54 protein-coding genes, 1 tRNA gene and 1 riboswitch (1 of these 56 cut by a window edge) are annotated in these 56,504 nt (G+C 67.7%); of the genes, 32 read left to right on the forward strand and 23 right to left on the reverse strand.

What is annotated here, in order from left to right; translation table 11 throughout:
* Window positions 1-112: 112 nt before the first annotated feature.
* The 4 genes from moaC (at window position 113) to CFB81_RS36550 (ending at window position 1,476) form a co-directional block, all read left to right on the forward strand.
* Window positions 113-601, forward strand: a complete 489-nt coding sequence (moaC, locus tag CFB81_RS13620; protein ID WP_050014564.1) for a cyclic pyranopterin monophosphate synthase MoaC — start codon at window positions 113-115, stop codon at window positions 599-601.
* A 32-nt stretch (window positions 602-633) separates the two neighbouring features.
* Complete coding sequence (locus tag CFB81_RS13625; RefSeq protein WP_218829343.1) at window positions 634-822, forward strand: hypothetical protein; 189 nt, start codon at window positions 634-636, stop codon at window positions 820-822.
* A 134-nt stretch (window positions 823-956) separates the two neighbouring features.
* Window positions 957-1,199, forward strand: coding sequence for a hypothetical protein (locus CFB81_RS36545; protein ID WP_256976145.1), 243 nt, complete (start codon window positions 957-959; stop codon window positions 1,197-1,199).
* 88 nt (window positions 1,200-1,287) lie between these two features.
* A complete protein-coding gene (locus CFB81_RS36550; RefSeq protein ID WP_256976147.1) occupies window positions 1,288-1,476 on the forward strand; it encodes a hypothetical protein in 189 nt (62 codons plus the stop codon).
* Between the two features lie 147 nt (window positions 1,477-1,623).
* Here the strand turns inward: CFB81_RS36550 and CFB81_RS13635 are convergent, their stop codons facing one another.
* From CFB81_RS13635 to CFB81_RS36090, 10 genes are all read right to left on the reverse strand, one after another.
* Entirely contained in the window at window positions 1,624-1,974 is a 351-nt protein-coding gene (locus CFB81_RS13635; protein ID WP_069619643.1) for a TonB family protein, read from the reverse strand.
* Window positions 1,975-2,427: 453 nt separating this feature from the next.
* Window positions 2,428-4,206 carry a Wzy polymerase domain-containing protein gene (locus tag CFB81_RS13645; RefSeq protein ID WP_089435581.1) on the reverse strand — a complete coding sequence of 593 codons (1,779 nt, stop codon included), beginning with the start codon at window positions 4,204-4,206 and terminating at the stop codon, window positions 2,428-2,430.
* Window positions 4,207-4,361: 155 nt separating this feature from the next.
* On the reverse strand, window positions 4,362-4,958 hold the full coding sequence (locus CFB81_RS13650; RefSeq protein ID WP_089435582.1) for a pilin: 597 nt from the start codon (window positions 4,956-4,958) through the stop codon (window positions 4,362-4,364).
* A 95-nt stretch (window positions 4,959-5,053) separates the two neighbouring features.
* Window positions 5,054-5,755 carry a TerC family protein gene (locus tag CFB81_RS13655; RefSeq protein WP_089435583.1) on the reverse strand — a complete coding sequence of 234 codons (702 nt, stop codon included), beginning with the start codon at window positions 5,753-5,755 and terminating at the stop codon, window positions 5,054-5,056.
* Window positions 5,756-5,912: 157 nt separating this feature from the next.
* The gene (gene sucD / locus CFB81_RS13660) at window positions 5,913-6,794 is read right to left on the reverse strand and encodes a succinate--CoA ligase subunit alpha (protein ID WP_006477916.1); all 882 of its coding nucleotides are present in this window, start codon (window positions 6,792-6,794) and stop codon (window positions 5,913-5,915) included.
* 69 nt (window positions 6,795-6,863) lie between these two features.
* Window positions 6,864-8,030, reverse strand: coding sequence for an ADP-forming succinate--CoA ligase subunit beta (gene sucC, locus CFB81_RS13665; protein ID WP_006477915.1), 1,167 nt, complete (start codon window positions 8,028-8,030; stop codon window positions 6,864-6,866).
* 68 nt (window positions 8,031-8,098) lie between these two features.
* Complete coding sequence (locus CFB81_RS13670; RefSeq protein WP_060315087.1) at window positions 8,099-8,707, reverse strand: DUF2889 domain-containing protein; 609 nt, start codon at window positions 8,705-8,707, stop codon at window positions 8,099-8,101.
* A gap of 146 nt (window positions 8,708-8,853) precedes the next feature.
* Window positions 8,854-9,750 carry a recombination regulator RecX gene (gene recX / locus CFB81_RS13675; protein WP_089435584.1) on the reverse strand — a complete coding sequence of 299 codons (897 nt, stop codon included), beginning with the start codon at window positions 9,748-9,750 and terminating at the stop codon, window positions 8,854-8,856.
* Complete coding sequence (gene recA, locus CFB81_RS13680; RefSeq protein WP_006486701.1) at window positions 9,750-10,820, reverse strand: recombinase RecA; 1,071 nt, start codon at window positions 10,818-10,820, stop codon at window positions 9,750-9,752. The genes recX and recA overlap by 1 nt, the downstream gene beginning before the upstream one ends.
* A gap of 50 nt (window positions 10,821-10,870) precedes the next feature.
* A complete protein-coding gene (locus tag CFB81_RS36090; protein WP_160300515.1) occupies window positions 10,871-11,011 on the reverse strand; it encodes a hypothetical protein in 141 nt (46 codons plus the stop codon).
* Between CFB81_RS36090 and CFB81_RS13685 the strand changes: the two genes are divergently transcribed.
* The 4 genes from CFB81_RS13685 (at window position 11,010) to CFB81_RS13700 (ending at window position 15,429) form a co-directional block, all read left to right on the forward strand.
* A complete protein-coding gene (locus CFB81_RS13685) occupies window positions 11,010-11,738 on the forward strand; it encodes a response regulator transcription factor (protein WP_089435843.1) in 729 nt (242 codons plus the stop codon). The genes CFB81_RS36090 and CFB81_RS13685 overlap by 2 nt on opposite strands.
* 17 nt (window positions 11,739-11,755) lie before the next feature.
* Window positions 11,756-13,309 carry a sensor histidine kinase gene (locus CFB81_RS13690; protein ID WP_089435585.1) on the forward strand — a complete coding sequence of 518 codons (1,554 nt, stop codon included), beginning with the start codon at window positions 11,756-11,758 and terminating at the stop codon, window positions 13,307-13,309.
* A gap of 227 nt (window positions 13,310-13,536) precedes the next feature.
* On the forward strand, window positions 13,537-15,195 hold the full coding sequence (locus tag CFB81_RS13695) for an MFS transporter (protein WP_089435586.1): 1,659 nt from the start codon (window positions 13,537-13,539) through the stop codon (window positions 15,193-15,195).
* 157 nt (window positions 15,196-15,352) lie between these two features.
* Window positions 15,353-15,429, forward strand: a tRNA-Met gene (locus tag CFB81_RS13700).
* A gap of 106 nt (window positions 15,430-15,535) precedes the next feature.
* Here the strand turns inward: CFB81_RS13700 and CFB81_RS13705 are convergent.
* Both CFB81_RS13705 and CFB81_RS13710 read right to left on the reverse strand, forming a co-directional pair.
* Window positions 15,536-16,510, reverse strand: a complete 975-nt coding sequence (locus CFB81_RS13705; protein WP_089435587.1) for a LysR family transcriptional regulator — start codon at window positions 16,508-16,510, stop codon at window positions 15,536-15,538.
* Window positions 16,511-16,742: 232 nt separating this feature from the next.
* Complete coding sequence (locus CFB81_RS13710) at window positions 16,743-17,717, reverse strand: GlxA family transcriptional regulator (protein ID WP_089435588.1); 975 nt, start codon at window positions 17,715-17,717, stop codon at window positions 16,743-16,745.
* Between the two features lie 116 nt (window positions 17,718-17,833).
* Here CFB81_RS13710 and CFB81_RS13715 point away from each other — a divergent pair, with 116 nt between their 5' ends.
* The 4 genes from CFB81_RS13715 to CFB81_RS13730 all read left to right on the forward strand — a co-directional run bounded on the left by CFB81_RS13715 (window position 17,834) and on the right by CFB81_RS13730 (window position 23,577).
* The gene (locus tag CFB81_RS13715; protein ID WP_089435589.1) at window positions 17,834-18,517 is read left to right on the forward strand and encodes a DJ-1/PfpI family protein; all 684 of its coding nucleotides are present in this window, start codon (window positions 17,834-17,836) and stop codon (window positions 18,515-18,517) included.
* Window positions 18,518-18,576: 59 nt separating this feature from the next.
* Entirely contained in the window at window positions 18,577-18,888 is a 312-nt protein-coding gene (locus CFB81_RS13720) for a cupin domain-containing protein (RefSeq protein WP_069621228.1), read from the forward strand.
* A 448-nt stretch (window positions 18,889-19,336) separates the two neighbouring features.
* Window positions 19,337-20,224: a LysR family transcriptional regulator gene (locus CFB81_RS13725; protein WP_089435590.1), complete on the forward strand. Its 888-nt coding sequence runs from the start codon at window positions 19,337-19,339 to the stop codon at window positions 20,222-20,224.
* Between the two features lie 245 nt (window positions 20,225-20,469).
* Window positions 20,470-23,577 (forward strand): transglycosylase domain-containing protein, encoded by a 3,108-nt coding sequence (locus tag CFB81_RS13730; RefSeq protein ID WP_089435591.1) that lies wholly within the window; start codon window positions 20,470-20,472, stop codon window positions 23,575-23,577.
* 39 nt (window positions 23,578-23,616) lie between these two features.
* On the opposite strand, the gene CFB81_RS13735 is transcribed toward CFB81_RS13730, so the two are convergent.
* Window positions 23,617-23,964 (reverse strand): GFA family protein, encoded by a 348-nt coding sequence (locus CFB81_RS13735; RefSeq protein WP_069616846.1) that lies wholly within the window; start codon window positions 23,962-23,964, stop codon window positions 23,617-23,619.
* A 147-nt stretch (window positions 23,965-24,111) separates the two neighbouring features.
* Between CFB81_RS13735 and CFB81_RS13740 the strand changes: the two genes are divergently transcribed.
* Complete coding sequence (locus CFB81_RS13740; protein WP_006483256.1) at window positions 24,112-24,357, forward strand: DUF1272 domain-containing protein; 246 nt, start codon at window positions 24,112-24,114, stop codon at window positions 24,355-24,357.
* Between the two features lie 34 nt (window positions 24,358-24,391).
* Here CFB81_RS13740 and CFB81_RS13745 read toward each other — a convergent pair whose 3' ends face one another.
* Complete coding sequence (locus tag CFB81_RS13745) at window positions 24,392-25,075, reverse strand: FadR/GntR family transcriptional regulator (RefSeq protein ID WP_089435592.1); 684 nt, start codon at window positions 25,073-25,075, stop codon at window positions 24,392-24,394.
* Between the two features lie 145 nt (window positions 25,076-25,220).
* On the opposite strand from CFB81_RS13745, the gene dgoD reads away from it, so the two are divergent.
* A complete protein-coding gene (dgoD, locus tag CFB81_RS13750) occupies window positions 25,221-26,369 on the forward strand; it encodes a galactonate dehydratase (RefSeq protein ID WP_089435593.1) in 1,149 nt (382 codons plus the stop codon).
* A gap of 133 nt (window positions 26,370-26,502) precedes the next feature.
* On the opposite strand, the gene CFB81_RS13755 is transcribed toward dgoD, so the two are convergent.
* Entirely contained in the window at window positions 26,503-27,435 is a 933-nt protein-coding gene (locus CFB81_RS13755; RefSeq protein WP_069619626.1) for a CopD family protein, read from the reverse strand.
* A 390-nt stretch (window positions 27,436-27,825) separates the two neighbouring features.
* Here CFB81_RS13755 and CFB81_RS13760 point away from each other — a divergent pair, with 390 nt between their 5' ends.
* The 3 genes from CFB81_RS13760 to CFB81_RS13770 all read left to right on the forward strand — a co-directional run bounded on the left by CFB81_RS13760 (window position 27,826) and on the right by CFB81_RS13770 (window position 31,485).
* The gene (locus CFB81_RS13760) at window positions 27,826-28,590 is read left to right on the forward strand and encodes a c-type cytochrome (RefSeq protein ID WP_050014600.1); all 765 of its coding nucleotides are present in this window, start codon (window positions 27,826-27,828) and stop codon (window positions 28,588-28,590) included.
* Between the two features lie 19 nt (window positions 28,591-28,609).
* Window positions 28,610-29,908: a cytochrome c gene (locus CFB81_RS13765; protein ID WP_006477897.1), complete on the forward strand. Its 1,299-nt coding sequence runs from the start codon at window positions 28,610-28,612 to the stop codon at window positions 29,906-29,908.
* A 137-nt stretch (window positions 29,909-30,045) separates the two neighbouring features.
* On the forward strand, window positions 30,046-31,485 hold the full coding sequence (locus tag CFB81_RS13770) for a DEAD/DEAH box helicase (protein WP_069619625.1): 1,440 nt from the start codon (window positions 30,046-30,048) through the stop codon (window positions 31,483-31,485).
* Here the strand turns inward: CFB81_RS13770 and CFB81_RS13775 are convergent.
* The 3 genes from CFB81_RS13775 to CFB81_RS13785 form a co-directional block, all read right to left on the reverse strand.
* A complete protein-coding gene (locus tag CFB81_RS13775) occupies window positions 31,479-31,985 on the reverse strand; it encodes a hypothetical protein (protein WP_089435594.1) in 507 nt (168 codons plus the stop codon). The genes CFB81_RS13770 and CFB81_RS13775 overlap by 7 nt on opposite strands.
* Window positions 31,986-32,055: 70 nt before the next feature.
* Window positions 32,056-32,883 carry a ferritin-like domain-containing protein gene (locus CFB81_RS13780; RefSeq protein ID WP_011546143.1) on the reverse strand — a complete coding sequence of 276 codons (828 nt, stop codon included), beginning with the start codon at window positions 32,881-32,883 and terminating at the stop codon, window positions 32,056-32,058.
* 324 nt (window positions 32,884-33,207) lie between these two features.
* Window positions 33,208-34,848 (reverse strand): gamma-glutamyltransferase family protein, encoded by a 1,641-nt coding sequence (locus CFB81_RS13785; RefSeq protein ID WP_069619623.1) that lies wholly within the window; start codon window positions 34,846-34,848, stop codon window positions 33,208-33,210.
* Between the two features lie 211 nt (window positions 34,849-35,059).
* Here CFB81_RS13785 and CFB81_RS13790 point away from each other — a divergent pair, with 211 nt between their 5' ends.
* Together CFB81_RS13790 and CFB81_RS13795 are read left to right on the forward strand one after the other, a co-directional pair.
* Entirely contained in the window at window positions 35,060-35,839 is a 780-nt protein-coding gene (locus CFB81_RS13790) for a DeoR/GlpR family DNA-binding transcription regulator (RefSeq protein WP_069619622.1), read from the forward strand.
* Between the two features lie 300 nt (window positions 35,840-36,139).
* Complete coding sequence (locus CFB81_RS13795; protein WP_050014609.1) at window positions 36,140-36,337, forward strand: hypothetical protein; 198 nt, start codon at window positions 36,140-36,142, stop codon at window positions 36,335-36,337.
* Between the two features lie 94 nt (window positions 36,338-36,431).
* Here the strand turns inward: CFB81_RS13795 and CFB81_RS13800 are convergent, their stop codons facing one another.
* Window positions 36,432-36,800 carry a hypothetical protein gene (locus CFB81_RS13800; protein WP_069619621.1) on the reverse strand — a complete coding sequence of 123 codons (369 nt, stop codon included), beginning with the start codon at window positions 36,798-36,800 and terminating at the stop codon, window positions 36,432-36,434.
* A gap of 162 nt (window positions 36,801-36,962) precedes the next feature.
* Here CFB81_RS13800 and glpD point away from each other — a divergent pair, with 162 nt between their 5' ends.
* From glpD to CFB81_RS13825, 4 genes are all read left to right on the forward strand, one after another.
* Window positions 36,963-38,486: a glycerol-3-phosphate dehydrogenase gene (gene glpD / locus CFB81_RS13805; RefSeq protein ID WP_089435597.1), complete on the forward strand. Its 1,524-nt coding sequence runs from the start codon at window positions 36,963-36,965 to the stop codon at window positions 38,484-38,486.
* A 111-nt stretch (window positions 38,487-38,597) separates the two neighbouring features.
* On the forward strand, window positions 38,598-40,100 hold the full coding sequence (gene glpK / locus CFB81_RS13810) for a glycerol kinase GlpK (protein WP_089435598.1): 1,503 nt from the start codon (window positions 38,598-38,600) through the stop codon (window positions 40,098-40,100).
* A gap of 80 nt (window positions 40,101-40,180) precedes the next feature.
* Window positions 40,181-40,897, forward strand: coding sequence for an MIP/aquaporin family protein (locus tag CFB81_RS13815; protein WP_050014615.1), 717 nt, complete (start codon window positions 40,181-40,183; stop codon window positions 40,895-40,897).
* 283 nt (window positions 40,898-41,180) lie between these two features.
* Window positions 41,181-41,867: an HAD family phosphatase gene (locus CFB81_RS13825; protein ID WP_069619618.1), complete on the forward strand. Its 687-nt coding sequence runs from the start codon at window positions 41,181-41,183 to the stop codon at window positions 41,865-41,867.
* 71 nt (window positions 41,868-41,938) lie between these two features.
* On the opposite strand, the gene ribB is transcribed toward CFB81_RS13825, so the two are convergent.
* The 3 genes from ribB to CFB81_RS13840 form a co-directional block, all read right to left on the reverse strand.
* Window positions 41,939-42,649 (reverse strand): 3,4-dihydroxy-2-butanone-4-phosphate synthase, encoded by a 711-nt coding sequence (ribB, locus tag CFB81_RS13830; RefSeq protein ID WP_006489272.1) that lies wholly within the window; start codon window positions 42,647-42,649, stop codon window positions 41,939-41,941.
* Between the two features lie 118 nt (window positions 42,650-42,767).
* Window positions 42,768-42,916, reverse strand: a riboswitch (FMN riboswitch).
* A 178-nt stretch (window positions 42,917-43,094) separates the two neighbouring features.
* Window positions 43,095-43,781 carry a helix-turn-helix domain-containing protein gene (locus tag CFB81_RS13835; protein ID WP_069619617.1) on the reverse strand — a complete coding sequence of 229 codons (687 nt, stop codon included), beginning with the start codon at window positions 43,779-43,781 and terminating at the stop codon, window positions 43,095-43,097.
* Window positions 43,782-44,000: 219 nt separating this feature from the next.
* Window positions 44,001-45,176: an MFS transporter gene (locus CFB81_RS13840; protein ID WP_089435844.1), complete on the reverse strand. Its 1,176-nt coding sequence runs from the start codon at window positions 45,174-45,176 to the stop codon at window positions 44,001-44,003.
* A 147-nt stretch (window positions 45,177-45,323) separates the two neighbouring features.
* Between CFB81_RS13840 and CFB81_RS13845 the strand changes: the two genes are divergently transcribed.
* From CFB81_RS13845 to lnt, 8 genes are all read left to right on the forward strand, one after another.
* Window positions 45,324-46,256 (forward strand): LysR family transcriptional regulator, encoded by a 933-nt coding sequence (locus CFB81_RS13845; protein WP_089435600.1) that lies wholly within the window; start codon window positions 45,324-45,326, stop codon window positions 46,254-46,256.
* Window positions 46,257-46,469: 213 nt separating this feature from the next.
* Window positions 46,470-47,843 carry a tRNA (N6-isopentenyl adenosine(37)-C2)-methylthiotransferase MiaB gene (gene miaB / locus CFB81_RS13850; RefSeq protein WP_089435601.1) on the forward strand — a complete coding sequence of 458 codons (1,374 nt, stop codon included), beginning with the start codon at window positions 46,470-46,472 and terminating at the stop codon, window positions 47,841-47,843.
* 33 nt (window positions 47,844-47,876) lie between these two features.
* Window positions 47,877-48,923: a PhoH family protein gene (locus CFB81_RS13855; RefSeq protein WP_050014641.1), complete on the forward strand. Its 1,047-nt coding sequence runs from the start codon at window positions 47,877-47,879 to the stop codon at window positions 48,921-48,923.
* A 152-nt stretch (window positions 48,924-49,075) separates the two neighbouring features.
* A complete protein-coding gene (ybeY, locus tag CFB81_RS13860) occupies window positions 49,076-49,852 on the forward strand; it encodes an rRNA maturation RNase YbeY (protein ID WP_069619613.1) in 777 nt (258 codons plus the stop codon).
* Between the two features lie 12 nt (window positions 49,853-49,864).
* Complete coding sequence (locus CFB81_RS13865) at window positions 49,865-50,497, forward strand: gamma-glutamylcyclotransferase (RefSeq protein WP_069619612.1); 633 nt, start codon at window positions 49,865-49,867, stop codon at window positions 50,495-50,497.
* A 70-nt stretch (window positions 50,498-50,567) separates the two neighbouring features.
* Window positions 50,568-50,717, forward strand: a complete 150-nt coding sequence (locus tag CFB81_RS36095) for a hypothetical protein (protein ID WP_176730229.1) — start codon at window positions 50,568-50,570, stop codon at window positions 50,715-50,717.
* A 296-nt stretch (window positions 50,718-51,013) separates the two neighbouring features.
* Window positions 51,014-51,901: an HlyC/CorC family transporter gene (locus tag CFB81_RS13870; RefSeq protein ID WP_021160150.1), complete on the forward strand. Its 888-nt coding sequence runs from the start codon at window positions 51,014-51,016 to the stop codon at window positions 51,899-51,901.
* Between the two features lie 52 nt (window positions 51,902-51,953).
* On the forward strand, window positions 51,954-53,657 hold the full coding sequence (lnt, locus tag CFB81_RS13875) for an apolipoprotein N-acyltransferase (protein ID WP_089435602.1): 1,704 nt from the start codon (window positions 51,954-51,956) through the stop codon (window positions 53,655-53,657).
* Between the two features lie 57 nt (window positions 53,658-53,714).
* Here the strand turns inward: lnt and CFB81_RS13880 are convergent, their stop codons facing one another.
* Window positions 53,715-55,379, reverse strand: coding sequence for a tetratricopeptide repeat protein (locus CFB81_RS13880; RefSeq protein WP_089435845.1), 1,665 nt, complete (start codon window positions 55,377-55,379; stop codon window positions 53,715-53,717).
* A gap of 319 nt (window positions 55,380-55,698) precedes the next feature.
* On the opposite strand from CFB81_RS13880, the gene glyQ reads away from it, so the two are divergent.
* Window positions 55,699-56,504, forward strand: the 5' portion of a protein-coding gene (gene glyQ, locus CFB81_RS13885) for a glycine--tRNA ligase subunit alpha (RefSeq protein ID WP_006488593.1). Its footprint extends 199 nt past the window's final position; only the first 806 of its 1,005 coding nucleotides appear in the window; its start codon is at window positions 55,699-55,701; the stop codon falls past the right edge of the window.

The following is a 56,504-nucleotide window of genomic DNA, read 5'->3' on the forward strand; positions in this document are numbered from 1 at the left end:
CCCGCTGCGCGGTTGGATCGGTTCGTCGCGCCGGTACGGGATTCGACGCGCGGCCGATCGCGAAGCCGGATCGACGGACGTGCGCGCGCACGCCGCTCCACGAGAGGAAGACATGTCAGGACTCACCCATTTCGATGCCGCCGGCCATGCACACATGGTCGACGTCGGCGACAAGCAGGAAACCCGTCGCATCGCGATCGCGCGCGGCACGATCCGGATGCTGCCGGCCACGTTCGCGCTGATCCGCGACGGCAAGGCCAAGAAAGGCGACGTGCTCGGCGTCGCGCGCATCGCGGCGATCCAGGGCGCGAAGCGCACGGCCGACCTCATTCCGCTGTGCCACCCGCTCGCGCTGACGCGCGTGGCCGTCGACTTCGAACTCGACGACGCGCTGCCGGGCGTGCATTGCGTCGTGCAGGTCGAGACGTTCGGCCGGACCGGCGTCGAGATGGAAGCGCTGACGGCCGTCCAGGTCGGGCTGCTGACCGTCTACGACATGTGCAAGGCGGTCGATCGCGGGATGGTGATCACGGACGTGAGCGTGCGGGAGAAGCGCGGCGGGAAGTCGGGGGACTGGAAGGCGGAAGACGCGGCGGGGTGAACGGCCGGGCGCAGCCGGCCCGGCAGCAGAACATGCGCGGCGACGCCATGTCGACCAGGGGCAAGAAGCCGAATAGCGATAGCTGCACGATGAACGTGCCGTCGTACTCGCTCGAACTGGACGACGGCACCTTCAAGACTGACGCGTTCAAGACCCATCCTCTGGCCTGTCTCGACGACGCTCTGGCCAGGCTCGGGCCTGTTGAACTGAGGCCGAAATGAAATGACGGGAAAATTCCCGACGCTGTCGCTCGGCGCGGCAGTCGTGTTCATCGTTCTGACCGGGTGCCGCGGACGCCGGCAAACCCCGTCGCACCTTTGACGGCATCGACCTCGGCCCGGACGGTACCTTGCGCGTGGCATACCACGTCGAGAAATCCGAGCACGCTCCCGCCGGAAGCGTTGTCTATCGGCTCGGCCGGGAACAATCCGGGTTCGTCCTGGACACCGTGTTGCCTGAACAGGGGATCGTCAACCTGTCCTCGTCACCGACCGCGTCGGATCACTATGCGCTGTACGCGCTGTCGCGTCTCGGCGAACCGCGCAATTTCGATAATCCCGCCGACAAGGGAAAACGCGTCGGCGCCATTTCGACCTGAACGAACGGCGCACCCGAACAGGTGCGGCAGTTGCATTCGTTTGACGACACGCTGACGCTCGATAGCCTGAGCGTCGGCCGGGGACAGATTGCTGCTCGTCTACGCAACCGGCGCCAGCCGCAACGGCACACCGCTCGATCTCACGTTCGTCAGCAGCGACGCGGGAAAGACCCGGAGCTCGAGCAGGGAGAAACCGACTCAGGGCGGATATTTCAATGCCCAAACGAACGCGTCGTATTCGCTGGTCGCCTACACGCTCAAGAAGCGGCCGTTCTGACCGTTCCGATGCGATTCCCGCGGGGCGCCGTCGCGATTCGGGTGCCGGCTCCGCGGCAGCGCACGTCGAGCGCGCGGCACAGCCGCCGCACGGATCGACTTTCGGTGCCCGCGTGCAACGATACGGCCATCGCGCGCGGCACGCCCGTCACTGGGCGCGCCGCGGCTCGAACACGAACGGTTGGGTCAACAAGAAAGGATTCGCGGTCGCGCCGGTCTGCACGCAGGTCGCGTGCGTCATCGCGTCGACGGCCGCGCGGTCCGCCGCCGCGTTGCGGCTGCTCGTCGTCACGGTCACGTTCTGCGCTTCGCCGGACGTCGTCATCAGCGCGCGCACGAGCACGGTGACCGGACGCGTGAGCGGTTTCGCGCTATCCGGATAAACGGCACGCGGGATATGGCAGGTCAGCTTGCTTTCCTGCGACGACGACAGCATCGCGCAGCCGGAAAACAGCACGGCGACGGCAGGCAGGATCAGGAGTGTGGAGCGAAAGGCCATGGTCGAATGTCGTTCTTCAGTACTGTTCTGGGCACATACGTCGTGCGCCGGCAGCCTTCCGTCGGCCGCATCGCATGTGTCGCACTGCGCCGCGGCCATCGGACCGGCGCCCCGTTACGGCCGCGCGGCCGAGCGATGCTCGACCGCGATCCTGCTCGGCGGAATGCCCGGATGGCCGGGACATTCTCCGTATTCACACCGGCTACGCCCCGCGCCGGCGGCACGCGAGCGCTTTCGCGCATTGTGCACGCGCCGCCCCGTCAGTGGCGGCGATTTGACAATGGTTGACGCGAATCGCTGCCCATTCGACCGGAATCCACGCGATCCGCGACGTAATCGATACCCCGACCGGTTTGGCGCGCCATGCGTCGGGCCGTGTTGCTCCGACGTCAGCCGCCGTCAGCGCGGCGCGGTCGACGCCGGAATGCCCCGTTCCGGCGTGCACGACGGGCGTCAATCCGAATCGTCGTCGTCCGAATCGTCGCCCTCGTCTGCCGGCGCTTCCCCGTACTTCGCGACGACGGCCGCCCTGAACGACTTCAGCGCCGGCTCCTGGTCGCACAGCTTGTACAACGCGGCCAACTGTTGCGGCCAGTCCTTCAATTCCTTCGCAAACACATGCAGCCGCGCGACGGTATCGAGCGCGTCGGCTTCACGGCCGGCCAGCGCCTGCAGCACCGCATAGCGGCGCAGCACCGTCTCGCCGGGCAGCAGCGCGATCGCGCGCTCGTGCGCGGCGAGCTTGAGCGGCAGGTTGTCCGACGAAATGGTGAGCAGCGTCGCCGCACCGTAATCGCCCCACGCGCCGAACAGCCGCGACGGCGCATCGCGGTACTGCGCGGCCGGATTGCTGCCGTAATAGAGCACTTCCGCGCGCTGGTAGTCGCGCAGCACCGGCACCGCCGCCAGCACGCCGCCGAACGACAGCGCCGCGAACAGCCCGAATGCCGCGCGCCCCGGCAGGATACGCAGCGGCTTCACCTCGAGCAGCCCGATCACGAACATCGCCGGCAGCAGGAAGAACATGTATTGCTGCGGATACTCGACCAGCGCATGCATCAGCAGGATGCCGATCAGCGCGAAGCCGAACACGCGCATGCTCGACTGCGGCGCCCGCACCGCGCGCACGAACCACGTGACGAGCGTGACGGCGAGCACGCCGAGCCCGACGAGACCGGACTTCGCGAGCAGATCGATGAAGATGTCGTGCGAGTTGTTCGCGATCTCGACGCCGCCGAGCGTGCGCACGAGCGCAAACTGGTGCGACGGGAACTCGCCCCAGCCGACCCCGAGCAGCGGATGCTCGCGGAACATCGCGAGCCCGTACTTCCACAGCGCGAGGCGCGGCGCGATCTGCCCGGCATCGCGCATCCGGTCGGCTGCCGACTCCGCGAGATTCAGGTGGTAGTGCACGTTGGCCCAGCGCACCGCGACGTTCACTGCGATGAACGCGACCGCAAGCACGACCGGTATCAGCCACGCACGCGCATTGCCCGGCGTGCGGCGCGATTCGACCCACGCCATCCAGAAACCCGCGACGACCATCACCGCCACCTGCAGCCACGGCCCGCGCGACACCGTCAGCGCGAGACCGACCGACAGCACGAGCGACAACGCGAGCCATGCCCACACCGCGAGCCGGCGCGTCTGCACCAGATACAGCGCACCCGCGAGCGCGAAGGCGATGTAGCTGGCCAGATGGTTCGCCTGCGCCATGTTGCCGTACGGGCGGCGGTCGACCGCGATGTTGTACACCACGACGAACGGCGAGACGGCCGATTCGAGGTGGAACAGCTGCACGATCTGGGTGCCGACCGCGAACACGCCGCCCACGAGCAGCGCACCGGCCATCATCCGCGACACGATTTCCGCCATCCCGTCGCGCGCCAGCGCATACCCGGCCTGCATCGCGACCAGCGCGGCGGCGAGATAGCCGACCGCCAGCCAGTTCATCGACGGCACCTTGAGCGGGATCAGCGCGACCTGCGCGATCAGCACCACCGCAAAACCGAGCGGCACGGCGAACGCCGCCGGCGCGGCAAACGGCTGGGCCGGGCGGCCGGTGCGTGCGAGCAGCACGACGGACACGGCCACCAGCAGATACAGCACCAGCGCGGAAAACTCGGAATAGAAGGTCGGGATCGGATACGTGTGATTCGTGATCGCGTACGGCACGATCAGGGCGACAGCCAGCGCAACGAGCGACAACGAACGGGAAAAAGTGGAAGGCATGAGCGAACCGGATGTCAGCAACCGGCGCACTATACAAAACTTTCCCCGCTCTGTGCGGGGCTGTCGCTCCGCGAGCCGGCGCGAGCCGCAGCCTCGCCGGCCGAAGCAGCGGCCGGCGAGGCCGCATGCGCGGCCGCCCTCCCTCTCCGCCAGCCTTATGCACGGCACTCCGCGGGCGCATATTTCCCGGGCAGCGTCGCGGCGTTACCGGGCAACGGCCCCGCGCCGGGCGCCGGCAGCGACGACGCGTCCTTGCCGGCGGCGAAGCATTCCCACGCAATCGCGCCCGCCTGTATCGCCCCCTTTTTGAGCGGCACGCGCGCGGTGGGCGCATCGGCCTTGTCGGGCGCCGACGGCACGAGCACCAGCGTATTCGTGCCGGCCGCGGCGACGCGGGCGGTGAACGCGACCGTGATCTGGCCGGTGGCGCCGTCGATCGCAACCGATTCGACGTTGCGGGTCGCGGCAGGCGGGCTGTAGCCGCCGTCGAGGCTCGCGCCGCTCGCGGCATTGTCGGCGACCGCGAGCCGCGCCGACGACGCGAGCGCAAGCCCCTCGCCGACACGCGACCGCGCGAGGTAATCCTGGTACGCGGGAATCGCATAGGCTGCGACGACGCCGACGATCGCCAGCACGATCATCAGTTCGATCAGCGTGAACCCGGCCAGCCGCCAGCGCGACGACGGCCGGTTCGCGCGCCGCAGATCGGCGGCAACGCGACGGAACAGGGAAACGGAAAAGGCTTCGAACATGACAGGCTCCGGAAACGAAAAACGCCTGCCGACAAAAGCAGGCGTCTCGATCGTAGCCAGCGGGCCGCGAAGCCGGCAGTCGGCCGGATGGCCAGTCAGTGCTGCGGCACGTCGCGGCGTTTCCTGAGCGCGTAACCGATCGCGACGACGAACAGTGCGCCGACGATGCTCGCGCCGTAGATCACTTCCGGCGTATCGAGCACGGGCCAGCGGTCGCCGACCGGGTCGTTCACGATCAGCCCGCCCGCGATCCAGCCAAGCAGCCCGGCGCCGAGCGCCACGACGACCGGGAAACGGTCGAGCAGCTTCAGCACCAGCGTGCTGCCCCACACGATGATCGGCACGCTGACGACGAGCCCGAAGATCACGAGCGCGATCCGGTGCGACGGATCGGCTTGCTCGGCCGCGCCGGCGATCGCGATCACGTTGTCGAGGCTCATGACCGCATCGGCGATCACGATCGTCTTCACGGCATCCCACAGCCGGTCGGCCGGCTTGATGTTGTCGTGCGCATCGGCGGCCGGCGCCATCAGCTTGATGCCGATCCACAGCAGCAGCAGACCGCCGCCGAGCTTCAGGAACGGCACGTCGAGCAGCGCGACCGCGAACGTGATCAGCGCGACGCGCAGCAGGATCGCCCCTGCGGTGCCCCAGACGACCCCGCGCAGCCGCTGGTTCGCCGGCAGGTTGCGGCACGCAAGCGCGATCACGACCGCGTTGTCGCCGCCGAGCAGGATATCGATGATGACGATCTGGAGAATGGCGCCCCAGTGGAGCGAGGTCAGGAATTCGAGCATGGCGGTGAGGAAAGGGCAGCGGCCGCCTCACGGGCGACCCGGTTCATCGTCGGCACATGCAGGACGCATGCCTGGTGCTTACGAATTCATTGCGGGAGCATAACAAAAAACGCCGGCAAGGCCGGCGTTTTCTGCAGGACGGACCCGATGGAAATACTTACAGCGCCTTCTTCAGCAGACGGCCCATTTCCGACGGGTTGCGCGTGACGGTGATGCCGCACGCTTCCATGATTTCCAGCTTCGCTTCGGCCGTATCCGCACCGCCCGAGATCAGCGCGCCGGCGTGGCCCATGCGCTTGCCCGGAGGCGCCGTGACGCCCGCGATGAAGCCAACCACCGGCTTCTTCATGTTGTCCTTGATCCACTCGGCGGCATTGGCTTCGTCCGGACCGCCGATTTCGCCGATCATCACGACCGCATCCGTATCCGGATCGTCGTTGAACATCTTCATCACGTCGATGTGCTTCAGACCGTTGATCGGGTCGCCGCCGATACCGACTGCCGACGACTGGCCGAGGCCCAGCGCCGTCAGCTGCGCAACGGCTTCATACGTCAGCGTGCCCGAACGCGACACGACGCCGATGCGGCCCTTGCGGTGGATGTGACCCGGCATGATGCCGATCTTCAGCTCGTCCGGCGTGATCGTGCCCGGGCAGTTCGGCCCGAGCAGCAGCGTCTTGCGGCCTTCGCGACGCATGCGGTCCTTCACTTCGATCATGTCGCGCACGGGAATGCCTTCCGTGATGCAGATCGCGAGATCCAGATCGGCTTCGACCGCTTCCCAGATCGCAGCAGCCGCGCCTGCCGGCGGCACGTAGATGACCGACACGGTCGCGCCGGTTTCCGCCTTCGCTTCCTTGACGCTCGCGTAGATCGGAATGCCTTCGAAATCTTCGCCGGCCTTCTTCGGGTTCACGCCCGCGACGAATGCCTCGCGGCCGTTTGCGTATTCACGGCAGGCGCGCGTATGGAACTGACCGGTTTTGCCGGTAATGCCCTGCGTGATGACCTTCGTGTCCTTGTTGATCAGAATCGACATGTATTTTGACCTCTGTTCGATGGGCGTCGCGTGCAAACCGCGCCGCCCTACGTGTTCATTAGCGCGTGCTTACTTGCCTGCGGCAGCCGCGACGACCTTCTGCGCAGCCTCTTCCATGCTGTCGGCCGAGATGATCGGCAGGCCCGAATCGGCCAGCATCTTCTTGCCGAGGTCCTCGTTCGTGCCCTTCATGCGCACGACGAGCGGCACGTTCAGGTTCACGGCCTTCGAACCGGCGATCACGCCTTCCGCGATCACGTCGCAGCGCATGATGCCGCCGAAGATGTTCACGAGGATCGCCTTCAGGTCCGGGTTCTTCAGCATCAGCTTGAACGCTTCCGTAACCTTCTCGGTCGTCGCACCACCGCCGACGTCCAGGAAGTTCGCCGGCTCGCCGCCGAACAGCTTGATCGTGTCCATCGTGGCCATCGCGAGGCCTGCGCCGTTCACGAGGCAGCCGATGTTGCCGTCGAGCGAGATGTACGCGAGGTCGAACTTCGACGCTTCGATTTCAGCCGGATCTTCTTCGTCCAGATCGCGGTACGCAACGATTTCCGGGTGGCGGAACAGCGCGTTCGAGTCGAAGTTGAACTTCGCGTCGAGTGCGGTGACCTTGCCGTCGCCGGAGACGTTCAGCGGGTTGATTTCAGCCAGCGATGCGTCGGTTTCCCAGAATGCCTTGTACAGGCCTTGCAGGATCGCGCGCGCTTGCGGAATCGATGCGGCCGGCACGCCGATCTTCGCGGCGAGATCGTCGGCCTGCGCATCCAGCAGGCCCGTCGACGGCTCGACGATGACCTTGTGGATCAGTTCCGGGTGCTTTTCGGCGACTTCTTCGATGTCCATGCCGCCTTCGCTCGAACCCATCAGCACGATCTTCTGCGAGATGCGGTCGACGACGAGGCTGACATACAGTTCCTGCTTGATGTCCGCGCCTTCTTCGATCATCAGACGGTTGACCTTCTGGCCTTCCGGGCCCGTCTGGTGCGTGACGAGCTGCATGCCGAGGATCTGGTTCGCGTATTCGCGCACCTGCTCGATCGACTTCGCGACCTTCACGCCGCCGCCCTTGCCACGGCCACCCGCGTGGATCTGAGCCTTCACGACCCATACCGGGCCGCCGAGCTCTTCCGCCACCTTGACGGCTTCGTCAACCGAGAACGCCGGCTTGCCGCGCGGTACCGCGACGCCGAATTTCCGCAGGATTTCCTTACCCTGGTACTCGTGAATCTTCATGCGTGATTCCCTTCAGTCTGAGAGTTGGATGAAATGTCGCTTAAGACGCTTCTTCGAATGATTTCCGTTCATTCCTTCGTGCTGCCTTCACCGGGCAGATCCGGCCGAATCGGGCCATACCAGCGCGGGTAGTATTGCCGCACGACCTCGCCGTCGAATCGCAGCGCCCGGCAGCGGCCGAGCTGGAAAGGCGGTTCGGCGTGCGCGCCGTCGTGATCCGGCCCTTCGCCCCCCTCCTCGCGCACGTTCCATACGTCACCGGCGAACGCCTGGATCGCGGCCGTCGGCAGCACGGCGCACAGTTCGGTGAGATGGGAACAGCCTGCGACGCCGGCGAGCAGCCGGTTCGCGTTGCGGCGGAAATTGCGGAAGAGATTGAGCCCGATGAGGGCCCGATAGGCGGGGGAAGCGGATTGACAGTGACCGGGATAGGGCACCCATTCCGAAGACGCTTCGGCGTCGACGACATTGAGGTCACGGTCGATGGTCACGCGCAGCCAGAGTTCGTGGATCGGCAGGCCCTGGGGCCGGATGCCCGACGCAAGCGCGACATCGCGCGGCTTGTGGTCGGTCAGGCAGGCTTCGATGTCCCACAAGCCGTCGCCGCGCTCGTAGGCTTCCGCTCGGATTGCGCGTCGATGTCGCAACTGACGGGGCACGGGCTCGGATAGCGGCATGCTGGAGGTTGAGGCCGAAGAGGAAAACCCGTGGATTTTAGCATATTGGGTATTTGAGGCATTCGGCCCCGACGGCGGGTATTCCCGCCTGTCCGGAAGCGGTTGCGATGCAGCAAAATCGCGCGCCACGCGCGCGACCGGGCGGCTCAGTCGTCGATCGGGAAATCGTCGCCGACCTTCAGCAACTTCACGATGGTCGCACTCGAGAAGCCGCGCGCGGCCAGGAAGCGCGCCTGCTTCGCGCGCTCCGCAGGCGTTTGCGGCAGCGCACCGAATTTCTTGCGCCACACGGCCTGCGCGCGCGTCCATTCGGTCTCGCGCAATTGGGCATTCACCTCTTCGACGAGGCTGTCGCCGACCGCATGGCGCTTCAGTTCGCTGACGATGCGCGCGACGCCGACGCGCGACGCGCGGCGATGCACGAGGCTCTCGGCGAAGCGCGCGTCGGACAGCCAGCCTTCCTTTTCCAGCGCATCGAGCACCGGGTCGACGGATTCGTCCTCGCCGACGTACGGTGCGAGCTTGCGCGCGAGCTCCGCACGGCTGTATTCGCGCCTCGACAGGTAGCCGAGCGCGCGCCCCTTCAACGACCGCGGCGGCTTCGACGACTTGCGTTCGCGAGCGCCCGGGGTGTCGCTTGAAGCGGCGCCGCCGGAAGATGCGCCAGATGCACGGCGTGTGCGGCGCGGATGCTGGCTGCTGCGCGTATAGACATCTTCCGTCGCGGGCGCATCGGCTGTGCGATCGTCCGGGGCGCGATCGCTCGGGGCGCGATCGCCCGGGAAGCGGACACCGGACACACGACGGCGGGAGCGATCGTGTGCGTCGAACGATTCATCGTCGTCAAACGGATCGTCCGGTGCGGCAATCTCAAACGAAACGAGGGCATCGTCGGATGCCCTCGTCGCGGTGCGGTTCGCTGCGTTGCCGCTTGCGTCCCGCCGGCTGGCGCCCGAGGGGCCGGCCCGCTGGCCGGAGCGACCCGCCGTTTCGGGCGTGTCGTGCTCCTCCGGCTCGCCGGCCTGACCTCGGCGCGCAATCATCACTCTTCTTCGTCCATCGCCTCGGCTTCATTGCCCGCGCCATCGGGCATGGCGACGACACCGAGCGATTCGCGGATGCGGTTCTCGATCTCGCGCGCGATTTCCGGATTTTCGCGCAGGAATTCACGCGCGTTGTCCTTGCCCTGGCCGATCTTCTCGCCGTTGTAGCTGTACCAGGCGCCGGCCTTGTCGACGATCTTCGCCTGCACACCGAGATCGATGATTTCGCCCTGACGCGAAATGCCTTCGCCGTACAGGATGTCGAAGATCGCTTCGCGGAACGGCGGCGACACCTTGTTCTTGACGACCTTCACGCGGGTTTCGTTGCCGATCACCTCGTCGTTCTTCTTGATCGAGCCGATCCGGCGAATGTCGAGACGCACCGACGAGTAGAACTTCAGCGCGTTGCCGCCCGTCGTGGTTTCCGGGTTGCCGAACATCACGCCGATCTTCATCCGGATCTGGTTGATGAAGATCACGAGGCAGTTCGTGCGCTTGATCGTGCCGGTCAGCTTGCGCAGCGCCTGCGACATCAGGCGGGCCTGCAGACCCGGCAGCGAATCGCCCATCTCGCCTTCGATTTCGGCCTTCGGCACGAGCGCCGCGACCGAGTCGATGACGATCATGTCGATCGAGCCCGAGCGCACCAGCGCGTCGGTGATTTCGAGCGCCTGCTCGCCGGTGTCCGGCTGCGAAATCAGCAACTCCGGCACGTTCACGCCGAGCTTCGCGGCATATTGAACGTCGAGCGCGTGCTCGGCGTCGATGAACGCCGCGGTGCCGCCCAGCTTCTGCAGTTCGGCGATGACCTGCAGCGTGAGCGTGGTTTTACCGGACGATTCCGGACCGTAGATCTCGACCACCCGGCCGCGCGGCAAGCCGCCGACGCCCAGCGCGATGTCGAGACCCAGCGACCCCGTGGAGACGACCTGGATATCCTCGGCCGCTTCGCCGTCGCCCATGCGCATGATCGAGCCCTTGCCGAACTGCTTCTCGATCTGCGCGAGCGCGGCCGCCAGCGCCTTGCTCTTCTCGGCGGTCATCCCGGAGCCCTTCTTGCTATCTTCCATGAATCGTCCTTTGCTATGATGAGCAGCGTCTGTTGGAGGCGCGCCCGCATTCAAGCGCTGCCCACGAATGCAGACACTGTATAAAAAAACAGTGGTTTATGCAAGCCCGCAATGCGGGTTGCGTTGTACACGAATAACTTCGGAGACAGCCGCGCCGGCGCGAACGCCCTGCCGGCATCGGTCAGCAACATGCGAATTCTCATCGCCGAAGACGACAGCATACTCGCGGACGGCCTCACCCGGTCACTCCGCCAATCGGGCTATGCCGTCGATCACGTGAAGAGCGGCGTCGATGCCGACACCGCGCTGTCGATGCAGACTTTCGACCTGCTGATCCTCGATCTCGGGCTCCCGAAAATGTCCGGGCTCGACGTGCTCAAGCGCCTGCGCGCGCGCAATTCCAATCTCCCCGTGCTGATCCTGACCGCCGCCGACAGCGTCGACGAACGCGTGAAGGGGCTCGACCTCGGCGCCGACGACTACATGGCCAAGCCGTTCGCGCTCAACGAGCTCGAGGCGCGCGTGCGCGCGCTGACCCGGCGCGGCGCGGGCGGCGGCCCGACGGTCGTGCGCCACGGTTCGCTCGCATTCGACCAGGTCGGCCGCATCGCGTATGCGAACGATCACGTGCTCGATCTCTCCGCACGCGAACTCGGCCTGCTCGAGGTCCTGCTGCAGCGGATCGGCCGCCTCGTGTCGAAGGAACAACTCGTCGACCACCTGTGCGAATGGGGCGAGGAAGTCAGCAACAACGCGATCGAAGTCTACGTGCACCGGCTGCGCAAGAAGATCGAACCGAGCGGCGTGCGGATCTCGACCGTGCGCGGCCTCGGCTATTGCCTCGAGAAGGTCGCGCCCGCGACGCCGGCCGACACCGCAGCGTCCCAGCCCGCGGCCGCCGGCACGCCGCTGCGCTGACGCCGGGCGGCGCCGCGATGGCCACGCCGGCCCATTCCCATTCCCGCCACCCGACCGGCGCGCCGTCGTCCGCTGCCGACGAGGCGCGCGACGCCCGTTACGAGAACCCGTTCGCGCCGCCCGACGAAACCGAATCGCCCGAAACGCCGCGCCCGCGCTCGCTGTTCGGCGAAATCCTCGACTGGATGCTCGCGCCGCTGCTGCTGCTGTGGCCGATGAGCATCGCCGTCACCTATCTCGTCGCGAAGACGATCGCGAACAGCCCGTTCGACCGCGCGCTCGAGACCAACGCGTACGTGCTCGCCCGGCAGATCCATCCGGTCAACGGCGTCGCCGAACTGACGCTGCCGGAGCAGACGCGCGACTTCCTGCGCGCGGACAACATCGACAGCGTCTACTTCCAGGTGCTCGGCACGCGCGGCGAGCTGGTCGCGGGCGAAGCCGACATGCCGCTGCCGCGGGACGAGGACCGCCCGCCGCCGGGCGTCGTCGTGTTCCGCGACGACCTGCTGCGCGGCAACGACGTGCGCGTCGCCTATACGACCGTCGCGCTGCCGCAGGCGAGCGGCGCGCAGCCCGTGCTCGTGCAGGTCGGCGAGACGCTCGACAAGCGCAACGCGCTCGCGAACGACATCATCAAGGGCGTGATCCTGCCGCAATTCGTGATCCTGCCGCTCGCGATCCTGCTCGTCTGGTTCGGGCTGTCGCGCGGGCTCGCGCCGCTCAACGCGCTGCAGGCGCACATCCGCGCGCGGCGACCCGACGACCTGTCGCCCGTCGAGGCGCAGCGCGCGCCGCCCGAGATCGAACCGCTCGTCACGTCGTTCAACGACCTGCTCGCGCGGCTCGAGCAGAACATGGCGCTGCAGAAACGCTTCATCGCCGACGCCGCGCACCAGATGAAGACGCCGCTCGCGGGCCTGCGCACGCAGGCCGAATTCGCGCTGCGCCACCCGGTGCCGCCCGACGTGCAGCGCTCGCTCGAGCAGATCGCGACGAGCTCCGAGCAGGCCGCGCGTCTCGTCACGCAACTGCTTGCGCTCGCGCGTGCCGAAAACCGCGCGAGCGGGCTCACGTTCGAGCCGGTCGAGATCGGCGCGCTCGCGCGGCGCACGGTGCGCGACTGGGTGCAGGCCGCGCTCGCGAAACGGATGGACCTCGGTTACGAAGGCCCGGACGACGACGCGCCGCTCGACGTCGACGGCAATCCGGTGATGCTGCGCGAGATGCTCGGCAACCTGGTCGACAACGCGATCCGCTATACGCCGGAAGGCGGCCGCATCACGGTGCGCGTGCGCGCCGACCGCGCGGCGCGGCGCGTCCATCTCGAAGTCGAAGATACGGGCCCCGGCATCCCGGCCGGCGAGCGCGAGCGCGTCGTCGAGCGCTTCTACCGGATCCTCGGCCGCGAAGGCGACGGCAGCGGCCTCGGGCTCGCGATCGTGCGCGAGATCGCCACGCAGCACGGCGGCACGCTGACGCTCGACGATCACGTCTACCAGCACGCACCGCGCCTCGCCGGCACGCTCGTGCGCATCAGCCTGCCGCTCGCCGACACCGCCCCGGATTAACCCCGACGCGCGCCGCCGCGGCTCGGCGCAACCACGTCGAGACCGGGGATTTACCGGCCGTTCGCGCCACGATCGGCGCGCGAAGCGGCCGATTCGACGCGGGTTAACGCGCAGTCGTTTTGTACGCGCGAGTCAGTGGGCCGTAAGTTTCCGTGCCAATAATCGTCGACAGGCCCGCCCCTCCCAAGGCGGCCGCACATTTATATCAAGGGACTTGGAGACGATTCATGGCAACGTTAGGCGGGCAAATTTCGCACTCGCCGATGACGGGCGAAGAGAAGAAGGTGATCTTCGCGTCGTCGCTCGGCACCGTGTTCGAGTGGTACGACTTTTACCTGGCCGGCTCGCTCGCGGCCTACATCAGCAAGAGCTTCTTCTCCGGCGTCAATCCGACCGCCGCGTTCATCTTCACGCTGCTCGGCTTCGCGGCCGGCTTCGCGGTGCGGCCGTTCGGCGCGATCGTGTTCGGCCGGCTCGGCGACCTCGTCGGCCGCAAGCACACGTTCCTCGTGACGATCGTGATCATGGGCGTCTCGACGTTCGTGGTCGGCTTCCTGCCCGGCTACGCGTCGATCGGCATCGCCGCTCCCGTGATCTTCATCGCGATGCGGCTGTTGCAGGGCCTCGCGCTCGGCGGCGAGTACGGCGGCGCGGCGACCTACGTCGCCGAGCATGCGCCGGCCAACCGGCGCGGCTTCTACACCGCGTGGATCCAGACGACGGCCACGCTCGGCCTGTTCCTGTCGCTGCTCGTGATCCTGGGCGTGCGCACGTTCATCGGCGAGGAAGCGTTCGGCAGCTGGGGCTGGCGCGTGCCGTTCGTCGCGTCGATCCTGCTGCTCGCGGTGTCGGTGTGGATCCGGCTGCAGCTGAACGAGTCGCCGGTGTTCCTGCGAATCAAGGCGGAAGGCAAGACGTCGAAGGCGCCGCTGACCGAAGCGTTCGGCCAGTGGAAGAACCTGAAGATCGTGATCCTCGCGCTCATCGGCCTGACGGCCGGCCAGGCCGTCGTCTGGTACACGGGCCAGTTCTACGCGCTGTTCTTCCTCACGCAGACGCTGAAGGTCGACGGCGCCAGCGCGAACATCCTGATCGCGATCGCGCTGCTGATCGGCACGCCGTTCTTCCTGTTCTTCGGGTCGCTGTCGGACAAGATCGGCCGCAAGCCGATCATCCTCGCGGGCTGCCTGATCGCGGCGCTGACGTACTTCCCGCTGTTCAAGGCGCTCACGCACTACGCGAACCCGCAGCTCGAACTCGCGACGCAGAAGGCGCCGATCACGGTCATCGCCGATCCGGCCGCCTGCTCGTTCCAGTTCAATCCGGTCGGCACGTCGAAGTTCACCAGCTCGTGCGACATCGCGAAGAGCGCGCTCGCGAAGGCCGGCCTGAACTACGAGAACGTCGCGGCGCCGGCCGGGACGCCGGCCCAGATCAAGGTCGGCGACACGGTGATCCAGACCTACGACGGCAAGGCGGCCGACGCGAAGGCGCAGGGCGCGGCATTCGACAAGACGCTCGCGTCGGCGCTGAAGGGGGCCGGCTACCCCGCCAAGGCTGACCCGGCGCAGCTCAACTGGCCGATGACGATCGTGATCCTGACGATCCTCGTGATCTTCGTGACGATGGTCTACGGCCCGATCGCCGCGATGCTGGTCGAGATGTTCCCGACGCGGATCCGCTACACGTCGATGTCGCTGCCCTATCACATCGGCAACGGCTGGTTCGGCGGCTTCCTGCCGGCGACCGCGTTCGCGATCGTCGCGGCGAAGGGCAACATCTATTCGGGGCTCTGGTATCCGATCGTGATCGCACTGGTCACGTTCGTGATCGGCCTGCTGTTCGTCAAGGAGACGAAGGACTCGGACATCTACGCGCAGGATTGATGTTGGGCGCGGAGCGGGGACGGCCGGCGGAGGGACGCCTTCCGGTGGCCGCCCCCGCCAGTGACCGAGGCCGGCACGGACTGCCGGCAACTTTTTTCGGGAAAGATGGAAAAAGGTATTGACAGCCGACCGGCCGATCGACATAATTCAAGTCTTCGGCGAATTAGCTCAGTCGGTTAGAGCGACGGAATCATAATCCGCAGGTCCGGGGTTCGAATCCCTGATTCGCCACCAAATGCGAAAAGCCGCTGTTTCGAAAGAAACAGCGGCTTTTTTCATTGCTTCATCCAGCGCACGCGGTGTCGCGGCGCGTTACCCGTCCCCCAGCCACGCGCCCCGACTACGCCACCACCGCTCCGCGCTGCGCCTTCGCCGCCTGCACCCCCACCTTCCCCCGCCAGTTCTCCCCACCTTCCAGCGCCGGCGTCGACTCGAACACCTCCGCGATCCAGTCGGCGAACACGCGCACCTTCTGCGACAGATGCCGGTTGTGCGGATACACGATCGAGATCGGCTTCGGCTTCGGATTGCTGTCCGGCAGCACCTCGACCAGCGAGCCGTCGAGCAGGTGCGGCAGCACCATGAACAGCGTCGGCTGGATCATCCCGAAGCCTTCGAGCCCGCACGTCACGTACGCATCCGAATCGTTGACCGTGACGCTGCCGTTCATCCGCACCTCGAACGGCTTGCCATCGATCATGAACACCCATGGAATCGCCCGCGCGCCGTGGCTCGCGCGGAAATTCACCGCATGATGTTCGACGAGATCGGCAATCTCGTTCGGCTCGCCGTGGCGGGCAAGGTAATCGGGCGACGCGCACGTCACGCGCTTGAGCATCCCGATGCGCCGCGCGACCATCGACGAATCCTCGAGCGGCCCGACCCGGATCATGCAGTCGATGCCCTCCTCGACCGGATCGACGTAGCGGTCGGACAGCCCCAGCTCGAGCGTGATGTCCGGATAGCGCTGCCGGAAGATCGACAGCGACGGCAGCACGACGCGCCGCCCGAGCGAACTCGGCATGTGGACGCGCAGCATGCCGCTCGGCTTGCGGTTGCCGGCCTGGAAACTCGCGTCCGCCTCGGCGATCTCCGCAATGATCTTCATGCAATGCTCGTAGTACGCGGCGCCCTCCGGCGTCAGCGACAGCCGGCGCGTCGTCCGATGCATCAGGCGCACGCCGAGCAGCGCCTCGAGATTCTGGATGATGGTCGTCACCGACGCACGCGGCATCGCCAGCGTGTCGGCCGCCCGCGTGAAGCTGTTCGCGTCGACCACGCGGGTAAAAACTTCCATTGCCTGGATTCGGTCCATGCTGCTTCCCCTTCGAATCGCCAACGGAACAGAATAGAGCCCGCGGCGGGCGCGGCACAAGCCCCCGCCCATTGTTGTCCGATCCTGAATAGTTTCGGCGCTTCGGACCGGAAATCGATCGGTTTCCGCGCAGTTCCTTCCGGCAGCGCCCGCGCCGGCCCCGCTCATCCCGGCGACGCGCCGCACCCGCCAGCATCGTCGGATCATCGCACCGGGATGAAGCCGTCGTCCGTTACCGCACGAACCGCTCGCGATATCCCTGCGGCGACACGCCGAGCACGCGCACGAAACTGCGTCGCAGCGTCTCCTCGGAACCAAAGCCGCACCGTCCGGCGATCCGCTTGACGGGCCACGCCGTTTCGCCGAGCAGGCGTTGCGCGGCCTCGACCCGGATCTGCTCGACCGCGCGGGCGGGCGTGCGGCCGGTTTCCGCACGATAGTGGCGTACGAAGCTGCGCTCGCTCATGCTCACGCGCTCGGCGAGCGCGGGCACCGACAGGTCGGCCGTCAGGTGCTCGGCCATCCACGCGTGCAGTTCGCCGAACCGGTCGGCGGTGCGCTGCATCGACAGCATCGTGCTGAACTGCGCCTGCCCGCCCGGACGCTTCAGGAACACGACGAGTTCGCGCGCGACGTCGAGCGCGGTCGCCCGCCCGAGATCCTCCTCGACGAGCGCGAGCGCGAGGTCGATGCCGGCCGTCACGCCGGCCGACGTCCACAGCGCGCCTTCGCGGATGAAGATCGGGTCCGGTTCGACGCGCACGTTCGGGTAGCGCGCCGCGAATTCGTCGCAGCGCGCCCAGTGCGTGACCGCGCGCCGCCCGTCGAGCAGGCCGGCCTCGGCGAGCAGGAACGCGCCGGTGCAGACCGACGCCACGCGCCGCGCGCGCCCGGCCTGCTGCCGCACCCAGCTCACCACGCGAGCATCCTTCGACGCCGCATGCACGCCCTTGCCGCCGGCGACGATCAGCGTATCGGGACGGCGCGCGGCCGCGCGCAGCGACTTGGCCATCACGACGAGGCCCGACGACGTCTCGACGGGCCCGGCTTCGACGGCCACGACGCGCGGCGCATACGGCGCCGGCTGCCCGCGCTCCAGCGCGAGCTCGTTGACGGACGCGAACACCTGCAGCGGCCCCGTTACATCGAGCAGTTGCGCACGGGGAAACGCGAGGACCAGGATCGAACGCGGGGCGGCGGCAGGCATGGCGATTGGCTTAAAACGTGGGTGATATGGCAATTTCGCCAAACACTACGCGCCTAGAATCGATCTGTCCATCCCGTGCCGAACGGCGCGCGTTCCCTTCCAGACGGAGTCTTCGCATGACCCTGCATATCGGCCTTCTCGTCTTTCCGGGCGTCCAGCAACTCGACCTCACCGGTCCGCACGACGTGCTCGCATCGCTGCCCGATGCGGCCGTCCATCTGGTGTGGAAGTCGCGCGACGCGGTCGCGTCGAGCAGCGGCCTCGCGCTCGCGCCCACTTGTACGTTCGACGACTGCCCGCCGCTCGACGTGATCTGCATCCCGGGCGGAATCGGCATCAACGAGCTGCTGCTCGATGCCGAAACGATCGCGTTCGTGCAGCAGCGCGCGGCCACCGCGCGCTACGTGACGTCGGTCTGCACGGGCGCGCTGCTGCTCGGCGTGGCCGGCCTGCTGCGCGGCCGGCGCGCGACGACGCACTGGAGGTTCCACTCGCTGCTCGAACCGCTGGGCGCGATACCGGTACGCGAGCGCGTGGTGCGCGACGGCAACCTGGTCACGGGCGGCGGCGTGACGGCCGGCATCGACTTCGCGCTGACGATCGCCGCGGAGCTGGTCGGCGACGAAGAAGCGCAGGCGATCCAGCTGCAGCTCGAATATGCGCCCGCGCCGCCGTTCGACGCCGGCTCGCCCGACACCGCGCCGGCTGCGGTCGTGACGCGCGTCACCGAACGGACGGCAGCCGGCTTCGCGAAGCGCAAGCAGATCGTCGAGCAGGCGCTGCGCGCGACGTCGCGCTGAATGCGGATGTCGGAAAAATCACGGGAAGGCGGCACACACGCGTGCCGGAGAACACATCGATGAAGATCATCCGGAGTGCCGCATTCACGGCGGACCGCGCGTGGGGCGCGCTCGACATCGCGAACCTGAACGGCATCACGGTCCGGCTGCACTGGACCGACCAGCCGTATCGCTGGCACGTGAACGACGGCGAGGAGGTGTTCGCGGTGCTCGATGGCCGCGTCGAGATGCGCTACCGCGACGCAGGCGTCGAGCATGCGACGGTGCTCGAGACGGGCGACGTCTTTCACGCGACAGTCGGCACGGAGCACGTCGCGCATCCGCTCGGCGCTGCGCGCATCCTCGTGATCGAGACCGCGGGCAGCGTCTGACGGCGGCTATCGGGGCCTCGATGCCGCGCGGGCGACGCGCACCTGCGCGCGGCGGGGCTCAGCCCGAAATCGTCCCGGTTGCCTGCGACTACCCGATCCGCCGTTCCGTCGAGGCCGTGCGCCGGCACGAACGCGCGAAGCTGCCCACGCAACAGGGACGTATACGGTTCGGTATCACATCGCATCGATAACGTCCGAGGCTTTAACGAAAAAATTAGCCTATATTTTCGTACAATTACTAAATACAAATTCATCAAAAAGGTCTAACTGCAATCGCAATCAAATCGCCAATTAAACGACCCGAATGCCTTGAAACCCGTCATTCTCCGACCGTTCTCGCACCCGATAAATACGCGATTCCATAATAATCATTCGTTAAAAACGTCCGTTAAAATTCATCAAATCGATGGATAGAATTGAATCCACGCTTTCTGTTTATCGATAAAAAATGGACGAACTCCTCCCGATGCGACTATTCGTCAAGGTCGCCGAACTTCGCAGTTTCGCGCGCGCAGCCACGGAACTGAACATCTCCAACTCGTCGGCCACCCGCCTCGTGATGAGCATCGAGGATCGGCTCGGCGCACGCCTGCTGAATCGCACCACCCGCAGCCTGTCGCTGACCGACGCGGGCCACCTCTATCTGGCGCAGATACGTCACGTGATCGACGAAATCGACCGGGTCGAGGAAACGATCGCCTCGATGCATCACGAACCGATCGGCTCGCTGAAAATCGCCGCGCCGGTCATGTTCGGCATGCACGTGCTCGCGCCGGCCATCGACACGTTCAAGACGCGGCATCCGGCCATCGTGCCGGAAATCACGATCGTGGACCGTCACGTCGACCTCGTGTCCGAGGGCTTCGACATCGGGCTGCTGCTGTCGCAGCACATCAGCAACAACACGCTCGTGAAGCGCCCGCTCACGCGCATCAACCGGATCGTCTGCGCGGCGCCGCACTATGTCGAACGGCACGGCGCGCCCGGTCATCCGCACGATCTCGCGTCGCACGCGGGCCTGGCATTCCATGCCGATTTCGCGGGCGAATACCTGTCGTTCGAACACGAACAGATGCGCATCACCGTGCGCCCGAACAAATCCGCATCGTCGAACAACGTCGGGTTGATCCGGAACTGGGCGCGGTCCGGCATGGGCATCGCGGTCCTGCCCGATTTCCTCGTCAAGCCGGATCTCGACGACGGCCGGCTGCTCGCGCTGCTGCCCGGCTATCGACTGGAGGCCCTCGAGATGAATGTCGCGTACCCGACCCGTCGGCATTTTCCGCGCAAGGCACGGCTGTTCGTCGATCACCTGATCGAGCATTTCGTCAGCTGAATGAACGGTGAAAGCGCGCACCATTTTTCCACGCTGGCTCGCCGCCGCCCGCTCGACCGCGCGGGGCTGGCGCGCGCGCCGGCTGGCGCCCCGACCGCCATCGACCCGTCGCCCGGCTGGCGCGGGCACGCCTGTTGCGCCGGCGCATCTCGGTAGTCAACCGCCCTTGGCAGCCCGCCGCGGAGGACTACACTAATCCTTAATGGGGTGTGGCCGGACAACCGCGCCCTCAGGGAGACGCCGCCATGAATCGGCCGCTGAATCGTATCCTCCCGCGCGTGACCGGTCCCGCATCGGTCTGGACGTGGGTCAAGTGGTCTTTGCTCGCCGCATTGCTGATCGCGGTGGCGATCGTCGCGCGGCTCGTGCAGACCGAGATCGAAACGTCCCGGCTGCAGGCGCGCTATCTGTCCGAGCTCACCCGCGACGTCGGCTATACGGTCGAAGCGGGGCCGAGCGATCACATCCGCTTCCCCGGGAACGGCCCGTACGACCAGCGCTTCGGCTACGCGATGATCCCCGCGTTCCAGCAGCGGCTGCTCGCGCGCGGCTTCGTCGTCAGCGAACAGGCGCGCGATTCGCAGCGGATGCTGTCGCTCGGCGAGCGCGGGTTGTTTCTCCCATACGAAGAGAAAGACCAGACGGGCCTGATGCTGTTCGATTCGACCGGCTCGCCGCTGTTCGCGACCGTGTTCCCGCAGCGCGTCTATGCCGACTTCGACACGGTGCCGCGCGTGATCACCGATTCGCTGCTGTTCATCGAGGATCGCTATCTGCTCGATGCGAACGAACCGAACCGCAACCCGGCGATCGACTGGGGGCGCTTCAGCCGCGCGCTGGCCGACCAGGCGCTGCACGTGGTCAATCGCCATCAGGCGCGCCCGGGCGGCAGCACGCTCGCGACGCAGATCGAAAAATTCCGCCATTCGCCCGAGGGCCGCACCGCGACGCCGCCCGAGAAGCTGCGGCAGATCGCGTCCGCGTCGGTGCGCGCGTACCTGAACGGCCCGCAGACGATGCTCGCGCGCCGCACGATCGTCGTGCGCTACCTGAACTCGGTGCCGCTCGCCGCGCGGCCGCACATCGGAGAAATCACCGGCATCGGCGACGGTCTCGCCGCGTGGTACGGCCGCGACTTCAACGACGTGAATCGCGTGCTGTCCGCGCCGACGACCGGCGACAACGTCGACCAGCAGGGCAAGATGTTCCGCGAGGCGCTGTCGCTGCTGATCGCGCAGCGCGCGCCGTCGTACTTTCTCAACCGCGGCTATCCGACGCTGCAGAGGCTGACCGACAGCTATCTGCGGCTGCTGTCGAACGGCGGCGTGATCTCGCCCGCGCTGCGCGATGCCGCGCTGGCCGCGCAGATCGAACGCAGCGCGCCGCCAGCCGCCGCGCGCGTGCAGTCGTTCGTGTCGCGCAAGGCCGTGACCTCCGCGCGCGCGTCGCTGCTGTCGGCGCTCGGCATCAGCGACCTGTACCAGCTCGACCAGCTCGACCTGCAGGCCACCAGCACGCTCGACAACGGCGTGCAGCAGGCGGTCGCCGAGCGGCTCGCGCGGGCATCGACGCGCGACGGCGCGCAGGCCGCCGGCCTGTACGGTTTCGAGATGCTCGCGCCGAAGGACGACCCGTCGCACCTCACGTACAGCTTCACGCTGTACGAGCACCGCAACGGCGCGAACATGCTGCGCGTGCAGACCGACAGCGTGAACCAGCCGTTCGACGTGAATCGCGGCGGCCGTATCAACCTGGGCTCGACCGCGAAGCTGCGCACGCTGATCACGTACCTGCAGATCGTCGCCGACCTGCACGCGCGCTATGCGCACCTGTCGAACGCGGAGCTGGCGCGCGTGAAGCCCGATCCGATCGACGGGCTGTCGCGCTGGGCGCTCGACTACCTGTCGCATACGCGCGAGCGCTCGCTGCAGGCGATGCTCGATGCGTCGGTCGAGCGCAAGTATTCGGCGAGCCCGGACGTGTTCTACACGGGCGGCGGCGCGCAGGTGTTTTCGAACTTCGAGAAGTCGGACAACGGCCGCATCCTGACGCTGCACGCGGCGTTCGAGCACTCGGTCAACCTCGTGTTCGTGCGGCTGATGCGCGACATCGTTCACTACGAAACGCTGCAGGCGGCCGGCCCGTCGTCGTCGTGGCTCAACGATCCCGCGCAGCGCCAGCATTACCTGCAGCAATTCGTCGACGGCGAAAGCCAGGTCTACGTGAAGCGCTACTACACGCGCTATGCGGGCAAGGCGCCCGACGAAGCACTCGCGCTGATGCTGCGCGACGTACGCAAGTCGCCGCCGAAGCTCGCGACGGTGCTGCGCAGCGTCGCGCCGAACGAGTCGCTCGCATGGTTCGACGCGCAGATGCGCGCGCAACTGAAAGGCACGCCGGCCGCGACGCTGTCCGACGACGATCTCGCCGCGCTCTACGCGAAGTATGCGATCGACCGCTTCAATCTCAACGATCGCGGCTATATCGCGAGCGTCCATCCGCTCGCGCTGTGGACGCTCAACTACCTGCGCGCGCACCCGACCGCGTCGCTCGCCGAGGTTCAGCGCGACAGTCGCGATGCGCGTTTCTACACGTACTCGTGGCTGTACAAGACCCGCTACCACGCGACGCAGGACCGCCGCATCCGCCGCATGGTCGAGCTGCGCGCGTACGCGGAGATCACGAAGTCGTGGCGCGCGCTCGGCTACCCGTTCGCGGAAGTGACGCCGTCGTACGCGGCCGCGATCGGCGCGTCGGGCGACCAGCCGGACGCACTCGCGAAGCTGATCGGCCTGATCGCGAACGGCGGCCAGAAGGCGCCGACCGAGACGATCACGCGGCTCGATTTCGCGAAGGGCACGCCGTATGAAACGCGTTTCGTGCGCGCGGCCGCGCAACCGCAGCCGATGCTGGCGCCGGAGATCGTCAACGTGGCGCACACGCTGCTGCGCGACGTCGTGCTCCATGGCACCGCGCGCCGCCTGGCGGGCGGGCTCACGCTGCCGGACGGCAAGACGCTCGACGTGTACGGCAAGACGGGGACGGGCGACCAGCGCTTCAACGTCTATGCACGCGGCGCGCGGCTGATCGAGTCGCGCAAGGTCAACCGTAGCGGCACCTTCGTGTTCGCGATCGGCGACCGGTTCTTCGGCGTGCTGACGGCGACCGCGCACGAGCCGTATGCGGCGCGCTACGACTTCACGAGCGCGATGGCCGTGCAGTTGCTGAAGTCGATGGCGCCGGCGCTCGCGCCGCTGATCGAACGCCCGGCCGACGCCGGCACGCGCACCGCCGGCCCGGCGCCGCAAGCGGAAACGCCTGCGGCGAACGTGGCGGCCGTGCAACCGTCGTGATCGAGTCGCGCCGCGCAGGCGCCCGCAACCGCGCGCCGCTCAGTGCGAGCGGCCGTCGTAGTGCGTGACGGGCAGCGCGTCGAGATCGACGCCCTCGACGCAGCGCACGTTGATCGCGGCCATTGCGGTGCCGTCCGGATGAACGCCTTCGCCGAACGCGTGAATCCCGCAGCGCTTGCAGAAGCGATGCCGGATCACGTGCTTGTTGAACATGTAGGTCGCGAGATTTTCGTCGGGCGTCAGCAGCGTCATGTGGTCGCGCGGCACGAACCACATCAGCGCGCCCTTGCGCTGACAGATCGAGCAGTTGCACGCCATCACGCCCTGCAGGTCGCCTTCCGCCTCGAACGTCACGTCGCCGCAATGACAGCTTCCGCGATAAAGCATGGTCGTCTCCGGTGCAGCCCGTGCGCAGCACCGGCGCCCAGGCGGGACGCCGTTGGCCGGGCCGATCCAAACGCGTACAGTAGCGCTCGCATGCGCCGCACGCAATGTCCGGGCGGCGCCCATCCCTCGTCGACCCAGGAGACCATCATGCTCGAACTGCGCCCCGGCTGCGAATGCTGCGACAAGGACCTGCCGCCCGATTCGGCGGAAGCGCGCATCTGTACGTTTGAATGTACGTTTTGCGCGACTTGCGCGGACGACGTGCTGAAGGGCCGCTGCCCGAATTGCGGCGGCGACCTGGTCGCGCGGCCGCGGCGGCCGGCGAGCCTGCTCGCGAAGTACCCGCCGTCAACGGAGCGCATCCACAAGCCGGGCGGCTGCGCGAACGCATGACGGTACGCTGCGGGCGCCGCCCGCCCCGCTCCCGTCACGACATCTCGATCCGCGCGCGCGTCACCGCGAGCAGCGTCGCCATCGCGCGGCGCGCGCCGTTCTCGTCGCGTACGCGGATCGCGTCGCTGACGGCCGCATGCTCGGCAAGCGACGCGTTGTACACGTCCGCCCGGCGCGCATTCAATTGCAGTTGCGCCTCGAGCGTGCGATCGATCAGCGCGCCGAGCGGCACCAGCAACTCGTTGCCGCCGGCCTCCAGCACGCTCAGGTGAAAGTGCAGGTCGGCGCGCACCCATTCGTCGACGTTGCGCGCGGCGGCCATCGCGCGCACCGCGCCATCGATCGCGTCGAATGCTTCGGGCGTACGGGTGCGCGCGGCGAGCGCGGCCGCGTGCGGCTCGATCATCTCGCGCATCTCCTGCAGCTTCAGCGCGAACGCGAGCGGCGGCGCGACCCGCGCATACCAGTCGAGCAGGTCGGCATCGAGCAGGTTCCACGCACGGCGGGGCCGCACGCGCGTGCCGACCTTCGGCCGCGATTCGACCAGCCCCTTCGACGTCAGCGTGCGCAGCGCCTCGCGCATCACCGTGCGGCTCACGCCGTACATCTCCATCAGGTCGGGTTCCCTCGGCAGCAGCGATTCGGGCGGATAGTCGCCGCGCAGGATCGCCGTCGCGAGCCGGAAGGCCGTCTGTCCATGCAGGTCGCGTTGAATGATCGTTCTCCGTCGGGCGGCTGCCCACTATCTGCACATTAATGCTATTAATACTATTTTTTGTTCGACTACGCTAGGATAACCGCGAAAGCACGGATCGTGCGCCGCGCCCGCGCGGGCGCGCCGGTCAATCATGGAGACACGCGTCATGAAAATCACCCGCCTCGAAACGTTCGTCGTCCCGCCCCGCTGGCTGTTCCTCAAGATCGAAACCGACGAGGGCGTCATCGGCTGGGGCGAGCCGGTCGTCGAAGGCCGCGCGCACACGGTCGAGGCCGCCGTGCACGAACTGGCCGACTATCTCGTCGGCCGCGACCCGCTCTTGATCGAGGATCACTGGCAGGTGATGTACCGCGCCGGCTTCTACCGCGGCGGCCCGATCATGATGAGCGCGATCGCGGGCGTCGACCAGGCGCTGTGGGACATCAAGGGCAAGCATCACGGCGTGCCCGTGCATGCGCTGCTCGGCGGCCAGGTGCGCGATCGCATCAAGGTGTATTCGTGGATCGGCGGCGATCGGCCGAGCGACGTCGCGAACAACGCGCGCGCGGTGGTCGAGCGCGGCTTCAAGGCCGTGAAGATGAACGGCTCCGAGGAGCTGCAGATCGTCGACACCTACGACAAGGTCGAGCAGGTGATCGCGAACGTCGCGGCGGTGCGCGATGCGGTCGGCCCGCACGTCGGGATCGGCGTCGACTTCCACGGCCGCGTGCACAAGCCGATGGCGAAGGTGCTCGCGAAGGAACTCGATCCGTACAAGCTGATGTTCATCGAGGAACCGGTGCTGTCGGAGAATGCCGAGGCGCTGCGCGACATCGTCAACCAGACCAACACGCCGATCGCGCTCGGCGAGCGGCTCTACTCCCGCTGGGACTTCAAGCACATCCTCGCGGGCGGCTACGTCGACATCATCCAGCCGGACGCATCGCACGCCGGCGGCATCACCGAGTGCCGCAAGATCGCGACGCTCGCGGAAAGCTACGACGTCGCGCTCGCGCTGCATTGCCCGCTGGGGCCGATCGCGCTCGCCGCGTGCCTGCAGCTCGACGCGGTCAGCTACAACGCGTTCATCCAGGAACAGAGCCTCGGCATCCATTACAACCAGGGCAACGACCTGCTCGACTATCTGCGCAATCCCGAGGTGTTCCGCTACGAGGACGGCTTCGTCGCGATCCCGCAAGGCCCGGGGCTCGGCATCGACGTGAACGAGGAGAAGGTGCGCGAGATGGCGAAGACCGGCCATCGCTGGCGCAACCCGGTGTGGCGCCACGCGGACGGCAGCGTCGCCGAGTGGTGATGAACGCTTGAGATAAGAAAGATGCGTGGCGCGGCGCGCGCCGCGCAGTGCGTTCGACACGGCCGCCCCGACACGGCGGCCGTTCTTGCATCCGCACCACGCATGCGGCGCCCCGCCCTGCGCCGTTCGGCCGTCAGCCGAGCGCCGCGAACCCCGGCACGCTGAACGACAGCACGGCCGCCGCGACGAACACGCCGATCATCGTCATCCCTTCGAGATGCAGGATGTTGCGGAACGTGTACGCGTCCTCGGTCGACGCGGTGCGGCGCAGGCGCGGCAGCGCCGAGAAGCGGTTGAGCCCGCCGAGCACGAGCGCGAGCGCGACGAGCAGCAGCTTCAGCAGCAACACGCGCCCCCACGTGCTGCCGTCGAGCGGCGCGAGCGAGCCGCCGAGCCCGCGGATCGCGTTGAGCACGCCGGTGCCGAGCACGAAGACGACCGCGACGATCGACGTGCGCGACAGGTGCTGGCCGATGCGGATCAGCGCGCCGCGCGCGACCGACGTCCCGAGCGCCGGCAGCACCGCGAGCCCGCCCGCGAGCACGAGGCCGCCCCACACGGCGGTGGCCAGCAGGTGCAGCGTCTGCACGCCGACCGCCGCGGACAGCACGCCGCTATCGGCCGCATGGCCGAGCGACGCCTTGCCGGCCGCGACCACGATCACCGCGAGCCACAGCACCGCATGCGCGACCGGGCCGTCCGGCTTCGCGAGCGCGACGATCGCGAGCAGCACCGCGCCGGCGAACGCGACGCTCCACGCGAAGCCCGTATGCGTCTGCATCAGCATGACGGGAATCGCGGCGAACGCGCCGCCGAGCCCCGCGCCGCTCATCGCCGCGGCTTCGTAGACGAGCCAGCCGAGATCGGCGAGCACGAGCGCCAGCGCCGCCGCGACGAGCGAATGTTGCGCGCGCAGCCATGCGGGGTGCGACGGCGCGATGACCGGCCGCGCGCCGTCCTTGCCGAGCCACGCCTTGAACAGCGCCGAGCCGACCGCCATCGCGAACGCCGCATCCATCAGCGCCGCGAGCGCGACCTGACCGATCCACAAGCTGTCGAACTTCATCGCGCACGCCCTCCCGCAAGCGGCAGGCCGGCAGTGCGGCGGCAACGGGGCGGACGGCGGGACGGACGGCGGGAGGCAGGCAACGGCACGGTAGAAAACGTCATCGATGAATCCGGAAACGGGAGAAACGACTGGACCTGCGGCGGAGGCGGCGCCGCGCGACCCGCGAGTGTACGGTCTTCGATGGGGAAAACGCACGCCGGTTCACATGACGCCGGCGCAATGCGCGTCAAATTGTCGCAAGTCGCAAACGGACAGGAACCGATGTCCTTTTGCCAAATAGCCGTCATTACCCATCGATGATAGAATGCCGCGTCGCAGCAGCCCGGCTGTCCTGCCGTCCATGCGCCGAGCCGATCGTAGCCCGGACAAGGTCCCCGACGAATAAACATGGAGTCTCGTGTGTCTTCAAGACGCCTCTTCCGTCCGCTGCTCGCCGTTCTGATGATCGGCGGCGCGGGCCTTATGAGCGCTGCCCAAGCGCAGACCAAGCCCACGGAGCAAGCGCACGCCCAGCAGGCGCCGCTCAAGGCACCCGATACCATGGCCGAGCGCGTGCGCGGCTGTACCGCATGCCACGGCGTCCACGGCCAGGGCACGGACAACGACTACTTCCCGCGTCTTGCCGGCAAGCCGGCCGAGTACCTGTACAACCAGCTCGTCAACTTCCGCGACGGCCGGCGCAAGTACCCGCCGATGAACTATCTGCTGACGTACCTGAACGACGATTACCTGAAGGAAATCGCCGAGCACTTCTCGGCCGAACGTCCGCCGTACCCGACGCCGGCGAAGCCGACGCTGCCGGCCGCGACGCTCGCACGCGGCAAGCAGCTCGTCACGCAAGGCGACCCGTCGCGCAAGCTGCCGGCCTGCGTGGCCTGCCACGGCGCAGGGCTGACCGGCATGCAGCCGGCGATCCCGGGCCTCGTCGGCCTGCACGCCGATTACCTGAGCGCGCAGCTCGGCGCATGGCGCTCGGGCAACCGCCACGCGAAGGCGCCCGATTGCATGCACGACATCGCCGCGAAGCTTTCCGACGAAGACGTGACGGCCGTGACCGCGTGGCTCGCCGCGCAACCGGCGCCCGCCAACCCCGTGCCGGCCCCGGCGCGTTCGATGAAGACTCCGCTCGCCTGCGGCAGCGAACCGCAATAAGGCAAGGGAGACAGACACAATGAAACGCAAGTCCCTGTTTGCACTCTCGGCCGTCGCGATCGTCGCGGCTGCCGCCCTCGTGCCGGTCCTGTGGCCGGGCAACGACACGCTGCACGGCGCTGCCGCCGTCGCGGCCACGCCGGCCGACCAGGCCGCGCTGATCAAGAAGGGCGAATACCTCGCGCGCGTCGGCGACTGTATCGCGTGCCACACCGTGCGCGGCGGCAAGTCGTTCGCGGGCGGCCTGCCGATGGCGACGCCGTTCGGCACGATGTACACGCCGAACATCACGCCCGACGACCAGAACGGTATCGGCAAGTGGACGTCGGACGACTTCTACCGTGCAATGCACACGGGTCGCTCGAAGGACGGCAGCCTGCTGTACCCGGGTTTCCCGTTCGCGAGCTACACGAAGGTCACGCGCGCCGATTCGGACGCGATCTACGCGTACCTGCGTTCGGTCCCGCCCGTGTCGGTGCCGAGCCGTCCGCACGAACTGAAGTTCCCGTTCAACAACCGCAACCTGCTGATCGGCTGGCGCACGCTGTTCTTCAAGGAAGGCGAATACAAGCCGGATCCGACGAAGTCGGTCGAATGGAACCGCGGCGCGTATCTCGTCGAAGGCCTCGGCCACTGCTCGATGTGCCACACGTCGATCAACATGATGGGCGGCCCGGTGAGCTCGTCGGCGTTCGCCGGCGGCCTGATCCCGCTGCAGAACTGGTATGCGCCGTCGCTGACGAACGACAAGGAACTCGGCCTCGGCGACTGGCACGTGCAGGAGCTGTCCGACCTGCTGCAAGCCGGCGTGTCGCAGAAGGGTGCGGTATTCGGCCCGATGGCGGACGTGGTCCACAACAGCCTGCAGTACATGACCGACGAAGATACGCGCGCGATGTCGACGTACCTGAAGTCGATCCCGCAGAAGGCTGAAGCGCCGAAGAACATGCAGTACGAGCCGTCGAAGCAGTTCGGCAACGCGCTGTTCGACCAGGGCAAGAAGATCTACGCGGACAACTGCGCGACCTGCCACGCCGAGACCGGCGCGGGCAAGCCGCCGGCCTATCCGCCGCTCGCGGGCAACCACTCGATCATGATGGAATCGGCCGTCAACCCGATCCGCATGGTGCTGAATGGCGGCTATCCGCCGAGCACGTTCAAGAATCCGCGTCCGTACGGGATGCCGCCGTTCGCGCAGTCGCTGTCGAACCAGGAAGTCGCGGCGGTCGTCACGTATATCCGGATGTCTTGGGGTAACAACGGTACGCCGATCTCGCCGCAACAGGTGAGCGATCTGCGTTCCGCGCCGCTCGACTAAGAAGCGGCTCACACAAACGGGGCGCGGCTGCGGGAAACCGCGGCCGCGCCCTTTTGCTTTCTGGCTGTTTTGCGATGCAGGTTTGACGCGCGGGCCGCGCGACGCATCGCCGATCATAAAACTCAAGAGTGGTATCTATGTCTTTCGAATCTCTCGGCCTGGCCGAACCGCTGGTCAAGGCGGTCAACGAGCTCGGCTACACGTCGCCGACCCCGATCCAGCAGCAGGCGATCCCGGCCGTCCTCGGCGGCGGCGACCTGCTCGCCGGCGCGCAAACCGGCACCGGCAAGACCGCCGGCTTCACGCTGCCGATCCTGCAACGCCTGCACACGTTCTACGCGGAGCACCGTGGCGCGAAGCGCGCGGTTCGCGCGCTGATCCTCACGCCGACGCGCGAACTCGCCGCCCAGGTCGAGGAAAGCGTGCGCGCGTACAGCAAGTACCTGAAGCTGCGTTCGACCGTGATGTTCGGCGGCGTCAGCATCAATCCGCAGATCGATGCGCTCAAGCGCGGCGTCGACATCGTCGTCGCGACGCCGGGGCGCCTGCTCGACCACATGCAGCAGAAGACCATCGACCTGTCGGATCTCGACATCCTCGTGCTCGACGAAGCCGACCGGATGCTCGACATGGGGTTCATCCACGACATCAAGCGCGTGCTCGCGAAGCTGCCGCCGCAGCGCCAGAACCTGCTGTTCTCGGCCACTTTCTCCGATGAAATCAAGGCGCTCGCCGACAGCCTGCTCGACTCGCCCGCGCTGATCGAGGTCGCCCGCCGCAACACGACCGCCGAGAGCGTCGCGCAGAAGATCCACCCGGTCGACCGCGACCGCAAGCGCGAGCTGCTCACGCACCTGATCCGCGAACACAACTGGTTCCAGGTGCTGGTGTTCACGCGCACCAAGCACGGCGCGAACCGGCTCGCCGAGCAGTTGACGAAGGACGGCATCAGCGCGATGGCGATCCACGGCAACAAGAGCCAGTCGGCGCGTACGCGCGCGCTGGCCGAGTTCAAGAACAGCACGCTGCAGGTGCTCGTCGCGACCGATATCGCCGCGCGCGGGATCGACATCGACCAGTTGCCGCACGTCGTCAACTTCGACCTGCCGAACGTGCCCGAGGATTACGTGCACCGGATCGGCCGCACGGGCCGCGCGGGTGCGACCGGCGAAGCCGTGTCGCTCGTGTGCGTCGACGAGAAGCAGCTGCTGCGCGACATCGAGCGGCTGATCAAGCGCGAGATCCCGCAGGAAGTGATCGCGGGCTTCGAACCCGATCCGAACGCGAAACCGGAGCCGATCCAGCAGCGCCGCGGCCAGCAGCAACCGCGCGGCGGAGGCAATCGCCAGCCGCGTGCCGGCGGCTCAGGCCAGCCTGCCGCGAAACGCGACGGCAACGCACAACCGAAGGCGACGCAGCAGAAGGCCGCGAAGCCGCGCACGCAAGGCGGCGCCGGTGCCGGTGGCAATGGCGGCGGACGTCCGGCAGGCGGCGGCAACGGCGCCCGCCCGGCAAGCGGCAACGCCGCGCATCCGAACCGCAACCGTTCGTCGCGCAGCGGCCAGCGCGGTCACTGAAGCCGCGCGGCCGCGCGCCGCAGGTGCTCGATCTGGCGTTGCCAGCGTGCGAGCACCGCGGCGCGCTCCCCTTCCAGCGAGAACGTGACGCCTGTCGCGAGACGCGCATAGCCGACCCGCTGCGCATCGCCGTGCGCGATCGTCGCAGCGAATCCGGCCAATCCGCCGACATCCCCTTCGAGCGGCATCATCTCCAGTTGCGCCTGAAAGAACGCACCGTCCGCGACGAGCGTCAACGCGGCCATACGCCGTTGCGCGATCGCGCGCGCCGCCCGCGACTGCGGCCAGAGCGCGATCAGCAGCGTGCGCGCATCGTGCGCATAGATCTCGCCGACGCCGAGCAGCGTCGTGCGCAGCTGGCCATCGTCGGTCGCGACGATCAGCGACGCGGCGATGTCCGCGTGACGCTCGAGCGCGGTGCCGTCGAACAGCGACACGACGGCGGACGGCCACGCGTCGAACGTCCATTGTTCGAGTGCGTGGCGATGAGTATCGGTCATGATGGCGTGGCCCGGCTGCGGATCGGATGAGGAAGTGCCAGCATACGCGCGACGGGCCGCGCCGCGGCGATCAGCGCAGGAAAACGTGCCGCGTGATCTTCGTGAGCGGATAGTGGACGCCCGGCTGGATCTTCGCGGGCAGGTCGAGCGGCTTGAGTAGCATCTTCACGCACATGTCGGCCGACAGGTTGCGGCGGACCAGCGAATTGATGCGCGCGGCGCGCTCGCGGTTGTACTGGCTGTCGCCGACGCGGTCCGGATAGCGGATCGCGAACACGTGGCGCAGCGCGATCTCGGAATCCTCGTTCTTGATTTCCATCACGCGGCGCGCGAGCGCACCGAGCACCGCGAGCCGGCCATTGCCTTCGACCTGGTTGTACTTCTTGAAGAACTTGAAGAAGTGCTTGTAGTGACGCACTTCGTCCGTGCGGATGTTGTCGGTGATTTCCTTCAGCACCGGCTCGTCCGAGCATTCGTTGATCGCGCGATAGAGCGTGGCCGTGCCCGTCTCGACGACGCAGCGCGCGACCATTTCGAGCGCGCGGGTTTTTTCGAACGCCTCGACCGAACAGGTCTTCGAATACTCGGCGAAGAAATTCGCGAAGGCCGTATCCCAGTCGAACTCGGGCCACACGTGCGCGATGTACGCCTTCAGTGCGCGGCCGTGCTGCAATTCTTCGGGCTCCCATGCATTGTTGAGCCATGCGGAGACTTCCGGATCGTCATTGAAGAATTCGCTCAGATTGCTCGTATAGAGATCCGAGCCGCTCTCGATGAACGACGACGCGCACAGCAGCAGCAGCAGATCCTCGTTCGCGGCGGCACGCTGGCGATCGATCCGGTTCAGGTCGATGTCCTCGATACGCCACGGCATCACATGCGTCGTTTTGGTGTCCATGGTAGTGCGCTCCCAGTCGTCGCGCGGAGGCCGGCCCATGCCTGGGGCACAGGCGCCAGCCGATCCGCAGGCGGCGTTTTACTTGCGTTTATAGTGAGTCGGTCCGGCCGAACCATCCTGGCATCTTAGCCGGACTTTGAAGTTCGTGCTCCAGAGCACTGACCATACCCGACGAGCGCAGTTCCACGGCGTCTGTTGCCGTTCGTTAGACGAGTCCTTCAAACCGCTTGCGCGCGTTCGATGGTATGCGGCGCGCCAAACGAAACGGGCGGCCGCCGGGCCGCCCGTGATGGGGAAACTGCAGCGCGAGCTGGAAGCGATCCGTCAGAAACCGGCCGCGAGCCCGTCGCGCCGGCTGTCGCTCGCGGCCACGTAGCCGCGCTCCGGATCGTCGGGATCGAGACGCCACACGAACTGCCCCGAACCGAAATCCATGTAAGGATCGTCGATCGACTGGATCGTATGGCCGCGGGCGGCCAGCGCGTCGACCGTCGCGCGGTTCATCGTCGCCTCGACGTCGAGCGTGAAGTCGCGGTTGACCTTCCAGCGCGGCGCGCAACACGCGGCCTGCGGCTGCTGGCCATAGCCGAGCATCCGCACGATGGTCTGCAGGTGGCCCTGCGGCTGCATGTCGCCGCCCATCACGCCGAAGCTCATCACGGCCTCGGTGCGGCCGTCGGCCTCCTCGGTGACGAACGCCGGGATGATCGTGTGGAACGGCCGCTTGCCGCCCGCGACGACGTTCGGCGAAGCCGGGTCCATCGAGAAGCCGTGCCCGCGGTTCTGCAGCGCAATGCCGGTGCCGGGCACGACGAGCCCCGAGCCGAAGCCCATGTAGTTCGACTGGATGAAGCTCACCATCATCCCGCGCTCGTCGGCCGCCGACAGGTAGATCGTGCCGCCCGAACGCGGACGACCGGCGGCGAAGTGCGTCGCACGCGCGCGATCGATCAGCTTCGCGCGTTCGGCGAGATACGCATCGTCGAGCATCTGTTCGGGCGTGACGTCCATCGCGCGCGGATCGGCGACGTAGCGATAGACGTCCGCGAACGCGAGTTTCATCGCCTCGATCTGCAGATGCTGCGAATCGACCGAGTCGACCGGCCACTCGGTCACGCCCGCATGCTCGGCGATGCCGAGCGCGATCAGCGCGGCAATGCCCTGCCCGTTCGGCGGGATCTCGTGAATCGTGTGACGGCCGAAACGCTTGCCGATCGGCTCGACCCATTCCGGCCGGTACGCGCGCAGGTCGGCTTCGGTCAGCGCGCCGCCGCCTTCGCGCGCGAACGCGGCGATACGCTCGGCGAGCGCGCCTTCGTAGAACGCCCGCGCGCCGTCCTTCGCGAGCGTGCGCAGCGTCTGCGCATGACCGGGCAGGCACACGCGTTCGCCGACGAGCGGCGCGCGGCCAAGCGGCATGAAGGTGTCCGCGAAACCGGGCAGCCCCTGCAGTTCGGGGACGGCCGCCGCCCACTTGTGCGCGACGATCGGCGGCACCGAATAGCCGCGCTCCGCGATCTCGATCGCCGGCTCGAGCAGGTCCGCGAACGGCAGCGAACCGAACTTCGCGTGCAGCGCTTCCCAGCCCGCGATCACGCCCGGCACGGTAACGGTGTCCCAGCCGCGCGTCGGCTTGTTCGCGATGCCGCGCGCATCCTCGCCGTGGCGCTTGCGGAAGTAGTCGACGTTCCATGCGGCCGGCGCGACGCCCGATGCGTTGAGCCCCGACAGTCGCTCGCCATCCCAGACGAGCGCGAACGCATCGCCGCCGAGCCCGCACGACACGGGCTCGACGACCGTGATCGCGGCGGCCGCGGCCAGCGCCGCGTCGACCGCGTTGCCGCCCTTCCACAGCATCCGCAGCCCGGCCTGCGCGGCAAGCGGGTGCGACGTCGACACGACATTGCGCGCGAACACCGGAATACGGGTCGACGGATACGGGTTGTGCCAGTTGAAGCCACTCATCGAGACCACCTCGTCGAAAGCTGAATGAACGGGCCCGCGCGAGCGGGCAATCCGCCATTCCAGCGCGATCGGCGCGATCGCACAAATTCATTTGTCACATGAATCCATGTAGTTTCCGCATGAATCGTGCGCGCCGATGTCCGGCAGGCCGGCCGAACGCCGTTGCCGCCCTTACAATACCCGCTCCGTCTCACGACACGACCATCGAGCCATGACCCGAGATCCCCGCCTCACCCTCAACGCGCGCCAGCAGGAATTGCTCGAATGGGTGCAGCGCGACGGCTTCGTGACCGTCGACGATCTCGCCGCGCACTTCGCGGTCACGCCGCAGACGATCCGCCGCGACGTGAACTGGCTCGCCGACCTGAACCTGCTGCGCCGCTACCATGGCGGCGCGAGCTTGCCGACCAGCTCGGAGAACGTGTCGTACACCGCGCGCCAGCGGATGTTCCACGACGAGAAGCGGCGCATCGCGGCGCTCGCGGCGTCGCACATCCCCGACCAGGCGTCGCTGTTCATCAACCTCGGCACGACGACCGAGGAAGTCGCGCGCGCGCTGAACCGCCATCACGGGCTGCACGTGATCACGAACAACCTGAACGTCGCGTCGATGATGAGCGGCTATCCCGACTGCGAGGTGCTGATCACGGGCGGCATCGTGCGGCCGTGGGACAAGGGCATCGTCGGCGAGCTCGCGATCGACTTCATCCGGCAGTTCAAGGTCGACTACGCGATCATCGGCACGTCGGCGATCGAGGCCGACGGCACGCTGCGCGATTTCGACACGCGCGAGGTGCGCGTCGCCGAGGCGATCATGCAGCATGCGCGCACGGTCTACCTCGTCACCGATCATTCGAAGGTCGGCCGCCCGGCGCTCGTGCGCCAGGGCCATCTGAGCCAGGTGCACGCGCTCTTCACCGACAAGCCGCTGCCGCCCGAGATGGACGACACGGTGGCCGCCGCCGGCACCCAGGTGTACGTCGCGGAATGACGGTCGCGATGCTGCACCGCACCTGAAACTTCAAGTGAAATCAAGAAGTTGGCGCCGCGCACGAACCGCTTGTGGCATGCGCTTCTGTCAAACGGAAAATTAACGGGGCACGATTTGTCGTTGCGTGCGCGCTCGACTAGACTCCAGTTCCCCGGCCCGTTCGCCGATCCGCCTGTGCCAGGGCGGTGCGAATTGCAGGGCCGGCGAATACAGCTTTCCCCCCAAGCCATACCCCTGCGGGTATCGCGCGTCGGCGTATGCGCCGGCCGCGCGGGCAGTCCGATTGCCATGGAGAGAACGATGCTGAGTCCGCATGAATTCGCCACGCTCTTGCTTGTGAAGGACGCGCCTGATCAGCGCGACATGGATCGGGATGAACTGGACATCCTGCTCGAACAACAGCTCGTCCGCCTGGAAGGGCTCGGCTCGGGGCGCAGATACTGCGTGACCGAGACCGGCGACGCCACGCTGCGATCCGTCAAGTACCGCTATTCGTAAGCCCCGCTGTTCCCGACCTTGACCTGATCGCGCGGCCGGCATCCGGCCGCGCGATCGTTCCCGCCTCCCGCCTGCCCGTTCGCCGCCGCCGGCTTCAACCGCCGCGCAGCGTCGGATCGACCGCCGCCCGCCAGCTGATGGCCTGTGCGCGTGCGTCGTTGAAATACGCGATCCAGCCCGCGCGTGCCGCCGCGTCAGGCGCCACATAGTGGGTCGAAAGTTCGTTTACGAACGCACAATAGTTTGCTTCGGTCAGCCCCCGATAGCGTTTCGCGACGTACGCGTCGTACAGCGTCGAATAGACCGGCTGCGCGTCCGCGCCCCAGTCGCGCGCGGCGCCGCCGCACGACGTCTGCAGGTCGACGAACGACGGCGCGCGCCAATTGCCGGCGAGCGGCGGCGTACCCGCGCCGCACCCCGCCAGAAGGATGGCGCACACGCCGGCCCACATCCCAATACGCATGATTCACCTCGCGAAACGGTCGATTTCGCCAGTATCGTCCGGGATCGTGTCGCGCGCTACTGGCCCCGCTTTTTCGAACTTTACTTTTTCGATTTCGTTCGTTAAATTTCGAATTCGAACATTTCATGTTCGCCTCATTTCAACAGACGATAAGGACAGCAGGTGACCCAACCGAATCGCTACGATCTGCTCGTCGTCGGCGGCGGCATCAATGGCGCGGGGATCGCGCGCGACGCGGCCGGCCGCGGCCTGTCGGTCATGCTCTGCGAGCAGGACGACCTCGCGTCGCACACGTCGTCGTCCAGCACGAAGCTGATTCACGGCGGCCTGCGTTATCTCGAGTACAACGAGTTCGGACTGGTGCGCAAGGCGCTGCAGGAGCGCGAAACCCTGCTGCGCGCGGCGCCGCACATCATGTGGCCGCTGCGCTTCGTGATGCCGCACATGCCGAACCTGCGCCCGGCCTGGCTGATCCGCATCGGCCTGTTCCTCTACGATCACCTCGCGAAACGCGAACTGCTGCCCGGCTCGCGCGGCATCGACATGCGCCGCCATGCGGCCGGCGCGCCGCTGATCGACTCGATCAAGCGCGGCTTCGTGTATTCCGACGGCTGGGTCGACGATGCCCGCCTCGTCGTGCTGAACGCGATGGATGCGAAGGAGCGCGGCGCCGAGATCCTCACCCGCACGAAACTCGTTTCCGCCGAACGCCGCGGCGACGAATGGGAGGCGCGGCTGCAGCACGCCGACGGTTCGATCCGCGTCGTGCATGCGCGCGCGATCGCGAACGCGGCCGGCCCATGGGTCGGCGACGTGCTGCACGGCGCGCTCGGCCGCGGCGCGCATCACAGCGTGCGGCTCGTGAAGGGCAGCCACATCATCACGCGCCGGCTGTTCGATCACGATCACGCGTACATCTTCCAGAACCCGGACAAGCGGATCATCTTCGCGATTCCGTACGAGCACGACTTCACGCTGATCGGCACGACCGACGTCGAATACACGAACGATCCCGCGAAGGTCGCGATCGATCGCGACGAGACGCAATATCTGTGCGATTCGATCAACCGCTACTTCAAGCGCAAGATCTCGGCTGCCGACGTGCACTGGACCTATTCGGGCGTGCGCCCGCTGCTGGAAGACGAGAACGCGGCGAACGCGTCGGCCGTCACGCGCGACTATCGCCTCGAACTCGACGACGGCGCGGGCGCCCCGCTGCTGTCGGTGTTCGGCGGCAAGATCACGACGTTCCGCAAGCTCGCGGAAGAAGCCGGCGACATGCTGTGCCGCGCGCTCGGCCGCGAAGCGAAGACCTGGACCGCCGGCGTCGCGCTGCCGGGCGGTGATATCGCGGACGCGAAGTTCGACGTGTTCGCCGGCGCGTTCGCGAAACGCCATCCGTGGTTGCCCGCCGCACTCGCACGCCGCTATGCGCGCGCGTACGGCACGCGTGCGGAGCGCGTGATCGACGGCGCGAAGTCGCTCGCCGACCTCGGCGCCGAAATCGCACCGGGCATCCACGACGCCGAACTGCGCTACCTGCGCGACGCCGAATGGGCGACCTGCGCGCAGGACGTGCTGTGGCGCCGCTCGAAGCTCGGCCTGCACGTCGCGCCCGGTACGCTCGACGCCGTGACCGCCGCGGTCGACGCGTGGTTCGCCGCCGCGCATGCACCGCACGCCTGACCCGAATGCACATTGCAGTTGCCGTTGCCTGACCGACGTTGATTCACCGACGCGCCGCCCACATGCGGCGCGCATCACAACTAAGCCAATCCACGGATGGAGATGAGAGACATGCAGGACCAGTACATCCTCGCGCTTGACCAGGGCACCACGAGTTCCCGCGCGATGCTGTTCGATCGCCAGGGCAATATCGTATCGATCGCCCAGAAGGAATTCGAACAGATCTACCCGCAACCCGGCTGGGTCGAGCACGACCCGCAGGAAATCTGGTCGACGCAAGCCGGCGTCGCCGCGGAAGCCGTCACGCGCACGGGACTGAACGGCACGTCGATCGCCGCGATCGGCATCACGAACCAGCGCGAGACGACGATCGTCTGGGATCGCGAGACGGGCCAGCCCGTCTACAACGCGATCGTCTGGCAGGACCGCCGCACGGCCGACTTCTGCGACTCGCTGAAGAAGCAAGGGCTCGAAGCGACGGTGCGCGCGAAGACCGGCCTGCCGATCGACTCGTACTTCTCCGCGACGAAGATCCGCTGGATCCTCGACAACGTGCCGGGTGCGCGCGACAAGGCGCGCCAGGGCAAGCTCGCGTTCGGCACCGTCGACAGCTGGCTCGTATGGAACTTCACGAAGCACGAACTGCACGTGACCGACGTGACGAACGCGTCGCGCACGATGCTGTTCAACATCCATACGCGCGAGTGGGACAGCGAGCTGCTCGAACTGCTCGACATCCCGCGCAGCATGTTGCCGGAAGTGAAGGCGTCGTCGGAGATCTACGGCCACACGAAGACCACCGTGTTCGCGTCGAAGATTCCGCTCGCGGGTATCGCCGGCGACCAGCACGCGGCGCTGTTCGGCCAGATGTGCACGACGTCGGGCATGGTGAAGAACACCTACGGCACCGGCTGCTTCCTGATGATGAACACCGGCGACAAGCCGATCGAGTCGAAGAACAACCTCGTCACGACGATCGCGTGGCAGATCGGCGACGACGTGCAGTACGCTCTGGAAGGCAGCATCTTCATCGCGGGTGCGGTCGTGCAGTGGCTGCGCGACGGCGTCGGCCTCATCAAGACGGCCGCCGAGATCGAAGCGCTCGCCGCGAGCGTGCCGCATACCGACGGCGTCTACCTCGTGCCCGCGTTCGCCGGCCTCGGCGCGCCGCACTGGAACGCGCGGGCGCGCGGCTCGGTGTTCGGCGTCACCCGCGGCACGAGCGCCGCGCACCTCGCGCGCGCGGCGCTCGATGCGATCGCGTACCAGTCGCTCGACGTGCTGGCCGCGATGGAAGCCGATTCGGGCATCAGCATCGGCGAGCTGCGGGTGGACGGCGGCGCGAGCGCGAACGACCTGCTGATGCAGTTCCAGGCCGACCTGCTCGGCGTCGACGCGGTGCGTCCGCAGATCACCGAGACGACCGCGCTCGGCGCGGCCTATCTCGCGGGCCTCGCGATCGGCTACTGGAAGAATCTCGACGAAGTGCGCGACCAGTGGCAGCTCGATCGCCGCTTCGCACCGTCGATGCCGAAGGAGCAGGTCGAACAGCGCATGGCCGGCTGGCAGCGTGCGGTGCGCGCCGCGAAGGCATGGGCCGACGACACCCAGTAATCCAAATAAAGCCAAACGAAATACAACAACACCGGCGGACCGCGCAGCGCGCGAGTCCGCCGTGACTTCGAGAGACAATCATGTCACCTTATATTGCAGAATTCATCGGCACCGCGATCCTCGTGCTGCTCGGCAACGGCGCGGTCGCAAACGTGCTGCTTGCAAAGACCAAGGGCAAAGGCGCGGACCTGATCGTGATCGTGATGGGCTGGGCGATGGCGGTATTCGTCGCGGTCTACGTGACCGCGTCGTTCAGCGGCGCGCACCTGAATCCGATCGTCACGATCAGTCTCGCGCTCGCGGGCAAGTTCGCGTGGTCGAAAGTCGGCGGCTACGTGCTCGCGCAGATGCTCGGCGGGATGGCGGGCGCGTTGCTCGTATGGCTCGCGTATCGCCAGCACTTCGCGAAGGAAGCCGATGCGGACCTGAAGCTCGCGGTGTTCTGCACGGCGCCGGCGATCCGCAGCACCACGCACAACGTGCTGACCGAAGCGATCTGCACGTTCGTGCTGATTCTCGGCGTGCTGTACCTCGCGTCGCCGCAGGTCGGCCTCGGCGCACTCGACGCGCTGCCCGTCGGCCTGCTGGTGCTCGGCATCGGCATCTCGCTCGGCGGCCCGACCGGCTATGCGATGAGCCCCGCGCGCGACCTGTCGCCGCGCATCATGCATGCGCTACTGCCGATTCCGGGCAAGCGCGACAGCGACTGGCGCTATGCGTGGGTGCCGGTGATCGGCCCGCTGCTCGGCGGCGCCGCGGCAGCCGGCCTGTATCTGCGTCTGCACGCGATGGCCTGATCGCGGTGCGAACGAAGCGCGCGGCGTTCGCTGTCGCGCGCTTCACTCCCCTCTTTTTTCTGTCGGCCGTCACGAGCCGCGGCCCGGGCGCGCCGCCGGCCGACTACATTCGCCATGCGGGCGGCATCGCGACAGACGTGCCGGAGCCGTTCTTGCCCGAACGCTCCCGGCACGCGTATGCGCCGCATCGGGCACATTGACCGCCGCGTCGCGGGGCCGGCGCGTGAAAGCACGTATGATGGCGAATCGATCGGCGTCGCCGATATCCCGCGTTTTCCTCACCATGCTCGATCACCTTATCTGCGACTGCGACGGCGTGCTCGTCGACAGCGAAGTCATCGCCGACCGCGTGCTGCTCGACACGCTGTCCGCCACGTTCCCGAACCTCGATTTCGAAGCCGCCGCGAAGTCGGCATTCGGCCAGCAGACGTCGCGTTTCCTCACCGGCATCGAAGCCCGCTTCGGGATCGAAATGCCCGCCAACTTCATCGAGACCATCGAGCACAACATCGAAGTCGCGCTCGCGCAATCGCTCGCGCCGATCAGCGGCGTGCGCGACGCGCTGCTGAAGGTCACGCTGCCGGCCGCCGTCGTGTCGAACAGCCGGCTCGTGCGCGTGCGCAGCTCGCTGAAACGGGCGTCGCTCACCGAGATCTTCGGCGAGCGGGTGTTCAGCTCCGAACAGGTCGCGCGGCCGAAGCCCTACCCCGACGTCTACCTGCACGCGGCGCAAACACTCGGTGTCGCGCCGGCGCGCTGCGTCGTCGTCGAGGACAGCATTTCGGGGTTGAATGCCGCGCGGGCGGCCGGGATGAAGACGATCGCGTTCGTCGGCGCGAGCCACATCCCCGACAACTACGCGGACGCGCTGCGCGCGATGGGCATCACGCGGATCATGCGCAGGATGGACGAACTGCCGGCGCTCGTCGAAGCCGGCATGCGCGGCGAATTCGGCGACGTGCAGTCCTGATCGTCATGCGAGCCGGATCGGGTCGATCCGGCCGCGCCACGGACGCGCGAACGCGCCCGCCTTTCCTTCGCTCAGGCCGGCTCGCAGCAGCGCTCACGCGCTGCCGCCAGCGCCTCGCGAAACTCGACGAGTTCCGCGATCGTCAGCATCGGCAGCCCGTGCCGTTGCGCGAAGCGCTCGACATCGTCGCCGCGCGTCATCGTGCCGTCCGGATTCATCAGCTCGCACAGCACGCCGGCCGGCTTCAGGCCCGCGAGGATCGACAGGTCGACCGTGCCTTCGGTGTGACCGCGGCGCGCGAGCACGCCGCCCGGTTGCGCACGCAACGGAAACACGTGGCCCGGGCGCACGATGTCGTGCGGCTTCGCGCCGTCGGCGATCGCCGCGCGGATCGTCGTCACGCGATCGGCCGCCGACACGCCGGTATGCACGCCTTCGCGCGCCTCGATCGACACGGTGAACGCGGTGCCGTTGCGGCTTTCGTTGGTCTGCACCATCGGCGGCAGTTCGAGCGCGCGCACCGTATCGTCGGTCAGGCACAGGCACACGATGCCGCTGCACTCGCGAATCAGCAGCGCCATCGTCTCGGGCGTGATGCGCTCGGCGGCAACGATCAGGTCGGCTTCGTTCTCGCGGTCGTGGTCGTCCTGCAGCACGACCGCGCGGCCCGCGCGCATCGCGTCGAGCGCGGCGGCGATGCGCGGCGGCACCGGTTCGGAATCCAGTAACGGGAGATCGGCAAAGGCGTCGGCAGGCGCCGACGAAACGGACATCAAGGACATGTGAAACGCTCCTCGCAAATACGATTTGGGCGAAAAACGTTTCAGGGCATTGCAAACAGACAGAACGACAACCCGCTTCGCATGCAGCGCGAAGCGGCCCTGACGGACATGACTATCTGCACATCTTCTCTCATCCGGACTATGACCGTCGGCTCTGGCATTCGACCAGATCTGCTGACCCCGCGCGGATGCGCGGGCGCTCGCGGGCTCGCCGGCTTACGCCAGCCTACCGCCGGTGGGGAATTTCGCCCCGCCCTGAAGACGCACTGATTGCCGGACGGGAACACCCCGTCATCGGCGGGCCAAGCATACAACAGCCGCACACGACGCGCAGCGTAAAACCTTACTGACGACCCCGTCTAACGGCATCGTCCGAACGGCCGGCGGACGAACCCACGATCCCGCGAAAAGCGCGAATCGCAGCCGCGCCGCGCAGCCTGCGCGATCAGTTGACGGCCGCGTGCGTCGCGTCGGGCACGAGCCAGCGCGGCGGCACTTCAGGGCTCACCGTCACGCGGAACGCACGCGCTTCGCTGTCGCCCGGGTTGCGCAGGCTGTACGGCTGGTCGGCGTCGAACACGATCGCGTCGCCGGTCGCGAGCAACTGGCGGCGGTCGTGCACGCTCACTTCGAGCGTGCCTTCGCTGACGACGAGGTTGACGGTCGTGCCGGGCGCGCGGCGCGCGCCGGGCTCGGTATGCAGCGGCGCGATCCGCAGCTCGTGGAATTCGGCCGCGGCCGGCTCGCCCTCCGGATACAGCGCACGTGCCGAGAAGCGGCCGTTCGAGCTGACGACGCGCGACGCGCGCTCGGCCGCCAGATGCTCGAAACCGTTCACCGCATGGCGCCGCAGGAACGCGGCGACCGATACCTTCAGCGCCGCGGCGATCTTGCAGAGCACCTTGATCGACGGCACGCTGCGCGCGGATTCGATCTGCGCGAGCATCGCGCGCGACACGCCGGACAGCCGCGCGAGCGCGTCGAGCGACAGTTGCCGCTCGGCGCGCAAGCGCGCGAGGTTCACGCCGACGACCTGCTCGAGGACGTCGAGCGACGCGGCGCCGCGTCCGTCGGCGGCATTGCCGGACTCGAAGGAAGACACGTCGCGCACGAGCGCCAGGGATGAAGACATAGCATTGCCTCCGGGCCGCTGCGCGGCCCTGCGTAGGGGGTAAGCCGGAATCGGAATCGGGTTGCGCCGGTCATTGGCGCGTATCGAGACGCTATCACCCGGCCTGATACGGGCAAACGAAGTTATCTTCACACCGTTATCAGCATCGCGGAGGAATACGTTTCTCGCGAACCTTTTCCCGCCGCTATGGCGTCGCCGCGCAGGGCGCCGTGGGGACGCTCACTGCGCCGCCGGCGCCGCGCCGCGCGCCGGGCCGCGCGCATCGAGCCGCATGGCGAGCCACGTGACGACCAGCGCCGCGAACGTCACCGCGACCGCGACCCACGGCAGCGCATCGAGCGCGAAGCCGTGTTCCAGCGCGACGCCACCGAGCCACGCACCGCCCGCATTGCCGACGTTGAACGCGCCGATGTTCAGCGTCGACGCGAGATGCGGCGCGCTCGCGGCTTTCTCGACCACGCGCGCCTGCAGCGGCGGCACCGTCGCGAATGCGGCGATCCCCCAGACGAACACGGTGACCGCGGCCGCGACCGGCAGGTGGCTCGTCTTCGCGAACACGGCCATCACGGCCATCAGCGCGACGAGGATCGCGATCAGCGACGGCATCAGCGCGCGGTCGGCCAGCTTGCCGCCGATCGTATTGCCGATCGTCAGGCCCGCGCCGAACAGCACGAGGATCAGCGCGACCGCGCGCGGCGAGTAGCCCGACACGGTCTCGAGAATCGGCGCGATGTACGTGAACACGACGAACACGCCGCCGAAGCCGAGCACGGTCATCAGCAACGCGAGCCACACCTGCGGCTCCTTCAGCACGCGCACTTCGTGGCCGAGGCCGACCGGCCCGCTGTCGTGGCGGTTCGGCACCAGCGCGGCCACGCCGCCGAGCGCGAGCACGCCGAGCGCGGCGACGATCCAGAACGATGCGCGCCAGCCGAGCAGTTGGCCGACGAACGTGCCGAACGGCACGCCGAGCACGTTCGACAGCGTGAGCCCCGTGAACATCAGCGCGATCGCGCTCGCGCGCTTGTCGGCCGGCACGAGCGACGCGGCGACCACCGCGCCGATGCCGAAGAACGAGCCGTGCGCAAACGACGTGACGACGCGCGCGACCATCAGCATCGCGTAGCCGGACGCCGTCGCGCACAGCACGTTGCCGACGATGAAGATCGCCATCAGCAACTGCAGCGCGGCCTTGCGCGGCATGCGGCTCGTCAGCACCGCGAGCAGCGGCGCGCCGACCGCGACGCCGAGCGCGTAGCCGGTGACGAGCAGGCCGGCCGACGGCAGCGACACGGCGAGGTCGTGCGCGACTTCGGGCAGCAGGCCCATGATGATGAATTCGGTGGTACCGATGGCGAAGGCGCTGATCGCGAGCGCCAGTAACGGAATGGGCATGACGTTCTCCGGAAGGCGGCGGCCGCGGCGCCCGGTCGGTGCCGCACCGCACAAGAAAGCGGGATGTGCGCGCATTGTCCCGAAGACGCCTATATTTGATAATTGGCGTGGCATTTGAACCATTTTCAAATATTTCTGGAAAATCGCATGGACCGACTGGGCGACATCCGGCTGTTCGTCGAGGCGGCCGAGCTGGGCAGCCTGTCCGCCGCCGGGCGCAAGCTGAACCTCACGCCGGCCGCCGCGAGCGCGCGGCTCGCGAAGCTCGAGGCGAAGATCGCGACGCGACTGTTCGAGCGCTCGACGCGGCAGTTGCGGCTCACCGACGAAGGCAAGCTGTACCTGAACTGCTGCCGCCAGGCGCTGCAGGCGCTCGACGACGCGGATGCGATGCTGCAGGAAGGCCGCAACGTCGTGAGCGGCAAGGTGCGGCTGTCGTCGACGTCCGATTTCGGCCGCCACCAGTTGCTCGACTGGCTCCACGAATTCACGACGCTGCATCCGGGTGTCACGTTCTCGCTGACGGCGTCGGATTCATCGTCGAACCTGTGGCAGGACGAGATCGACCTCGCGATCCGCTTCGCCGCGCCGCCCGACGGCGCGCTGATCGCCCGCCGGCTCGCGACCAACCGGCGCGTGCTGTGCGCGGCGCCGTCGTTCGTCGAACGCCATGGCGTGCCGGTCGACCCGCATGATCTGGCCCGCTTTCCTTGCAACGTGATCACGATTGCGTCCGGTCCGATGAACACCTGGCATTTCACGCGCGGCGACGAAGTGCAGATCCATACGGTGCCGGTGTCGACCGCGTTCGAGACCAACGACGGCGGCCTCACGCGCGAATGGACGCTGCGCGGCCACGGCATTGCGCTGAAGTCGCTGTGGGACATCGCCGACGACGTCCGCGCCGGCCGGCTGCGCGTGCTACTGCCCGACTGGCGGCACCAGGACGCGCCGCTGCACGCGATCTATCACAGCAAGCGCTACATGGCGCCGCGCGTACGCGCGCTGCTCGACTTTCTCGCCGAACGCTTCGCGCGCGAGGAAGCCGCGCTCGACGACCTGCTGAACGCATGCCGCTGACGGCCGGCCCGCCACGCCACCGGGGTCGGAACGCGAAAACCGGCGTCGCGCGCCCGCAACCGGCCGCCCGTCCGTCGTGGCGTGAAAAGCTATAATGGAAGGCTTTCCCGACGGCCTTTCCTGTCCAATGCGCGCGTTCGCGTGCCGCGCACGGCCGTCCCGATTCACCCTTGACGACGCCCCCAGGTCAACCACTGCGAACGGCGAATCCCCATGACCAAGAAAGTTTACGTAAAGACCTTCGGCTGCCAGATGAACGAGTACGACTCGGACAAGATGGTAGACGTGCTCAATGCGGCCGAAGGCCTCGAAAAGACCGACACGCCGGAAGACGCGGACATCATCCTGTTCAACACGTGCTCCGTGCGCGAGAAGGCGCAGGAGAAGGTGTTCTCCGATCTCGGCCGCGTGCGCGAGCTGAAGGAAGCGAAGCCCGGCCTGCTAATCGGCGTCGGCGGCTGCGTCGCGAGCCAGGAAGGTGCGTCGATCGTGTCGCGCGCGCCGTACGTCGACCTCGTGTTCGGCCCGCAAACGCTGCACCGCCTGCCGCAGATGATCGACGCGCGCCGCGCGAGCGGCCGCGCGCAGGTCGACATCACGTTCCCCGAAATCGAGAAGTTCGACCACCTGCCGCCCGCGCGCGTCGAGGGGCCGAGCGCGTTCGTGTCGATCATGGAAGGCTGCTCGAAATACTGCAGCTACTGCGTCGTGCCGTACACGCGCGGCGATGAAGTATCGCGCCCGCTCGACGACGTGCTGACCGAAGTGGCCGGCCTCGCCGACCAGGGCGTGCGCGAAGTCACGCTGCTCGGCCAGAACGTGAACGCCTACCGAGGCGCGCTGACGGCCGGTTCGACCGACATCGCCGATTTCGCGACGCTGATCGAATACGTCGCCGACATCCCCGGCATCGAGCGGATCCGCTATACGACGTCGCACCCGAAGGAATTCACGCAGCGCCTGATCGACACGTACGCGAAGGTGCCGAAGCTCGTGAGCCACCTGCACCTGCCGGTCCAGCACGGCTCCGACCGCATCCTGATGGCGATGAAGCGCGGCTACACGGTGCTTGAATACAAGTCGGTGATCCGCAAGCTGCGCGCGATCCGCCCGGACCTGTCGCTGTCGACCGACATGATCGTCGGCTTCCCCGGCGAGACCGACGAGGATTTCGACAAGATGATGGCGCTCGTGCACGAGATGAGCTACGACACCAGCTTCTCGTTCATCTACAGCCCGCGCCCCGGCACGCCGGCCGCGAACCTCGCCGACGACACGCCGCGCGAAGTGAAGCTCAAACGCCTGCAACATCTGCAGGCGACGATCGAGGAGAACGTCGCGCGCATCAGCCAGTCGATGGTCGGGAAGGTCGAGCGGATCCTCGTCGAGGGCCCGTCGCGCAAGGACCCGAACGAGCTCGCGGGCCGCACCGAGAACAACCGTGTGGTGAATTTCCCGGCGCCGCTCGCGTCGCACCCGCGCCTGATCGGCCAGATGATCGACGTGAAGATCAACCATGCGTACCCGCACTCGCTGCGCGGCGAGCTCGTGCTCGTCAGCGACGACGCGAGCGCGGCCACCCACTGACCGACCGCCGCCCGACAGGAGCCCGACGCTACTTTGAAGACCGTCCAAGCACTGGAATTCACCGCCCCGCGCGACGACAACGCGCGCCTCGCCAACCTCTGCGGTCCGCTCGACGAAAACCTGCGGCAGATCGAACAGGCGCTCGACGTCACGCTCGCGCGGCGCGGCCACCGGATCACGATCCGCGGGCGCGGCGCCAAGCTCGCGCTCGCCGCGCTCGAAAACTTCTACAACCGCGCGCGCGATCCGCTGTCGGTCGACGACATCCAGCTCGCGCTGGTCGAAGTGCGCCACACGGCCGGCAACGGCCGCCAGGACACGCTCGACGTGCGCTTTCGCGGCGACCCCGACCATCCGTTCGACGAGCCCGTCGCGCAGCTCGACGCCAGCGAACCGGAGGAAGAGCCGGGGCCGAAGCTCTACACGCGGCGCGCCGACCTGCGCGGCCGCACGCCCGCGCAGCGCGAATACCTGAAGCAGATCCTGCAGCACGACGTGACGTTCGGCATCGGGCCGGCCGGCACCGGCAAGACCTACCTCGCGGTCGCGTGCGCGGTCGACGCGCTCGAACGCGACCAGGTCAAGCGGATCGTGCTGACGCGCCCGGCCGTCGAGGCCGGCGAGCGGCTTGGCTTCCTGCCGGGCGATCTCGCGCAGAAGGTCGACCCGTACCTGCGCCCGCTGTACGACGCGCTGTACGACCTGCTCGGCTTCGACAAGACGGCCAAGATGTTCGAGCGCCAGATGATCGAGATCGCACCGCTCGCGTACATGCGCGGCCGCACGCTGAACCACGCGTTCATCATCCTCGACGAGGCGCAGAACACGACGCCCGAGCAGATGAAGATGTTCCTCACGCGGATCGGCTTCGGCTCGAAGGCCGTCGTGACCGGCGACACGAGTCAGGTCGACCTGCCGCGCGGCCACAAGAGCGGCCTCGTCGAGGCGCAGCAGGTGCTCGGCGGCGTACGCGGCATCGCGCTCACGCGCTTCACGAGCGCGGACGTCGTGCGCCATCCGCTCGTCGCGCGCATCGTCGAGGCGTACGACGAGTTCCACGCGCAGCATCAGGACGGCTGAGCGGCGCGGCCGCCCGCGCGCTCCCCCGGCCTGCCGGCCCGGCCCGCCAGACGGCGCGCCGGGCTTTTTTTCGCCCGCGCACGGCCGGTCCGAATTCGGGCGCGATCGGCCGTTTGGTGTATCCTCAACGCGTCCCAATCGCCGCACGCGTCATGAAATCCTCCCGTTCCCGCAAGTCCGGCCGCGCCCCGTCCGCCGCGTCCGAATCCCCCCGCCTTTCGCTGTTCGACGCGAAGGGCAAAGCCCGGACCGTCAACGCGCAAGGGCTGCGGATCGACTTCCCGGACGGCCGCAGCCTGATGTTCGACCTGTCGGGCAGCTCGGGCGACGCGGCCGTCGCGATCGTCGCGCAGCACAACGATCCGGCGATGCGCGCGAAGCTCGCGCTGCAGCCCGAGCACTACGACAGCGTGACGCTGCACGTCGGCGCCGAGTTCGCGCCGCGCGAGGACGATCCCGAAGACGAGCCGCGCGCGCTGGAATTCGACCTGTCCGTGCAGTACGGCGACGAGATCACGAGCGACGTGCGCAAGACGCTGCCGAAGCGCAAGCTGATCGCCGAATGGATCGAGCCGGCGCTGTTCGCGAGCGCGCAGCTCACCGTGCGCTTCGTCGGCGAGAACGAAGGCCGTACGCTGAACGCCGGCTACCGCCACAAGGACTATCCGACCAACGTGCTGACCTTCGCGTACGACCCGGCGCCCGATGGCACCGTGATCGGCGACCTCGTGCTGTGCTGCCCGGTGGTCGAGAAGGAAGCGCACGAGCAGGGCAAGCCGCTCGCGGCCCATTACGCGCACCTGCTGGTGCACGGCGCGCTGCACGCGCAGGGCTACGACCACGAGACGAGCGACGAGGACGCGGCCGAAATGGAAGCGCTCGAGGTCGACATTCTCGCGAAACTGGGTTTCCCGAACCCGTACCAGTAAGCCGTCCGCCCGATGCGCAACGCCGCGATGCTGCCGCCCGCCTACCCGCCGTCGATCGGCGAAGGACGCCTGCTGACGGAAGACGAGCTCGCGGCGTCGCTCGCGCAGACGATGCGCGACTGGGACGGCCGGCAGGATCTCTGGCTGTTCGGCTATGGCTCGCTGATCTGGAACCCCGGGCTGCCGACCGTCGCCGCCGTGCGCGGCAAGGTGCACGGCTACCATCGCGGGCTCTACCTGTGGTCGCGCGTGAATCGCGGCACCCCCGAACGGCCGGGCCTCGTGCTCGCGCTCGATCGCGGCGGCTCGTGCTCGGGCATCGCATTCCGGCTCTCCGGCCCGACCGCGCAGCCGCATCTCGAGACGTTGTGGAAGCGCGAAATGCCGATGGGCTCGTACCGGCCCGCGTGGCTGCCGTGCTCGCTCGAGACCGGCGAACGCGTGAACGCGCTCGCGTTCGTGATGCGCCGCGACGCACCGACCTATACGGGCAAGCTGACCGACCCCGTCGTCAAGGAAGTGTTCCGCTGCGCGGCCGGCCGCTACGGCACGACGCTCGACTACGTGAGCCGCACGGTCGATGCGCTGCGCGCGAGCGGCATCCCCGACCGCGCGCTCGAAGGGCTGCTCGCGCGATGCCGGTGATCCGGCACGACGCGCGGGCTGCCGCCATGCGACTCCGCGCCACCCGCGCATCCGCACGAGGACACACCCGATGAAACCGTCACGCCGGTCGCGTTGCAGGATCGCCGCACTGCTCGTCGTCGCGAGCGTTGCGCTGTCCGGCTGCGGAATACTCGGCTGCGGCGGCGCCGCGACCAACGGCGCGGCCGCCGGCGGCTGCTCGGCCGGCATGCGGTTCTGAGCGGCGCGCGACGCGTGCGCCCGCCTGCGGCGGAATGCCGCCGTCGCCGGCCGTTTCCCGCGTCCGGCCGCGCCGCCCTGCCCGCCGCCATTTTTTTGCCGCCATGCCCCGCCGGCGCTTTCTGCGATAGGATGGACCCGACGACGACGTCGCGCCCGGCGCGGCCGTCCGCGAGCGGGGCCCGCGTGAGCCGCCCACCCTGGCCGTACGGCCGGGTGACACGGTCGCGTCGTGCCCTTGGTGTATCCTTGCCTACTCCGTGACCGCGCGCCCCGGCATGACCCGGGCGCACCACCATGAACGATTCGTATCCCAGTCGTAAGCCAACCGACAAACCGCAAGAAAAGCGCTCGCTGCTCGAGCGCCTGACCGACTTCATCTCGCCCGAGCCCGAATCCCGCGGCGAGCTGCTGGAAATCCTCCAGGACGCCCACGAACGCAACCTGATCGACGCCGATTCGCTGTCGATGATCGAAGGCGTGTTCCAGGTCTCCGATCTGTGCGCGCGCGACATCATGGTGCCGCGCGCGCAGATGGACGCGATCAACATCGCCGACAAGCCCGAGGATTTCATCCCGTTCGTCCTCGAAAAGGCGCACTCGCGCTACCCCGTATACGAGGAGAACCGCGACAACGTGATCGGCGTGCTGCTCGCGAAGGATCTGCTGCGCTTCTATGCCGAGGAGGAGTTCGACGTGCGCGGGATGCTGCGCCCGGCCGTGTTCATTCCGGAATCGAAGCGCCTGAACGTGCTGCTGCACGACTTCCGCGTGAACCGCAACCACCTGGCGATCGTCGTCGACGAATACGGCGGCGTCGCGGGCCTGATCACGATCGAGGACGTGCTCGAACAGATCGTCGGCGACATCGAGGACGAATACGACTTCGACGAGGAAGCCGGCAACATCATCTCGGGGCCGGACGGCCGCTACCGCGTACGCGCGCTCACCGAGATCGAGCAGTTCAACGAGACGTTCGGCACCGATTTCCCCGACGACGAAGTCGACACGATCGGCGGCCTGATCACCCATCATTTCGGACGCGTGCCGCACCGCGGCGAGAAGCTGCAACTCGGCAACCTCGTGTTCGAAATCCAGCGCGGCGATGCGCGCCAGGTTCATGTGCTGCTGGTGCGCCGCAACCCGCTCGCCAGCCGTCGCGCCGAAACCTCGCACGAAGACTGACCGTTCCGCGCCAGCCGCGCTTCCTTCAACCGCTCGCCCTCTTCCGCTTCACATGGACGATCCGATTCCGTCCCGCCCGGCTGGCGGCCTTCTCGCGCCGACGCCCGGCCGCGCGCTGCCGCGCTGGCACTATCCGGCCGCGCTGCTCGCCGGCGCGGCCAATACGCTCAGCTTCGCGCCCACGCCGCATGGCGGCTGGCTGCAGCTCGTCGTATTCGTCTGGTTTTTCGCGCAGCTGACGCGCACGTCGAGCTGGCGCGGCGCCGCGCTCACCGGCGGCGCGTTCGGCTTCGGCAACTTCATCAGCGGCGTCTGGTGGCTCTACATCAGCATGCACGTGTACGGCGAGATGGCCGCGCCGCTCGCGGGCGGCGCGCTCGTGCTGTTCGCGCTGTACCTGTCGCTGTACCCGGCGTTCTCGGCCGGGCTGTGGTCGTTCTGCGCCGGTCATGCGTGGCACCGCCGCGAGCCCGACCCGCGGCCGTTCTCGCCGACCTGGCACGGCGCGTTCGCGTTCGCGAGCGCGTGGGCGCTCGGCGAATGGCTGCGCGGCACCGTGTTCACCGGCTTTCCGTGGCTCGGCAGCGGCTACCCGCAGGTCGATGGCCCGTTCGCGGGCTTTGCGCCGGTGGTCGGCGTGTACGGGATCGCGTGGGTGCTCGCGCTGTTCGCCGCACTCGTCGTGCAGGCGCTCGCCGCCGCGCGGCCGTCGCCGGTGCGTGACGGCGACGCCGGCGCATCGAGCGGCGACGCTCGCGTGCGCATCGCCGCGCCGGCCGGCATCGCCGTCGCGCTCGTCGCGGCCGGCCTCGGGCTGTCGCAGGTCACGTGGACCGTGCCCGCGAACGCGCCGCTCACCGTGCGACTGCTGCAGGGCAACGTGAAGCAGGACATCAAGTTCGAGCAGGAAGGCATCGACGCGGCGATCAAGATGTACCAGCAGATGATCGTCGAGAAGCCGGCCGACCTGATCGTCACACCCGAGACCGCGATCGCGGTGATGATCCAGGAATTGCCCGAGCCGTTCGCCGTCGCGATCCGCAAGTTCAGCGACACGACCGGCTCGGCCGTGCTGTTCGGCGCGGTCGGCGCGTCGGTGACCGAGGACGGCCGCTACGTCGACTACACGAACAGCCTGTACGGCGTGACGCCGAATTCGCGCGACATCTATCACTACGACAAGCATCACCTCGTGCCCTTCGGCGAATTCATTCCGTGGGGCTTCCGGTGGTTCGTCAACCTGATGAAGATGCCGCTCGGCGACTTCGCGCGCGGCGCGCCGGTGCAGAAGCCGTTCCTCGTGCACAACCAGCCGGTGATGGCCGATATCTGCTACGAGGATTTGTTCGGCGAGGAAATCGCCGCGACGATCCGCGACAATCCGCAGCCGCCCGGCGTGCTCGTCAACGTGACGAACCTCGCGTGGTTCGGTGACACGATCGCGCTCGACCAGCACCTGCAGATCGCGCGGATGCGCTCGCTCGAAACGGGCCGGCCGATGCTGCGTTCGACCAATACGGGGATGACGGCCGCGATCGACGCACGCGGCCGCGTGCTCGGTCAGTTGAAGCCGTTCACGATCGGCTCGCTCGACGTGCGGATCGAAGGCACGAGCGGCTTCACGCCGTACGTGACGAGCGGCAACAACATCGTGCTCGCGGTGTCGTTCGTGCTGCTCGCGTTCGGCTTCACGTTCGGGCCCGGGCTGCGTCGGCGCAACGGCCGGAAGCAGCCCGGCGGCGGCGAAGCGGAATGATGCAGCGGACCGCCGCCGCCGCGCGCGGCGGCCAGTGACCGCGAACCGGCCGGCCGCTCAGGCCTGCCGGGCCGGCCGCTCCGATCGAGCCGATGGTTCCGGCTGCGCGGCGAGGGCCCGCAGGTCGCGGCCCACTTCCTCCATCACCGGCGCCCATGCGCCGAACGTCGGCTGCCGGTACAACGTCGCGGTCGGATACCACGGGCTGTCCCGGCGATCGAGCAGCCATGGCCAGTGCGGATTCACGTCGAGCAGCACCCAGGTGCGCGCGCCGAGCGCGCCGGCCAGATGCGCGACCGACGTGCACACGGTGATCACGAGATCAAGCGCGCCGATGAATGCGGCCGTATCGTCGAAGCGCTTCAATTCGTCCGTGTAGTCTTCGATCGCGAAACCAGCCGCACGCGCGGCGGCGACATCCGCGTCCGCCCCCGGCTGCAGCGAATAAAACGTGACGCCGTCGATCCCGCGAAACGCGTTCGCGTAGCGCTCGAGCCCGACGCGCCGGAACGGGTTGCGCTGGTGGCCCGCGCTGCCCGTCCACACGAGCCCCACCTTCAGCCGGCCGTCGCCCGCGAGCCGTGCGCGCCATGCGTCGCATGCGGCCGGCTCGGCCCGCAGGTACGGCACCGACGCGGCGAGCGTCGACGCCTCCATGCCGAGCATCAGCGGCAGGCCGATCAGCGGCACTTCGTAATCGAATGCCGGCAGCGCATCGACGCCGCCGCCCGCGCCGAACACGTCCGCGTGCGCGCCGAGGCTGCGCTGCATCAGCGTGCCGAGCGCCGGAAACGTATTCCACGCGAGCCGGCCGCCCTCGCGATGCACGCGTTCGGCGAGCGGCGCGACGAAGCGGCAGAACTGCAGCACGTCGCCGAGCCCCTGCTCGCCCCATACCAGCAGCGTCTTGCCGGCGAGCGGCTCGCCCTGCCAGCGCGGGCCCGGCAGCGCCGGCCGGCGGCCGCGCAGCTCGCCCGCGCCGTCCCAGCGCGCCTCATGGCCGCGCCAGCCCGCCGCGTAGTTGCCGCGCACGAGCTGGATGATCGCGAGATTGAAGCGGAACGACGCGTCGTCGGGCGCCAGCTCGCATGCACGCGCCGCATGGCGTTCGGCGTCGTCCCAGCGCTGCGCCTCCTTCATCGCCATCGCGACGTTGTTCATCGCGAGCGCGTTGTCGGGCGCGCGGTCCGCGAGCCGCGCGGCGCACGCGAGCGCGCCGTCGAGGTCGTGCGTCGCGATCCGCGCGACGACGAGGTTGATCCATGCCTGCACGTCCCGCGGATCGTGCTTCACGGCCGCGTCGAGCAGCGCGATTTCCTCCGCGCGACTCGCGCCCGACAAGCGCAGCGCGATCGCGAGGTTGTTGCGCAGCGACGGCCAGCCGGCATCGATCGCGAGCGCCGCGCGGTACGGCGCAACCGCATCCGCGTGACGGCCGGCCATCTGCAGCGCGTAGCCGTGGTTGAAGTGGGTGGCCGCGCCCGGCTGCGCGCGCGCCGCGCATTCGGCGAGCGCAATCGCGTCGTCGGTGCGCTGCCGCGCGACGAGCGTGGCCGTGAGCTGCGCGATTGCCGGCGCATCGACCGCATGCAGATGGGCGGCGGCGGCAAGCCACTGTTGGTGTGCGGCGTGCTCGCCGCGCGCCCACGCGTCGGCGGCCTGCCCAAGCAGCCCGAGGAACGGCGGAAGCAGCGGAATCAGGATGTCGGTCGGTTCGTCCATGCAGTAAGCGTCGGCAAGCGGTGACGCGGCACGCATCGCGCGCCGCAATACGCGCATCTTACCGCCCGCGCGAAGCGCCGCGGCGTGCGCGTCGCGGCGGCCCCGCACGCGGCTGCGCGGCGCATGCGGGCCATGGGTGAGCGGGGCGCCGGAAACGGGCCGGCGGCGCCCGCATCCGCCTTCCGGCCGCATCCGGTCGCCGATCCGGTAAAATTACGCGTTTCAGCACACTAACAAGCCGCGCCGCCGCGCGAGCCGACCCTCCGGGCCCGCCCGGAGCGCCGTCCGCAACGGAGCGCCAGCGCCACGAAGGCTCTTCATGCTTACGTTTCAGCAAATCATCCTGACGCTGCAGTCCTACTGGGACAAGCAGGGTTGCGCCCTGCTCCAGCCCATCGACATGGAAGTCGGCGCGGGCACGTCGCACGTCCACACGTTCCTGCGCGCGGTCGGCCCCGAGCCGTGGCGCGCCGCGTACGTGCAGCCGTCGCGCCGCCCGAAGGACGGCCGCTACGGCGAAAACCCGAACCGCCTGCAGCATTACTACCAGTACCAGGTCGTGCTCAAGCCGGCGCCGGAAAACATCCTCGACCTGTACCTCGGCTCGCTCGAGGCGCTCGGCTTCGACCTGAAGCAGAACGACGTGCGCTTCGTCGAGGACGACTGGGAAAACCCGACGCTCGGCGCGTGGGGTCTCGGCTGGGAAGTGTGGCTGAACGGGATGGAAGTCACGCAGTTCACGTATTTCCAGGAAGTCGGCGGCCTCGAATGCAAGCCGGTGCTCGGCGAGATCACGTACGGCCTCGAGCGCCTCGCGATGTACCTGCAGAAGGTCGAGAACGTGTACGACCTCGTGTGGACCGAGTGGGAAGAGCAAGGCCCGAACGGCCCCGAGCTGCGCCGCCTGTCGTATGGCGACGTGTACCACCAGAACGAGGTCGAGCAGTCGACCTACAACTTCGAGCACGCGAACGTCGACCTGCTGTTCACGTTCTTCAACAGCTACGAAGCGGAAGCGAAGAAGATGATCGACGCGCAGCTCGCGCTGCCCGCGTACGAGCTCGTGCTGAAGGCCGGCCACACGTTCAACCTGCTCGACGCGCGCGGCGCGATCTCGGTCACCGA

Source organism: Burkholderia sp. AU28863 (genome assembly GCF_002223195.1).
Lineage (GTDB): Bacteria > Pseudomonadota > Gammaproteobacteria > Burkholderiales > Burkholderiaceae > Burkholderia > Burkholderia sola.

Bases quoted from the DNA above. Each gene is read 5' to 3' on its own strand.
- CFB81_RS13800 (WP_069619621.1), bottom strand. From the start codon at position 36,800: ATGCGTATTGGGATGTGGGCCGGCGTGTGCGCCATCCTTCTGGCGGGG.
- CFB81_RS13720 (WP_069621228.1), top strand. From the start codon at position 18,577: ATGAAGATCATCCGGAGTGCCGCATTCACGGCGGACCGCGCGTGGGGC.
- CFB81_RS13710 (WP_089435588.1), bottom strand. From the start codon at position 17,717: ATGCCTGCCGCCGCCCCGCGTTCGATCCTGGTCCTCGCGTTTCCCCGT.
- CFB81_RS13735 (WP_069616846.1), bottom strand. From the start codon at position 23,964: ATGCTTTATCGCGGAAGCTGTCATTGCGGCGACGTGACGTTCGAGGCG.
- CFB81_RS13845 (WP_089435600.1), top strand. From the start codon at position 45,324: ATGGACCGACTGGGCGACATCCGGCTGTTCGTCGAGGCGGCCGAGCTG.
- CFB81_RS13870 (WP_021160150.1), top strand. From the start codon at position 51,014: ATGAACGATTCGTATCCCAGTCGTAAGCCAACCGACAAACCGCAAGAA.
- CFB81_RS13760 (WP_050014600.1), top strand. From the start codon at position 27,826: ATGGAGTCTCGTGTGTCTTCAAGACGCCTCTTCCGTCCGCTGCTCGCC.
- glpK (WP_089435598.1), top strand. From the start codon at position 38,598: ATGCAGGACCAGTACATCCTCGCGCTTGACCAGGGCACCACGAGTTCC.
- CFB81_RS13705 (WP_089435587.1), bottom strand. From the start codon at position 16,510: ATGGACCGAATCCAGGCAATGGAAGTTTTTACCCGCGTGGTCGACGCG.
- CFB81_RS13755 (WP_069619626.1), bottom strand. From the start codon at position 27,435: ATGAAGTTCGACAGCTTGTGGATCGGTCAGGTCGCGCTCGCGGCGCTG.
- ybeY (WP_069619613.1), top strand. From the start codon at position 49,076: ATGAAATCCTCCCGTTCCCGCAAGTCCGGCCGCGCCCCGTCCGCCGCG.
- recA (WP_006486701.1), bottom strand. From the start codon at position 10,820: ATGGAAGATAGCAAGAAGGGCTCCGGGATGACCGCCGAGAAGAGCAAG.
- sucD (WP_006477916.1), bottom strand. From the start codon at position 6,794: ATGTCGATTCTGATCAACAAGGACACGAAGGTCATCACGCAGGGCATT.
- CFB81_RS13655 (WP_089435583.1), bottom strand. From the start codon at position 5,755: ATGCTCGAATTCCTGACCTCGCTCCACTGGGGCGCCATTCTCCAGATC.
- sucC (WP_006477915.1), bottom strand. From the start codon at position 8,030: ATGAAGATTCACGAGTACCAGGGTAAGGAAATCCTGCGGAAATTCGGC.
- CFB81_RS13650 (WP_089435582.1), bottom strand. From the start codon at position 4,958: ATGTTCGAAGCCTTTTCCGTTTCCCTGTTCCGTCGCGTTGCCGCCGAT.
- CFB81_RS13725 (WP_089435590.1), top strand. From the start codon at position 19,337: ATGGACGAACTCCTCCCGATGCGACTATTCGTCAAGGTCGCCGAACTT.
- miaB (WP_089435601.1), top strand. From the start codon at position 46,470: ATGACCAAGAAAGTTTACGTAAAGACCTTCGGCTGCCAGATGAACGAG.
- CFB81_RS13690 (WP_089435585.1), top strand. From the start codon at position 11,756: ATGGCCACGCCGGCCCATTCCCATTCCCGCCACCCGACCGGCGCGCCG.
- CFB81_RS13785 (WP_069619623.1), bottom strand. From the start codon at position 34,848: ATGAGTGGCTTCAACTGGCACAACCCGTATCCGTCGACCCGTATTCCG.
- CFB81_RS13780 (WP_011546143.1), bottom strand. From the start codon at position 32,883: ATGGACACCAAAACGACGCATGTGATGCCGTGGCGTATCGAGGACATC.
- CFB81_RS13685 (WP_089435843.1), top strand. From the start codon at position 11,010: ATGCGAATTCTCATCGCCGAAGACGACAGCATACTCGCGGACGGCCTC.
- dgoD (WP_089435593.1), top strand. From the start codon at position 25,221: ATGAAAATCACCCGCCTCGAAACGTTCGTCGTCCCGCCCCGCTGGCTG.
- CFB81_RS13715 (WP_089435589.1), top strand. From the start codon at position 17,834: ATGACCCTGCATATCGGCCTTCTCGTCTTTCCGGGCGTCCAGCAACTC.
- CFB81_RS13825 (WP_069619618.1), top strand. From the start codon at position 41,181: ATGCTCGATCACCTTATCTGCGACTGCGACGGCGTGCTCGTCGACAGC.
- CFB81_RS13770 (WP_069619625.1), top strand. From the start codon at position 30,046: ATGTCTTTCGAATCTCTCGGCCTGGCCGAACCGCTGGTCAAGGCGGTC.
- CFB81_RS13740 (WP_006483256.1), top strand. From the start codon at position 24,112: ATGCTCGAACTGCGCCCCGGCTGCGAATGCTGCGACAAGGACCTGCCG.
- CFB81_RS13815 (WP_050014615.1), top strand. From the start codon at position 40,181: ATGTCACCTTATATTGCAGAATTCATCGGCACCGCGATCCTCGTGCTG.
- CFB81_RS13695 (WP_089435586.1), top strand. From the start codon at position 13,537: ATGGCAACGTTAGGCGGGCAAATTTCGCACTCGCCGATGACGGGCGAA.
- CFB81_RS13880 (WP_089435845.1), bottom strand. From the start codon at position 55,379: ATGGACGAACCGACCGACATCCTGATTCCGCTGCTTCCGCCGTTCCTC.
- CFB81_RS13795 (WP_050014609.1), top strand. From the start codon at position 36,140: ATGCTGAGTCCGCATGAATTCGCCACGCTCTTGCTTGTGAAGGACGCG.
- CFB81_RS13625 (WP_218829343.1), top strand. From the start codon at position 634: ATGCGCGGCGACGCCATGTCGACCAGGGGCAAGAAGCCGAATAGCGAT.
- CFB81_RS13835 (WP_069619617.1), bottom strand. From the start codon at position 43,781: ATGTCTTCATCCCTGGCGCTCGTGCGCGACGTGTCTTCCTTCGAGTCC.
- moaC (WP_050014564.1), top strand. From the start codon at position 113: ATGTCAGGACTCACCCATTTCGATGCCGCCGGCCATGCACACATGGTC.
- CFB81_RS13635 (WP_069619643.1), bottom strand. From the start codon at position 1,974: ATGGCCTTTCGCTCCACACTCCTGATCCTGCCTGCCGTCGCCGTGCTG.
- ribB (WP_006489272.1), bottom strand. From the start codon at position 42,649: ATGTCCTTGATGTCCGTTTCGTCGGCGCCTGCCGACGCCTTTGCCGAT.
- CFB81_RS13790 (WP_069619622.1), top strand. From the start codon at position 35,060: ATGACCCGAGATCCCCGCCTCACCCTCAACGCGCGCCAGCAGGAATTG.
- lnt (WP_089435602.1), top strand. From the start codon at position 51,954: ATGGACGATCCGATTCCGTCCCGCCCGGCTGGCGGCCTTCTCGCGCCG.
- CFB81_RS13865 (WP_069619612.1), top strand. From the start codon at position 49,865: ATGCGCAACGCCGCGATGCTGCCGCCCGCCTACCCGCCGTCGATCGGC.
- CFB81_RS13730 (WP_089435591.1), top strand. From the start codon at position 20,470: ATGAATCGGCCGCTGAATCGTATCCTCCCGCGCGTGACCGGTCCCGCA.
- CFB81_RS13775 (WP_089435594.1), bottom strand. From the start codon at position 31,985: ATGACCGATACTCATCGCCACGCACTCGAACAATGGACGTTCGACGCG.
- CFB81_RS13645 (WP_089435581.1), bottom strand. From the start codon at position 4,206: ATGCCTTCCACTTTTTCCCGTTCGTTGTCGCTCGTTGCGCTGGCTGTC.
- CFB81_RS13765 (WP_006477897.1), top strand. From the start codon at position 28,610: ATGAAACGCAAGTCCCTGTTTGCACTCTCGGCCGTCGCGATCGTCGCG.
- CFB81_RS13840 (WP_089435844.1), bottom strand. From the start codon at position 45,176: ATGCCCATTCCGTTACTGGCGCTCGCGATCAGCGCCTTCGCCATCGGT.
- CFB81_RS36090 (WP_160300515.1), bottom strand. From the start codon at position 11,011: ATGTTGCTGACCGATGCCGGCAGGGCGTTCGCGCCGGCGCGGCTGTCT.
- recX (WP_089435584.1), bottom strand. From the start codon at position 9,750: ATGATTGCGCGCCGAGGTCAGGCCGGCGAGCCGGAGGAGCACGACACG.
- CFB81_RS13670 (WP_060315087.1), bottom strand. From the start codon at position 8,707: ATGCCGCTATCCGAGCCCGTGCCCCGTCAGTTGCGACATCGACGCGCA.
- CFB81_RS36095 (WP_176730229.1), top strand. From the start codon at position 50,568: ATGAAACCGTCACGCCGGTCGCGTTGCAGGATCGCCGCACTGCTCGTC.